This is a genomic window from Sphingobacteriales bacterium (assembly GCA_016700115.1).
GTDB lineage: Bacteria > Bacteroidota > Bacteroidia > Chitinophagales > UBA2359 > UBA2359.
The window spans coordinates 5,918,603-5,966,411 of the sequence record CP064999.1 but is presented as its reverse complement, the minus strand read 5'-3'; the positions used below and the strand labels follow the sequence as shown (position 1 = coordinate 5,966,411).

Here is a 47,809-nt window from a genome sequence, read left to right as displayed (position 1 = left end):
AACCACACAAATTATAGTCTGACAATTAAGGGAAAACTGAGGTAAAGTAGTATTACCTACTAAACAAAAGATAGATGTATATATTTGTCCTTTACACCTCTATACAGACAGCGGCAACACTCCAAACTTTTTTAGATGGCTTTAAGGCTAATATCCATACTGGTATATGAATGTGTGAGTGCACCGACTGAAATAAAATCTACCCCGGTTTCGGCATATTCTCTAACCGTATTCAGGTTAATGCCTCCGGAAGTTTCGGTTTCATATTGGCGGTTGACCAACTCAACAGCCCGATAGGTTGCAGGTACATCAAAATTATCAAACATGATGCGGTCAATTTGTCCGGTTTCCAGTACCAATTCGAGTTCTTTCAAATTTCGCACCTCTATTTCTACTTTGAGCATTAAGCCTGTTTGAGAGAGATACTGACGCGTTTGGCGGATGGCATTGACAATTCCTCCGCAATAGTCGTGATGATTGTCTTTAATCATAATCATATCATACAACCCAAACCTATGGTTGTAGCCTCCGCCAATGCGCACAGCCCATTTTTCGATATACCTGAAACCGGGTGTTGTTTTCCGGGTATCTAAAATTCGTGCCGAAGTATCAGCAATTTCCTGAACATAGCGGTTTGTCAATGTTGCAATTCCGCTCATCCTTTGCATACAATTTAGCAGCAGGCGTTCTGCTTTAAGGATGGATTGTTTGTTGCCTGCTATCACCAAGCCTATATCACCGGGTTTTACACAATCTCCATCTTTTAAAAATTCTTCAACTTCCAATCCTTCATCCACCTCTTTACAAATCAGTTTGGCCATTTCTATTCCGGCAATCACCCCGGTTTCCTTGACCAATAAACGTGCCTTGCCGGTAGCATGTGCCGGAATACAAGCCAGAGTAGTATGGTCACCACTGCCGATGTCTTCGGCTAAGGCATTGCGAATAAATGCGGTTAAATCCATATTGCTGTGAATATATCGTGGGTTTAGTAATGGTGAGGAATTGTTTTACTTCGAAAATTCAATCTGGATTCTGGTTGCAAACCGATTGAAGGGTTGCAAAAATTGGCCGGTATTTAGATAAATTCTTCTTCCTTCCTGTTCAACCAGGACAAAGCCGATTTGTAAAGGATTGTGTTTTTGATATTGGGTTCAAGGTTCATGCTGTCGAGTAAAGCACCTGTATTCAGTTCGCCCAACGGGAAGGGATAGTCCGAGCCAAGGGCAACTTTTTCTGCGCCAAAGAGGTCAATATTATGTTGAAGCATGGTAGCATCAAAAACAAGAGTATCTACCCAAAACTGTCCGAGATATTTGGTGGGAGGGTACGGATTATCAATAGCAACCAGGTCAGGTCGGGCATTAAAGCCGTGCATGATTCGGCCGAGAGTGCCGGCAAATGCTCCACCTCCATGTGAAAACAAGACCCGTAAATTGGGCAACCTTTCAAACACCCCGCCAAATATCATAGAACAAATAGCGCGGGAGGTTTCGGCGGGCATACCTACTAACCATGGCAGCCAATATCGCTGCATATCTTTACTGCCCATCATGTCCCAGGGATGTACAAAAACAGAGGCGTTTAACCGTTCACATGCTTCAAAAAAAGGCATTAGCTCGGCAGCACTCAAATTCCATTCGTTGATGTGAGAACCAATCTGAACACCTGCCATATTCAGGTCTTTCATACATCTTTCCAGTTCCTGTATGGCTAAATCAGGGTCTTGCATGGGTAAGGTGGCCAACCCGACAAATCGCTTGGGATATTTGGCGACTACCTCGGCAATATGGTCGTTTAAAAAACGGGCGACTTCAAGAGTATCGGCGGGTTTTGCCCAATAATTAAACATAACCGGAATGGTACAGATTACCTGCATATCAATACGGTTGCGTTCCATATCTGCAAAACGCCGGTCTGCACTCCAGCAATTTTCTTCAATTTCCCTGAAAAACTTGTTGCCAATCATCATTTTGGCATATCCCTGACGGTGATGTTCCAAATGGATAAAGCCATCATAACCAAACTTTTCGGTAAAACGAGGCAGTTTATCGGGTAAAAGGTGAGAATGTATATCAATCCGTAGCACGATAAAGCTTAAAGTTGATGAATAAATACAGGGAAGAATGGGTATTTGCACCAATCAGGTTACCCGAATTAAAATATCCTTATATCTTGAGATGTGCGCAAAGATAGTAAGTAAATGGCAGTTTATCAGTTCCAACGTCTGGTAATTCCGGTTCAAAGAAAGATAAAAACATAAATTGTGCAGATCTCCTTCCCTTTCAAATTAGTAAATTCAGGTTTGGTAAGTTTTAAAAAATGCTCTTTTATCTGTCAGTATAAAATAGTCACTCCACGATTGCTATGATTTAAATTTTAGTTTTGGATTGTTCGGATAATTTTTTTCATAAAGTTTTGATTTTGATGGAACCTTTTCAGCCTTCAAATAGGTTTAAAAAAGTACTCGGCAATACATAGTACCATGCTAAGAAAAATTTTTTTTAAAAAGATGCAACTATTTAAAACTAATTTGCGTTATCTTTGCAGTACAGTACCTTGCAAAACATAGTACCTTAAATCTTTAAAGCAATGATATGAACTTAAATGCCGAAAACAGCAAAACGCAAATGCGCAGAGGAATTTTGGAGTTTTGTGTACTTTCAATCATAGCGAGAGGCGAGATGTATCCTTCTGATATTATCGAAGAGATGAAACACGCCAACTTGTTGGTCATGGAAGGCACCTTATATCCTCTGCTTACCCGGCTCAAAAATGCCGGCTTACTGACCTACCGGTGGGAAGAATCAAAAACAGGTCCACCGCGCAAGTATTATGCCCTGACCGATGAGGGCAGTCAATTCAAAGAAGAATTGCAACAAACCTGGATAGAATTAGTCAACGCAGTTAACTCCCTCCATTCAACAACCACACAAACCACCCAATCACATGAATAAGACTATTAGCATCAATTTAGGCGGCTGGTTTTTCCACATTGAGGAAGAAGCCTATAACCGGTTACATCATTATTTAAGCTCTCTTGGCAAACATTTTTCAGGAGAAGAAGGCGCGCGGGAAATAGTAGAAGATATCGAAGCGCGGATTGCCGAGATGTTTCAGGAAGCGTTAAACAAACACAAGCGACAGGTCGTTTTGCCCGGCGATGTAGAAACCATGATTGCCATTATGGGACATCCGGAAGAATTTGACCATCCCCACACTCATGAATCACATGCTGACCTCAACAACAGCAACGAACAAAGCAACCAATCACCGCAGAATCAGGCCAATCCTAACACACAGTCCGGTAGCGAGGATAAAAGTTACAGAAGACTGTACCGCAACCCCGACGATCAGGTTTTAGGGGGCGTATGTTCCGGCATTAGTGCCTATTTCGGCATCAGCGACCCTATTTGGATAAGATTAGCCTTTGTTGCTGCATTTTTCTTGTTTGGCTGGGGTGTGTTGCTCTACATCATCCTTTGGGCTATTGTGCCCGAAGCATCTACTGCTGCACAAAAACTTGCAATGAAAGGAGAACCTATCAATGTTCATAATCTTGAAAAGACTTTTCGGGAAGGCTTTCATTCGCTTAAAGACCAAATAGAAGATTTTAGCAAAAGCGAAGGCGGTAAAAACACGCGGTTTTTTTTTGAGCAATTGACAAGCAAATTGCGTCAATTTTTACCTAAGGCAATTTGGATTACCCTCAAAGTTGTAAAAATCGGAGTGATAATAGGGGGAGTAATTCTATTGTTCTCTTTGGTTGTGGCCTTGTTGGGCATCATTGTCGGGCTATTTGCTTCTGCAAAGTTTTTGCTCACCTTTATATTTAGCAATGCTTTGCTTGTTATTCTTGGCATCATCAGTTTGTTAATGTTGTTTGCCATTCCTATCCTTGGCATAACTTATTGGTTTACCCGAAAAGCCTTTAAAATAAACACCGAAACAGGCCGGTGGAAAGCCGGTGCTATTTCTTTTTGGGTATTCTGCTTTTTTGTGTTGTTAACCGTTTCGGCAAAAACCTATAACGATGCTTTTTCACAAAGAGCTATGTTGCAAGAAGAAATAGCGATAGCCCAACCCATCGGGAACACCATCTATATTTCAGCCTTACCGGATACATATCTGGAAGAAGTGCGACAGAACAATAAAAACAATGCTCAGATATTACTGCCCATCGGAAACTGGGGAAAAACGACATTTGACTATGAAAACAATGCCCTGTTTTTTGAATCGGTCAAATTGGATGTTGTAGAAAGTGAAGATGACCAGTTTCGGTTGATAAAATCACTTTCAGCTTTCAGCGGCACTCAGCAAACTGCCGAAAACCTTGCGCAGCATATTGAATATGTTTTTGACCAGGAAGACTCAATCCTGCACATGAACCCCTATTATTCTGCCCCTGCAGGTGATAAATGGCGAAATCAACAAATCCATCTCACCCTTAAAGTCCCAAAAGGCAAATCGGTTTTCTTTAATCCTGGCTCTGAACAGGTGATTTACGATGTTAAAAATGTAAGCAATACGCTCGATTCTGAAATGATCGGCAAACGCTGGGATATGCTCGAAGGCGGACTGACCAATGTCAATGCAGGCGTTGAAAAATTGGGTATTGAAAATGAAGAGGATTCAAATCTTTTGGATGAAAACGAAGATATTGACAGTGAAGCGGCTTTGGAAGAGGAAACATCAGATCCCACTTCAGTTAACGAACAGGGAATTGAAGAAACTACCAACACCGGAGAGCCCAAAATAGTAGGCAATCAGAAACTGTACGATATCACCGACTTTGAAGAACTCGAAATTTCGGGAATGTTTAAAGTTAATGTTCAGCAGGGTTCAAAATACAAAGTTGCCTTTTCGGGTGATGAAGCAAGTCTTGCCAATCTAAACCTCATCAAAAGCGGGAACACCCTTTCCATATCCACGCGTCAGAAAAAATGGTGGAACTGGCTAAATCAAAACAATCAGGAAACTCTTGAAGTAACCATTGTTGCACCAGAAATCACCGAAATTGAGTTGAACGGTGCTTGTAAGGCTACGATTACCGGATTTAAAAACAAAGACGAATTTAACATCATTATCAGCGGAGTTTCAGAAGCTGTAACTGATATAAATACGGGTACACTAAATGCAGAAGTAAGCGGAGCATCTTCTCTGACACTTAGCGGAAAAGCTAAAAATGCAGAGATAACTGTCAGCGGCTCTTCAGGGTTAAAAGCCTTTAACTTTGCAGTCAAAGAAATGGTTGCCGAAGTTTCGGGTGTAAGCCAAGCCGAAGTCAATGTTTCTGATAAATTGACAGCAGAAGCATCCGGAGCGAGCGGTATCTTGTATAAAGGCAATACAACCAATGTACAATCAGAAACCTCCGGAGCATCTTCGGTAAAGGCTAAAGAGTAAATTTATTAAACGAATTGGCTAATATTCACGCAAACGCCGGACGTGTTGAACCACGTACCGGCGTTTTTTGTCCCTGATTGTTGGTTGTACAGGTTATTGTCAGACTTCTCGTTACCTGATTAGGGTAATGTTTCCTTTTAAAGTTTCTGTTTCACCGTTCATAAAGGTGATATTCGCGTAATACACATACACCCCAAGTTCCTGATCAGTATCTCTGAATTTTCCATCCCAACCTGCGTCTAATTCGCCTATTGCTGCAAAAACTTCCTGCCCCCAACGGTTATAGATAAACAGTTCGATGGTTTCAATATTTTGACCGGTAACCCTGAACAAATCGTTAACCCCGTCTCCGTTTGGAGAAAATGCGTTGGGGATTACCACTATATTTCCGGCAGGCAAAATCAATACCTGAACAGATGCACTTGCCGAACAGCCATATTCATCAATAACCGAAGCGGTAAAATTGGTGGTTTGTGTCAGAATGACTTCCGGTGCCGTACAGTCCGTACAGGTCATCACATCGGAACCGGAGGTTGTCCAGCTATAAGTCAAGGTTGTTCCCAAAATTGAAGAGCCTGAAGCATCAAGAAGAACCGTTCCTCCGGAAGCCGTGGCTGTGGGGTCTGCAGTTACGGAAATGCTGACTAAATCTGTTAAAAGTTCGACCAATATACGCTCACTGACACAGGAGGGGTCTAAAATATTTACTGCTTCGGCATAAAAAACTCCTGCTGAGCTTGGAGTAAAGGTAACCCCCGTACCGATTAGATTACCGCCTGCCGGAGCATCATACCAGTTGACTAAAGTTCCGGGTTCCGTACTAACTACAAAAGGAGTGGTGTTTACCTCCCCTTCGCAAATTATTGCATTCACTGACTCACCGACCGGAGGAAGGGGTGGTGTGCAGGTAGTACAATCAATAGCAGTCAGGATAAAGCTATCTGTTCCTGTACATCCGTTGGCATCTGTTACGGTAACTGTATAAATCCCTGAAGCAGTTGCATCCAATGTTTGAGCCGCGCTGCCATCATTCCACGCATAAAGGTTAAAACCGGCCCCTGCATCTAAGGTGCTAATTTCGCCAATACAAATATTGGCAATGCCCGTAATGTCCGGCAAAGGATTGGTATTTACCGTTACACTGACATTTGACTCTCCGGTACAGCCTCCTGCATCTGTTACCGTTACGATATAAGTTCCCGAGGCTGTTACGCTGATCGTCTGACCTGTTCCGCCATTGCTCCATGAATAAGTGGCATAACCGGTGCCTGCATCCAATGTTGTGGTTTCACCCGTACAAATATCCAAATCTCCGGCAATGACCGGGTTTAGCGATGAACCGACATTCAACACAAAGCTATCTGTTCCCGTGCATCCATTGGCATCGGTTACGGTTACGCTGTATGTGCCTGCGGTGGATGCAACCAGCGTTTGTCCGGTGCTGCCATCATTCCAGAGGTAAGCGGTTAAACCCGAACCTGCGTCTAATGTGCTTGTCTGACCAATACAGATGCTTGCTGTGCCGGTGATATTGACGACTGGATTGGCGTTGACCATTACTGCAAAACTGTCCGTTCCGGTGCAACCGGCAGCATTGGTAACGGTTACCTGATAGCTTCCTGTTGAGGTGATGCTTAGGGTTTGACCGGTGCTGCCATCACTCCAGTTGTAAGTGGTAAATCCTGTACCGGCATCCAGCACAGAGGTTTCCCCGTTGCAGATATCTGTTGTTCCGGTGATAGTGGGTGCCGGATTAGTATTGACCGTTACTGCGGTATTCGCCTCTCCTGTACATCCTCCTGCATCGGTTACCGTTACAATATAAATTCCCGATGCAGTTACGCTGATGGATTGACCGTTGCCGCCATTGCTCCATGAATAAGTGGCATAGCCTGAACCGACATCTAATGTAGTGGTTTCACCGGCACAGATATCCAAATCACCGTCAATGACCGGGGTTAGCGATGAACCGACATTCAACATAAAATTATCTGTTCCTGAACAGCCATTGGCATCGGTTACTGTTACACTATAAGTCCCTGCGGTGGAAGCAGTCAGGGTTTGTCCGGTGCTTCCGTCATTCCACAGATAAGACGTATAACCTGTACCGACATCTAAAATACTTGTCTGACCAATACAAATGCTCGCTGTGCCTGTGATATTGGCTACGGGATTTGCGTTGGCCGTTACACTGACGTTGGCCTCACCTGTACAGCCTCCTGCATCGGTTACTGTTACAAAATAAATTCCCGATGCAGTAGTGCTGATCGTCTGACCTGTTCCGCCATTGCTCCATGTATAAGTGGCATAGCCTGCTCCGGCATCTAAAGTAGTGGTTTCACCTGTACATATATCCAAATCACCGGCAATGACCGGGGTTAGCGATGAACCGACATTCAACACAAAACTATCTGTGCCCGTGCATCCATTGGCATCGGTTACGGTTACGCTGTATGTGCCTGCGGTGGATGCAACCAGCGTTTGTCCGTTGCTGCCATCATTCCAGAGGTAAGCGGTTAAACCCGAACCTGCGTCTAATGTGCTTGTCTGACCAATACAGATGCTCGCTGTGCCGGTGATATTGACGACTGGATTGGCGTTGACCATTACTGCAAAACTGTCCGTTCCGGTGCAACCGGCAGCATTGGTAACGGTTACCTGATAGCTTCCTGTTGTGGTGATGCTTAGGGTTTGACCGATGTTGCCATCACTCCAGCTATAATTTGTAAATCCTGAACCGGCATCCAGCACAGAGGTTTCCCCGTTGCAGATATCTGTTGTTCCGGTGATAGTAGGAGCCGGATTAGTATTGACCGTTACGGCGGTATTCGCCTCTCCCGTACATCCACCTGCATCGGTTACCGTTACAATATATATTCCCGAAGCAGTTACACTGATGGTCTGACCGTTGCCGCCATTGCTCCATGTATAAGTGGCATAGCCTGCTCCGGCATCTAAAGTAGTGGTTTCACCCGTACAAATATCCAAATCTCCGGCAATGACCGGGGTTAGCGATGAACCGACATTCAATACAAAATTATCAGTGCCTGAACAGCCAATGGCATCGGTTACTGTTACACTATAAGTCCCTGCGGTGGAAGCAGTCAGGGTTTGTCCGGTGCTTCCGTCATTCCATAGATAAGCCGTATAACCTGTACCGGCATCTAAAGTACTTGTCTGACCAATACAAATGCTCGCTGTGCCGGTGATATTGGCAAGGGGGTTTGCGTTGACCGTTACACTGACATTGGCTTCACCTGTACAACCTCCTGCATCAGTTACTGTTACGAAATAAATCCCCGATGCAGTTGCGCTGATCGTCTGACCCGTTCCGCCATTGCTCCATGAATAAGTGGCATAACCGTTGCCTGCATCCAAAGTAGTGGTTTCACCCGTACAAATATCCAAATCTCCGGCAATGACCGGAGTTAGCGATGAACCGACATTCAACACAAAACTATCTGTGCCTGTACATCCGTTGGCATCGGTTACTGTTACGCTGTATGTGCCTGCGGTGGATGCAACCAGCGTTTGTCCGGTGCTGCCATCATTCCAGAGGTAAGCGGTTAAACCCGAACCTGCGTCTAATGTGCTTGTCTGACCAATACAGATGCTCGCTGTGCCGGTGATATTGACGACAGGATTGGCGTTGACCGTTACTGCAAAACTGTCAGTTCCGGTGCAACCGGCAGCATTGGTAACGGTTACCTGATAGCTTCCTGTTGTGGTGATGCTTAGGGTTTGACCGGTGCTGCCATCACTCCAGTTGTAAGTGGTAAATCCTGTACCGGCATCCAGCACAGAGGTTTCCCCGTTGCAGATATCTGTTGTTCCAGTGATAGTAGGAGCCGGATTAGTATTGACCATTACGGCGGTATTCGCCTCTCCCGTACATCCGCCTGCATCGGTTACCGTTACAATATATATTCCCGAAGCAGTTACACTGATGGTCTGACCGTTGCTGCCATTGCTCCATGTATAAGTGGCATAGCCTGCTCCGGCATCTAAAGTAGTGGTTTCACCGACACAGATATCCAAATCTCCGGCAATGACCGGGGTTAGCGATGAACCGACATTCAATACAAAATTATCAGTGCCTGAACAGCCAATGGCATCGGTTACTGTTACACTATAAGTCCCTGCGGTGGAAGCAGTCAGGGTTTGTCCGGTGCTTCCGTCATTCCATAGATAAGCCGTATAACCTGTACCGGCATCTAAAGTACTTGTCTGACCAATACAAATGCTCGCTGTGCCGGTGATATTGGCAAGGGGGTTTGCGTTGACCGTTACACTGACATTGGCTTCACCTGTACAACCTCCTGCATCGGTTACTGTTACAAAATAAATCCCCGATGCAGTTGCGCTGATCGTCTGACCCGTTCCGCCGCTGCTCCATGAATAAGTGGCATAACCGGCGCCTGCATCCAATGTTGTGGTTTCACCTGCACATATATCCAAATCACCGGCAATGACCGGGGTTAGCGATGAACCGACATTCAACACAAAGCTATCTGTGCCCGTGCATCCATTGGCATTGGTTACGGTTACGCTGTAAGTGCCTGTGGTGGATGCAATCAACGTTTGTCCGTTGCTGCCATCATTCCATAGATACCCTGTAAAACCCGAACCTGCGTCTAATGTGCTTGTCTGACCAATACATATGCTTGCTGTGCCGGTGATATTGGCAACAGGATTGGCATTGACCGTTACTGCAAAACTGTCCGTTCCGGTGCAACCGGCAGCATTGGTAACGGTTACCTGATAGCTTCCAGTTGTTGTGATGCTGAGGGTTTGACCGGTGCTGCCGTCACTCCAGCTATAAGTGGTAAATCCTGTACCGGAATCCAGCACAGAGGTTTCCCCGTTGCAGATATCTGTTGTTCCGGTGATAGTGGGTGCCGGATTAGTATTGACCGTTACGGCGGTATTCGCCTCTCCTGTACAACCTCCTGCATCGGTTACCGTTACAATATAAATTCCCGAAGCAGTTATACTGATGGTCTGACCGGAGCCGCCATTGCTCCATGAATAAGTGGCATAGCCTGCTCCGGCATCTAAAGTAGTGGTTTCACCGGCACAAATATCCAAATCACCGGCAATGACCGGGGTTAGCGATGAACCGACATTCAATACAAAATTATCAGTGCCTGAACAGCCGTTGGCATCTGTTACTGTTACACTATAAGTCCCTGCGGTGGAAGCTGTCAGGGTTTGTCCGGTGCTGCCGTCATTCCATAAATAGCCCGTAAAACCCGAACCAGCGTCTAACGTGCTGTTTTGACCGCTACAGATATTGGCAACTCCGGTAATACTGACTACCGGATTGGGGTTTACGGCAACTGTTGCATCAGTTTCACCGGTACAACCACTTGAATCGGTAACAGTAACGGAATAGTTTCCAGACATACTGACACTGATAGTTTGTGTTAATCCGCCATTGTTCCAGCTATAAGAAGCATACCCGGTGCCGGCATCCAAGACCGTGGTTTCACCAACACAAAGGTTCAAATTCCCAACGATATTGGGATTAAGAGAGGTACTTTCTGTAACATTAATCTGGTTTGATCCGGTACACCCATTGGCATTGGTTACCGTAACGCTGTATATACCTGCAGATGTTACTGCAAGTGTTTGGGTAGTGCTGCCAGTATTCCACAAATATTGGGTAAATCCGCTTCCCGCATTGAGCGTACTGCTGCTGCCGGTACAGAAGGTGGATGAACCGGAAATATTGACAATCGGATTGGGTAAAATGGAAATGGAAATAGCGGCAGTATTGGAACAACCGGCACCATCGGCTACCGTAACTGTATAAGTGCCGGCAGTGGTTGCCGTGATTGTTTGACCGGTGCTGCCGGTACTCCACAAATATTGGGCAAAGCCGCTTCCGGCATCCAGCAGACTGCTGCCACCCGGACAAAATGCGGTATTTCCGTTAATGGTTACCGATGGGGAAGCCGTTACATTTACTATCTGTGCAGCGGTGGAAGTACAGCCATTCGCATCGGTAACCGTAACAGTATAAGTAGTCGTAACTGGCGGGCTTACATTGATAGATGCATTGACCGACCCATTCGACCAAAGATAGGTGGTAAAACCCGATGTGCTTAGTATGGTACTGCTGCCTGCACAAATATTTGTATTTCCTCCGATGACCGGAGGCGAAGGGTTGTTAACGCTCACAGTAACCGCACTTGAGCCTGAACAACCGTTAATATCCGTAACGGTTACACTATACACACCACCGGTGGATGCGGTAGCGGTTTGAGATGTACTGCTGTTGCTCCATAAATAACTGCTGAACCCGGACCCTGCATTCAGAACGGTGTTTCCTCCAAAACAAAAAGACAGGGTCCCGGTAATGACCGGAGCTGTTCCTGTATTGACATTGACTACAAAAACATCTGAATCAGTACAACCATTTGCATCGGTAACGGTAACCGCATAGCTTCCGGCTGTATTAGTGGTAATGCTCTGTCCGAAGGTGCCCGTTGACCATTCGTATTGTAAAAATCCCGGAGTAGCGTTGAGGGTGGAGGAAGCTCCTATGCAGATGTTTCCGTTTCCGGTGATACTGACATTGGGATTGGTATTAACAACGACCGTTTCTGAATCTGTACCGGAACATCCGTTGACATCGGTAACAGTAACACTGTATGTTCCGGAAGTATTTACTGTAATGCTCGAACCTGTTGCCCCATTTGACCACATGTAGCTGTTAAAACCAGTTCCGGCATCAAGCGTGCTTGTTTCTCCCGGGCATAATGAAGTGTTGCCGGTAATCACCGGACTTAAAGAGGCGCTTTCTGTTACGGTGGTTTGTGCCGTTGCAGTACAGCCATTGGCATTTGTTACTGTTACAGTATAGGTGCCGGGGATAGAAATTGTGATACTTTGAGTGGTTGCGCTGTTCGACCATTGATAAAGGGTAAATCCCATACCGGCACTAAGCGTGGTATTCCCTCCAGTACAAAAAGTAGTCGAGCCGCTGATGGCCGTATTCGGCAGGGTATTGACCGCTACAGTTGCTGTTCCGACAGCCGTACAGCCGTTGCTGTTAGAAACAGTAACGGTATAAGTAGTACCGGTAGCCGGACTTACAGAAACACTTTGCGAAGTTTCTCCGGTTGACCATAAATAAGAACTATAAGCACCTGCATTTAAAGTCGTACTACTTCCAAGACAAATGGGTAGTACGGGAATAGTGAACGGTGCAAGATTATTGACTGTAACTGTAACCGAATTGCTTGCTGAACAATTGTTGTTATCAGTAACTGTTATAGTATAAGTAGTTGTGGATGCCGGGCTGACATTGATGCTCTGTGTAGAGGCTCCCGTTGACCATGCGTAAGTATTGTATCCAACACCGGCATCGAGTAATGCCGGATTTCCTCCGGCACAGGTAGTCGCAGCCGGAATAGAAGGAGGTGTTATGCTGTTGACAGTTACCGTAGTATTGGCAGTTGCCGTACATCCACCTGTAGCGGTTACCGTTACCGTATAGGTAGTTGTTCCTGCCGGACTGACATTAATGGTTTGTGTTGTTTGACCGGAAGACCACAAATATGCGGTAAATCCTGCTCCTGCATTCAGAGTTACCGGATTTCCACCTGCACACAAAGAAGCAGGCGGGATGGATGGGGGAGTTATATTGTTGACCGTTACCGTTGTACTTGCTGTTGCTGTACAGCCTCCGGCTCCGGTTACAGTTACAGAATAGGAAGTGGTAGCTGAAGGGCTGACATTGATACTTTGAGAAGTTGCACCGTTTGACCATACATATCCGGAATAACCGGAACCTGCATTGATTGAAGCCGGATTACCGGCACAAACGGAAACAGGAGTTAGTACCGGCGGTGAAATGGAATTAACTGTAACCGTTACGCTTCCCGAGTTTGTACAGCCATTTGCCCCAGTAACATTAACCGTATAGGTGGTGGTGGTCGCCGGACTTACATTGATAGTTTGAGAAGTAGCACCGGTTGACCAGCTATAACCGCTGTATGTTCCGGCATTCAGTGTTACAGGAAGCGCTCCTGCACAAGTACTCGCCGGAGGAATACTTGGTGGCAGAATGGTGTTAATGGTAACGGTTACGTTACCGATGGCAGTACAACCGGTTGCATTGGTAACAGTGACAGTGTAAGTGGTATTGGCAACCGGGCTGACACTGATGGTTTGAGTAGTAGCACCGGTTGTCCATATATAAGAAGTGTAAGCACCCGGATTCAGGGTGACTGCGTTGCCTCCTGCACAGGTACTTGCCGGAGGCATATTGGGCGGGATGATGCTGTTTACTGTAACGTTGGCACTTGCTGTGGCGGTACAGCCCGAAATATTTGTAACCGTAACGCTGTAAGTTCCACCTGCTGTAACGTTGATAGCGGCAGTATTTGCACCAGTTGACCAGACATAGGTGCCTCCACCTGCAGCAGTCAGTGTGGTACTACCTCCCGTGCAAAAACTCAGGTTGCCGCTAATGCTTGGAGTTGGAGGCGGGTTAGGAGAAATGGTAACTGTGGCCACGTCACAGCATCCTGCTGCATTGCAAATCTGATAGCTGAAATTCGTAGTTCCACTGAAACCCGGAGCAGGGTTAAAGGTAATCGTACCTGCTGCAAGATTTATAGCGCTGACTGTCCCTGCGCTATAAGGAGGTGCAGCATAAATATTCAATGAAGTTATAGCGCCTCCGGTAGGAGAATCATTGCCTAATACATTAATGGTTTGAGCAGTTGCACCTGCACAAAGCGAAACGTTATCGTTGACTGCCGTTGGAGGTGTGCCTGATGTAACCGGTCGCACCGATATGTCATCAATTGCCAAATCATAGCCCGTTGCCCCAAAGTTTTGGTTGGTTATACACAGCGTAGTGTTGCCACCGGCACCACTGTTAAACTGTATTCCGTAAAATTGCCATTGTTCGTTTTCCGGCAAAGAAGGGCTGTTTCCTAACAAACTGCCACCTACTGTAAATCCAAAAACAGGCAATGGCTGACCACTGCCTGTTGGCAGGATATTGGCAAAGAATGCCCCGAAGCAATAATTGGTAGAAGGGGTGAGATTTACGGTCTGACACCAAATTTGATTATTAGGCGCAACATTACCGGATGGGAAATCTACAATCATCATATTGCCGCTTCCGGAGGTATGATCATCCAATAAACTGGTCCAATCGCTATTACAGATATTGGCATTGTTTTGCACCGAAAAGTCATATTGGCATAGAATAGGCGCACTTGTAGAACTATTGACACAAACAATACCCGGACAGGGGCTGTAGTCATAACTGCTCGTAAAAGTTGCAAAAGGAGCGCCCGGATTAAAGGTTTCAAAATCACCATTGACCACAAGGTTGGCGCCAAAACAACCCTCCGATGAGTTACAAGTGCCCGGTGGAGCACAAACTACGTTGGGTGTAAAAGTAATACTGCCGCAGGCATTGGTAATGGTAAATGTAGGGAAGGTGCCGGCAGTGATGGGATTGCTGGTAAAAATGTTCCCTGCAAGTGTTCCCGGCGAACCGGTAACGTTGATAGGTGCTGTGCCTGCAAGCGTGAGGGTAATGGTATAATTCGTGCCTGCTGCGTTGCACACTTGTTGTGAGTTGGAAACAGACGGCGCAGTGCCGGGGGTATTGGCAATGGTAACGGATGCAGTTTGACTACATCCCGCACCGGCTGTTACCGTTACGGTATAGGTGCCGTTTGCAAGGTTAGTGGCAGTTACTGCAGTTTGCCCGTTCGACCAGGCTATTGTAGGGGCGACCGGTGGGTTGTTAATGGTCAGTGTTGCCGACCCGTTGTTGCCACAGGTTCCGTTTGTAGGAGCAACACTGATGGTCATTGGGCAGCAAGGTGCAACTGTTACCGTTACCTGATCGGTTGCCTGTGTGCAGCCCGCATCATCAACAGCGGTAAGGGTATAGGTAGTGGTAACGGTAGGGCAAACATTTGGGGTGAGGGTGTTGCTACCGGTCATATTCGTAGTAGGAGACCAGGTAACAATGGCGGGTTCACTGATTTCGGGGTCATCAAAACTGATGTTCCACCCATTTAGGAAACCCAATGGTAAGGTGCCGCTCGAGAGGTTGAAGGTGCCGGTAAAATTTAGAGTCCATACCCCGTTGGCATCACATCCGCTAAGGGCTGTAAGTGGCTGAACAGGTTGCCAGTTGCCGGTATAAGGTGCGCTACCCGAAGAAATAGGAGCTGTAGCAGTCAGGGTAAAACAGGCATTGGACAGATTCGTGCCTGTGATATTACCCGGATTTGCCAGAACAATAGTATTTCCTGAAGGGCAGGTTAGCGTAACTCCAAACTGATTGAGGTTACCGGCGATCATATTTGCACTGGATATACAAACACTGGTAAGCTGTCCGTTTTGGATAGTAACCGTATTCAGGTCTGTAATATTGATGTTCATCGAAATAGTTCCTGTAAAAATCGCCGGGCAGGTTTGGAAAAAAGCAACCGTTGAACCATTGGGACAAGTACATCCGCCAAAATTTAAACAAGGGAGTAGTAGCGCTGCCAAATCGGCTGCTGAGGGTAGTCCTGTCAATGCAGCAATTTCACCGTTGGAGTAAGTTGGTGTTTTTGCAGGCGACATAATGACCCGGGTATTGCTGCCATCTAAGGTAACACATTGACCGGGGCAAATGCTCTGATTAGGACCGGCATCTGCCACAATAACCGGATCAGTAACATTTACAGTAACTGAAGAAGTACAAGTGGTTGTACCGTTTGTCATCACAGCCGTATAGGTGGTAGTAGTCTGGGGGCAGACTTGTGTCGGATTTTCTCCGCCACTGTTACCCGCTCCGTAAGAATATCCATCGTGAGTCCAGGTAATATTATAAGTTGGGTCATTAAAGTAAATCTCTACATTGTCAATTCCCCAGTGATCGAAGTTTTGACCAGAGTCATTGTCCTGAAACCATCTGATTTGAGTAGCAGCGGTAATTGCACCGGGAGGCAAGGCAAAACACCAGTTGTTCCAGTTGGTCAAAGAAGGGTCATACCCTCCGTTTGGATCAAAGTAATATATATCAATCCAGGTTGCTCCGTTATTGGTCGAATATTGAAGGGCAACTCCTTCATCGGGTTCGTCAGGCCCTTCACAGGGAGCTGTTGCCTCATCTCCGGTTTGTTCGGCAAACAATAGGTCGAAACAAATAGTTACCCCGGCTGTTGCTGCTAAAAAGTTGTAGTTCACCGTTCGCAGGGTTCGGGGAACACCCGAGTTATTTCCCATCCAAAGGTGTGGGGTACCGTCAACTCCCCCCGGACTACAGGGGTTGTTAAACATGGCTTGGTTGGTAAATGCCCATCCTGTTGGCTGACCGCTGTTAAAATTTTCAGCAAAAACAATCTGCCCCTGTCCCTGTCCGAACGCATATAGGCTGACGCATTGTCCACAGACCAATTGGTCTATATAGGCTGATGTTGTGAGGGTACATTGGGCTTTTATTCCTGTGCAAACACAAAAAAATAAAATGACCGCCGGAAGGCTCGTGTAGAGTTTCACCATAGTAGTTGATTGTAGTGATTAATTGCTGGTGTTAAATTGGCAGGTAAATATAGGTGTTTGCTTTTAAAGCTATTGTCTTATTTAAGTAAAAAGACAAGCCAAAAACTATGTTTATGTCATTTTATTTTCTTTTTTTTAATATTAAGCTGCCTTATGTACCGAATCAGGTAAGTTGAAAAACAAACTCGGTTTCATAACAAGAAAAAAGTGGTGCTTTTTAAATCAAATTCCTTTATCCTTTACCCGATAATTTCGGGTCTGAAAACATAAAATGTACCTACTAAATGTTTGGATTTTTCCCGCCCACACTTACATTTGCAACCATAGTTTTGACAAAAACCACCGGCAGCCAACATTTTGTAAGTTTTCATATTAAAATTGATCTAATTGCCAGAATCTGTACGCTCTCTTTCTGTCCTTGAATCAACCGATGCTACCCGGCTTGCAATTGCCATCACATTATTGGCGGCTGTTTTGTATTTGCCTTTTTTAGGTGCAGTTTCGCTGTTTGACTGGGATGAGGTGAATTTTGCAGAATCGGCCCGTGAAATGTTGGTAAGCGGAAATTACGGACGGGTACAAATCGGTTTTAAACCCTTTTGGGAAAAACCCCCTTTGTTTTTTTGGATGCAGGCACTTGCCATGAAAATGTTCGGCATCAATGAGTTTGCTGCAAGACTGCCGAATGCCCTGTTCGGTATCTTAACGCTGTTTACCCTTTTTTATATTGGCAAACAAAAAGCCGGAAATTCTTTTGGTGTTTTATGGGCGCTTCTGTTTGGAGGCAGCATTTTACCAATGCTCTATTTTAAGTCGGGTATTATAGATCCGGTGTTTAATTATTTTATTTTCATAAGCCTGTTTTTTCTTTCAAAAGCTCATGAGGATATAACGGCAACAGATTCTGATTCTCGTAAACAAGCCGGACAAGAGGTCAAATTTTATGCCATGGCCGGAGTTGGTGCAGGACTTGCCGTACTCACTAAAGGCCCCGTCGGTTTATTGCTGATATTATTAACTGCATTCAGCTATTATCTCCTTCAGTGGTGGAAAAAGACTGCTCCGGTTCAGTTAAAAGCAATCCCTGTTCTCCTGTTCCTGCTATGCACCTGTTTGGTGGCTTCTTTGTGGTTTGGTGTGGAAGTGGTAAAACACGGACCCTCACTCTTAAAAGAGTTTGTTACGTATCAGGTGCGTTTATTTTCAACATCCGATGCCGGACATGCTCAACCACTATACTATCATTGGGTGGTTGTTTTTTTGGGTTGTTTTCCTTTGTCTGTTTTTGCCCTACCGGCTTTTTTCAGACACCGGTCCGGAAATTCCTCTTTTGCTCTGTTAATGAAGTGTTTGTTTTTTGTGGTGATGATTTTATTCACCATCGTCAAAACCAAAATCGTCCATTATTCTTCGATGGCTTATCTGCCCCTGTCTTTTTTGGCAGTCCAATGTTTACATCAATGGCTGTCTGAAGGACAACCAATTCCTAGGTTTGTGAAAGGCCTGTTTACCGGTTTAGGTTTGCTATGGGCAACCTTGCTGATTGCACTTCCTTTTTTTGCCGGAAACATCCATCTATTGCTGCCCTATATCAAAGACCCATTTGCGGCAGCCTGTTTTCAGACCACTGTCGAATGGCATAGTTGGGGGCAGATAATCGGGGTAGCTATAGCCTTTTTGGTATTGACGGTGTCTTTCACTATGAGTAAACACAAATATTGGTCAATATTCCTGATGCTGGTTACTTTCCCTTTGCTGTTGGGATTGTATTTTGCTGTAGTTGCACCAAAAATAGAACTATACACTCAAGCACCCGCCATCAGATTTTACAAGGAAATGGCAGGCAAACCGGTCTATGTCGAGCCGATAGGTTTTAAAAGTTACGCGCACTTGTTTTACTTTGGTCTGATGCCCGGACATCGCCCTGAGCAGTATTCAGATGAATGGTTGCTGACCGGCGAAATTGACCGTCCGGCTTACTTAATCACCAAAATCAACCGCACCAAATTAGTAACCGAAAAATCTCCCGATTCCCGACTGCTGAAAACAGAAGGAGGCTTTGTCTTTTTCGAAAAGCTACCTAAGAAAGTGAAAAGTGAAAAGTGAAAAGTGAAAAGTGAAAAGTGGGAAGTGAAAAGTGGGAAGTGGGAAGTGAAAAGTGAAAATTTTGACTTAGTTCTTAAAACTTACACCACTAACAATTATCCATTGCCCATTGCCCATTGTCCATTGCCCATTAACAATTATCCATTGCCCATTGCCCATTGCCCATTGTCCATTGCCCATTAACAATTATCCATTGCCCATTACCCATTGTCCATTGCCCTTTGTCCATCAAATTCATTACAATCCCAGCAGAAATCCGATGGTAAAATTGGCATCCCAGTCAAACACAAACTGCTTACAGTTGGTGCCGTCGGCAATAGCTTTGTAGATGTTGATGCCCGCTTTCTGTTTTTCACCGTCAATCTTGTAGGCATCGGGGGCTTTTAATACGGTAAAACGCTCTTTCCCGTTTCGGGTTTGTTTGGCCAACTCGAACGGAATTCCACCAATAATAAAGCAGGTCTCTCTGAGGTTTTGTGGTACTTGTTTCGCTTTGGCAACGGCATCCTGATAAACCTTTGCTGCATCCGTATTATTTTGGTAGTACTTAGAACCATGAGTTTCCAATGCTCCTACCTGACCGTTTTGAATCCAGGATATTTTAGTATTTCCCGACCCCATATCCACCACAAATGCTCTTTGGTCGAAAGCACGGGGTAAAGTCGCTTTTAAGGCTAATTTACCTTCTTCTTCCGGAGTAACGGTATTGACCACATATCCCAGTACTTTCAGAGCTTTGGTAATCTTTTGCGTACTCTCCGCTTTTTGAGCACCGGAACTGACCACAAAGTGAATGTCTTTGCCGCCTACTCCAAAAGCCAGCATGTCGCCGATGTATTTTTTCAAACCGCTTCGGATATCTTCGTCAGTTGCCATGTTTTCCATCACCAAACTGTTTCCAAATTCCGACTTCTCGAGTTTCCAGTTTTTAAGGTTATCAATTCGGATGATAAACGAATTGAAACCGGTTGCACCCAATTCTACCACGCCTTTCAATTTTCCGTTAACCGGCGGGGTGGGGGTATAGTTGAAAGATGCAGATGCTCCGCCACTGTTAGTGTTTTGAGTGCTATTCGGAACCGCATTCGTATTTTGTGTCGAATTGCTATTTGTCGAGGTTGTAGTGGTTGTTTGGGAAATTGTTCCTTGTTGGTCGTTACGCTGTTGCATGATATAGCGAAGTCCGAAAAAAGCTACGGCAACAATCACTGCTGTGATCAAAAACTTGGAAAAAGTGGTTAAGCGAGCCATAATCTTGATATATATTTGAAATGGTAAAATAGAGACACTTATTATAAGACCCTGCAAATGTAAAACACTTTTTACAACCAACCGAGTCAATTCATTTCCGGAGTTTTGTCATTTGACCAATCCGGAAGCCGGACTAAATGGGGTTAGAAGTAGCTTTGAAGTTAAAACAAAGTTGCGGTGGGTTGATTCTATCTAAAAGTTGTATATTCATGCCGCCAAATAAACACCTCATTCACCTATTCTTTAGAAACCAAACGTGGCGCTGATACACCAACAAAATGAACAGGGGTTATACAACCTCATTCTACCCGATATTGAACTATGGCCGATTTTTCTGCTCAGTAAAGACCGCACACCGTTTATTGAGGAACTGATCAGCAATAGTATGGCGCATATCCGCGAACTGTTGGACGATAGCCCCCATAAGTTACACGAAGAAATTGCCCGCGCCTTATATCTGGAACGCATCAGAATGAAAACCGAGCATTGGCGGGTGGATCCACCCGATGAAAAGCGGTTTTGGCAAAAGGTCAATGAAGCCATCGTGCAAAGTTCAACACAAAGAGGCTTTACCCCGGGACAACCGACTGACAAGGACACCCAACTCTTCCATCAGATTGTTACCCGGTATGCCAACGAAATACCCGGTATCTTCAGCCCGAATACCTACCGGTTTGCCAGCCGAGTCGTAACCTTTGGTTTTGCAAGACTGCTCAACACTGCCTCCGGCATGTTTTTTAAAAGCGAGTTTCGACTCGGCGACCGCATCAAAATTACCGGAAATATTGAAAAAATCAGAGAGCTTGCCCTCAAGGGAACGGTCATCATTACCCCCACTCATTCCAGCAATATCGATTCGTTAGTTTTAGGTTGGGCGATTGATGCGCTTGGACTTCCGCCCTTTCTGTATGGTGCGGGGCTGAACCTGTTTAACAGCAAAATATTCGGTTTCTTTATGAATCGGCTCGGTGCCTATAAGGTGGACCGGCGCAAAAAAAACCTCTTTTACTTAGAAACGCTCAAAATGTATTCTCGCATGGTATTGGAGCGTGGCTGCCACAGCCTTTTTTTTCCCGGAGGAACCCGCTCGCGAAATGGTGCCTTAGAAACCCATCTTAAACTCGGACTGTTAGGCTCGGCAGTCGAAGCGCAACGCCTCAACTTTATGCGGGGCAGTACCGTAACGATGGGGTTTGACACCGCTAACGCCAAAAAAATTTTTATCGTCCCTTTAGTACTCAACTACCATTTTGTGCTGGAAGCTGCTTCATTGATTGAGCAATACCTCAAACAAAGCGGAAAAGAAAAATACTATATTGACCGTGAAGAATTTCCGGATACCCGACTGTTGACCACTTTTCTCTGGAAATTTTTTGCTGCCAAATCGGAAGTTATCCTGTCTTTTGCCGAACCGATGGATGTGTTTGGCCATCATGTTGACGATCATGGCAATAGTCTTGACCAACACGGACAACCCATTGACATCAGCAGATATTTCGTGAGCAGGGGTAAAATTGGCAAAGACCGGCAAAGGGACGAGGAATATACCCGCCTGCTCGGCACAAAAATTGCCCAAAGTTTTAAAACCTCGAATACCGTACTGTCGAGCGATTTAATAGCTTTTACCGCTTTTCAAATTTTGCTCCGCAAACACAGCCGCCGTTTAGACCTGTATGGGGTACTACGGCTTCCCGAAGAAGACCGCATCATTCCCTATACCCAGTTTGCCAAAGTCGCCGAGCGGCTTCGGGATCACCTTAAACATTTGGCCGAACAAGGGAAAATACAACTTGCGAGCCACATGTTTGGAGATATCAACCGGCTCATCAAACATGGTCTTATTCATCTCGGCGTTTACCACTCCCTGCAACCGCTTACCTCAGACCCCGAAGGCAACATTACCAGTCAGGATATGAACCTGCTCTACTTTTACCATAACCGTCTCACAGGTTATGATCTCGAGCGCATCATATAGCCTGTTTCACTTTCTTTGTCCTCATAATTTATGTCTATGATTTCTGTCAGCGAAGCAATCGCCCTCGTTTTAGCATATTCGCCAAAACTCCCGCCTCAAACCAAAACCCTGTTGGATTCGCTGGGTTGTGTTACTGCTGACAACATCTTTGCCCAAACAGATATACCCCCTTTTGATCAGTCGGCCATGGATGGCTATGCTTTTCGCTTCGAGGACTGGAACTCTCAACATCCACTTAAAATAGCCGGCGAAATACCGGCCGGACAAATAGCGTCAAACATATTACCGCCAAATTTTGCCATGCGGATTTTTACCGGAGCTGCCGTACCCCCCGGAGCCGATACGGTTGTGATGCAGGAAAAAGCAGAACTTCAAAACAACGGACAGAAAGCGTTGATCATCAGAGACCTTGAGTTAAAAAAAGGTGCAAACATCAGACCTTCCGGCTCCCAAATCAGGCAGGGTGATTTAGCCCTCCCCCAAGGAAGCTTAATCACCGCCGGTGCCATCGGTTATTTGGCCATGTTGGGCATTTCAAACCTATCGGTGTATCCCCGTCCCAGAATTACCCTGATGATTACCGGCAACGAACTGACTTCACCGGGAGAAGTGCTTCCTCCTGGTAAAGTCTTTGAATGCAACTCTTTTAGCCTGACTGCTGCACTCCGCTCCATCCATATTCAACCGGTAGCGGTTTGTTTTGCACCGGATGATAAGCAACAGATCTCTTCGCAAGTCCAAACTACCGCCCCTAATTCTGACTTGATTATTCTGACAGGAGGGGTATCGGTCGGCAACTACGATTTTGTTCCCGAAGCGCTGACTTCCTGCGGCACGAAAACCCTGTTTCACAAAGTAAAACAAAAGCCGGGTAAACCTATGTATGCCGGGGTTTTGAACAATACTTTGATTTTCGGTTTACCCGGAAATCCGGCTGCTGTGCTGACCGGATTTTACCGCTACATTCTTCCTGCTATCAAAAGCATGATGAATCTGCCGCTTCCGCAATCCACCTCAATTTACCATTTGGCTGACAATTATCCCAAAAAAACCGGGCTTTCTTTTTTGCTCAAAGGGAAAATCATCAGTCGCGACGAAGTGATGCCCCTCCCCAACCAATTGTCCTATCTGATGGACAGTTTTGCCGAAGCCGATTGCCTGATCGAACTGGAGGAAAACAAAGCAGACTATCAAAAAGGGGATGAAGTAACCGTGTTCCCTTTTGTTTAACCATACACCTGTCAGAAGGAGGTTGTTTTTTTTGGCTAATCCAAAACGCCAACCTACATCAGCCTTAAAAAAGCACCGGCAGATATTATTCATACAGCGCAGTGCAATAAGAGGCGGGCTTTTAACTGACCTAAGATGCAATGCTTTTTTTACCGCAAAGAGCACATACTAAGACACAGAGTTTCACAGATTTTTTTGAACACCCCCCTTTTATTTAGCTTGATTTAATTCCCGCCTCGGACGGGTTAGAGATGGGTTCTTTTAGATAGTGAAGTGGTAAAAAATATCATTACAAGTAACCCTACTAAATATTGCAACAAAACAATATTTCACGTCTCATATAGGGTTGACTTTAACTCAATGCAAAGGTACATAGCATTATTGCAGGGGTACTTCAAGTTAATGCAAAGGTACATTAAGCCAATGCAGGGGTGCTTCAAACTAATGCAGAGGTGAATGATGCCATTGCAGGGGTATATTGAGTTATTGCAGAGGTACTTCAGGTTATTGCAGAGGTGCATTAAGCCAATGCAGGGGTACTACAAGTTATTGCAAGGGTGCATTAAGCCAATGCAGGGGTACTTCAGGTTAATGCAGAGGTGCAATCAACCATTGCAGAGGGACAACATAGTTTTGCAAAGGCCAAATAAGGTTTGTTTTTGGTAGGTTGATTCCAAAAAACGGATAAAACCGTATTGTAATTGGCAGTCGGTAAGAAATCTAACACTTAGCAGTTCTTGAAATGCACTGAATTAACCGGTTTAATTGTCCTTATAGTTGTTATTGGCAATTTCTAAAAGGAGACTATAAACAAAATCGGCAGGAGAGCGGTAGTCCAGATTTCGGAGAGAAACCTGGAAATGAGGAAACTGCTGTTTGGAGTTTTTGCTGACTTGATGGATATAGCGTTTCAGGGCAGTTTTGTCGAAGCTGTCAGTGGGGGAGTCGTAGTAGTCTATGGGGAAATCTAATGATTTAAAAAAGTCGGCATTCAAAATCCTTGTGCCTAAATGAAGGAGGGATTTGATATTGTCGGGCATGCCATAATGAAACATACAGTAATGAATGATGTATTCCAGTACGCCATGGGCAAGGGTGAGCTGATTGCGGCGTTTAAACTCTTTGACATCCTGAAGCAGCTCGTTGATAATGTCCGAAATTTGTGCGGGAGTAGCAAAAGAGGTGATGCCGAAAGTGGTTTGTGTGCGGTATAACTGCCGGTAAAATCTATCGGCAGGCAGGGTAAGCAGTTTTTCAAACTCGGCCATCATTTTGGCGTTTTTCCCCACCACCTGTTCTTGCCCGTTGTCGTTGAAATATAAAATATGGATGCGTTCAACAGATTCCATGACTGTTCCCTGTGGCACAAGCAGGTAGTCAATCTTATAAGCCAGATTGAGCAGCAGGTAGGAAATACCTCTAGAAAAAATATTGGGATCTAATCGCCGGACTTCGAGCAAGGTGTTTTGTATCCATTGCCGGAAGAACTTAAATTTTTCCGTTTTTTCCTGGTCAGGCATCGGATGGATATGTTCGTGCCCAAAGGCTTTCAGGGTGGTAAACTCGTTTAATAGCACATCATCCTGCCTGTCGGCATTGACGGCCATTTCTTTCAGGGCAAAATACAGTTTTTGCGGCGAGCCATCCAGAGCGCCGGTGTTAAATTTCAGGTAAATGATATCATCATGCAGCGCATACCGGCAATAACGCAGGTTATAGTTGATTTCCATGAGTTTGCGCATCAGGGCAACAGGAAGAGAAGTTGCTTGTGCCAGTATGGTTTCAGCCTGAACAGACTGAGGAGTGGCAGTTCCGGTGATTCGTTTTGAGCCTTGCAGCAGGTCGAACTTTATAAGGCCGTTTTTTTCATCAAAATGCACATTGTCTTCCTGTTCATCCCTCAAATAGCTCAAAAATTCGCGGATAGCCTCCAGATAACTGCCGTTTTCAAAAAGTTTGGTAGCATTGTCAAGACTTTGGTGTTGCTTTTCGGATTTATAGGAATCGCTGTACCTTCCGAATTTAATATCCGGCTCTTTTATCTGTGGCAGTAACCGGCTGAATAGTGTATCAAACAGGCTCATCGGCAATTTTTGAAAGCGCTTCAAGGGTATGTTGCAGCATAAGGTCGGTAAAATCGAGATGGGTTACAAATCTGATTTGGGATGGACCGAACTGAATGCCTTTTACATTATGAGCCGCCAATTTAGTTAAAAATTGCGGAACAGTAATACTTGATGATAATTCAAAAATAACGATGTTGGTATATGCAGTCAAAACCTTAGTTACAAAGGGGTGTTTTTGCAGCGCTGTCTCGAGAATTTTCGCCCGTTGATGGTCTTCCCGAAGGCGGTCAACATGGTATTCAAGTGCATAGAGGCCGGCTGCTGCCAGAATTCCAGCCTGTCTCATACCACCCCCCATCACCTTGCGCACCCGTCTTGCAGCTTTGATAAAACTATGGTTTCCCAACAAAACAGATCCAACCGGTGCACCTAAACCTTTGGACAAACAAACGGAAATGCTGTCAAACAATCCGGTCAACTGTTGGGCATGGGCATCGAGGGCAACGAGGGCGTTAAAAATTCTTGCTCCGTCTAAATGTAAAGCGAGGTGGTGTTGCCGGCAGGTTTGGCTGATGGATTGCATCTGTTCAATTGTGTAAAGGCTGCCACCGGCTTTGTTACAGGTGTTTTCAATGACAACTAATGAGGTTTGAGGAAGCCAGTCGAATGGGGGATTTACGGATGCGGTGATCTGTTCAGGAGAGATTCGCCCCTCTGAGCCTTGCAACAATTTAATCCCAACCCCCGAATGATAGGCATACCCGCCTGTTTCGTATTGGTAAATATGAGAATCCTGATGACAAACCACCTCATCCAACGGGCGGGTATGTACTTTGATGGCAATTTGGTTGGCCATAGTTCCCGAAGGGCAAAACAAACCGGCTTCCATGCCAAACAAGTGGGCGGTTTGTTGTTCGAGCGCTATAACAGTGGGGTCTTCTCCAAACACATCATCTCCCACTTCTGCCTGCATCATGGCTTGCAACATACCGGCGGTAGGCCGGGTAACGGTATCAGAGCGGAGGTCTGTTATCATAATCGCTTTTTTAAGTGAAAAGTGAAAAGTGAAAAGTGGTGAAACCTGCGGAATAAAAATCAGTTAAGATGGCCAATTAACCATTTATTACAGTGTCCAATAAGTCATCAACTTCGGTTTTTGGGTAAAACACCCTTTGATGTCAATCAGAATGCCATTTGCAGCGCTGAGTTTCAGGAAATCCTGTTCAGTCATCCGTTGATATTGCGTATGTTTTACCGCCACAATGATACAGTCGTAGTCATTAGTGGTTTGTTTGGTCAGGTGGAGGTCATATTCGCTGAACAGTTCGTCAGTGTTGGCATAGGGATCGGTCAGATCCACCTGAATAGAAAAAGATTGCAGTTCTCTGACTAATTCAGCCACCTTAGAGTTCCTGATATCGCTTACATTTTCCTTGAAGGTTACGCCCATGACCAAAACTTTGGTTTTACCGATGTCTTTACCGGCCTTTATCAGCAATTGAACCACTCGCTTAGCGATATGAGAACTCATAAAATCATTGACCCGCCTGCCGCTTAGGATGACTTCGGGTTTATAGCCAAGTTCGGTAGATTTATAAGTGAGATAGTAGGGGTCAACACCAATACAATGGCCACCTACCAACCCGGGGTAAAAGGGTAAAAAGTTCCATTTTGTGCGGGCTGCTTCCAAAACTTCGTAGGTGTTGATGCCCATCCGGCTAAAAATGATAGAGAGTTCGTTCATCAGCGCAATGTTCAAATCGCGTTGTGTGTTTTCTATGACTTTTGCAGCCTCGGCAACTTTGATGGAAGCGGCACGGTGAACACCTGCTGTAATAGCTGTTTCATATACCTTTGCGATGGTTTGCAGGGATTCTTCATCACATCCCGAAACCACTTTCACCACCTTGGTCAGACTATGCTCCTTGTCACCCGGATTGATGCGTTCGGGTGAATATCCGGTTTTGAACTGAGTGATATGCTGCAAACCTGAAAATTGTTCCAAAATAGGAATGCAATCTTCCTCCGTACAGCCGGGATAGACGGTGGACTCATACACTACATAATCTCCTGCTTTCAACGCTTTACCAACCGTTTGAGAGGCTTTAAGCAACGGAAGTAGGTTGGGTACTTTATGTTGATCTACCGGAGTAGGTACGGCAATCACAAAAAAGTGGGCTTGTTTCAGGTCTTCGGCTTGACTGGTAAATTCGATATCTTTCCCTTCAAACTCTTCGGGGGCTATTTCACGGCTGGGGTCAATTTTTTGTTGCATTTGAAAAATGCGGTCGCGGTTAATGTCAAACCCTATGACCGAAAAGTATCTGGCAAATTCGAGGGCGATGGGCAACCCCACATAGCCTAAGCCGATAACGGCAATTTTGCGTTCTTTTCGCAGCAGTTGCCCGTACATATCGTAAAAAACGGGCTGTTCTGTATCCGGCATATTCTTACCTGTTGATAAAAGAACGGCAAAGGTAGTAATAAAAACAGCTACACAGCAGTCAAAATTAAGGCGACCCTCTGACCGAATGTGGTAAAACGTTTTTTCAATCTGACCAATTCATTCATTTACTAATGCTTCAGATAACTTTTTTGCCTAAAAATATTCGATTCAAATTCAATCTCATTATCTGATTTAAGGTAAATTTATCTGCCTTATAGTGATGGTACTGTATAGCTCAACAAGAAATCAGAAATCAAAAAAACCATTAGTAGGCTTTTAATAATCTAACGAATGAAGAGTTTACCTGAGCCAATAAGGTAGTTTTCATCGGTGATTTCATAAAAATACATGCCTTTGGTCAAGGAAAGGGCTATATCTGTTTGAGAATCAGAAATAAAGGCATGATACACCTGTTCGCCGGCTGCATTAAACAAGGTCAAAATTCCATATTGGAAAGACATAAAATTGACATTCAGGGTAATGAACCCGTAAGATGGGTTTGGATAAACTGAAACTCCCGGATTACCTTCATTTAGTAGATGTTCCTGAACAGAGACCGGTAATGATTTTGAAGAGAAATAAGTATTGCCATAACTTCCTAAATTAATTCTGCTTCCGTTTGGTTGAGGTTCGTTGTCGTAAGCAGAGGCGGGGTCTCCGGCATCAATAGCCGGACTGTGAACGTCGTCAATCACCCAATCCTCTGCGGTTGGATCGTATCTTCCGCCCAGAGACTTCAGATGAAAATCTTCATTCAGCGCATCAACAAATAACGGGTCTGCCGAAAAATTTCCCTGTCCCGTAATCCCTTCCTGACTTAAAGTATAAGTAGCGGTTAGTTCGCTTCCGGTGGTTACAAAAAAATCATCACCGTTGCCATACATAATGCAGTTTTTTAACGTGCAAAATGAACTTCCGTCCACAAAAACGGCATTTCCCTCTGATGAGCCGGGAGAGTAATTGTTGGCAATTGTGCAGTTGGTCATATACACATAAGAAGACCCCGGATCGCCATAATCCAACGCCACGCCGGCACCGCCCCAATCAGTATAAGAAGTGTGGTTGCCATAAATCAACTCATTGTCCATATAGGCAGTTCCGCCCTCGTCCACAAAAACGGCGGCACCGTAGCTCGGGCAAAAATTATTCTTAATCACATTATAAGACAGGTGCGCTGTTCCCAAAATCAAGACTCCTCCACCCCAACCATAACTGTTTTGTAAATAATTTCCCGAAATGATATTGTTTCTGATGGTAACATCTCCATCAAGATATATCCCTCCTGCATGATCGTCATAACCGGTATTGTTTTCAATCAGATTACCCTCTATTACCAAAAAATCGGGCACACCGTTCCTGCAAATTCCGGGGCCCCTGCCTCCGTGATTGTTTCGGATGATATTGTTTGACACCAAATGATTTAGCCCGGCTACCAATAATCCTGCACCATAAGTAGTAACTCCGGGCTGCCCGTTGTTTTCGATGATGTTATTCGATATAGTTACATTTTCGACATGTGGCCATGAAACTTCGGTATCGCAAACAACTCCTTTCAGGCTGTTACTGACGGTAAAATTGTCAAATACAAAGCTGAACGGATTTTCGTCAAAACGAGTCAGTTTGACCCCAATGTTTCCTGCTCCGCCGCTTATGACGGTCAATGTCGGGTCGGGAGTACGGACAGTAAAATTACCGCCTGTGCCGTTTGAATAAGAAGATGGAGTGCCGCCCTGATATCCTCCTAAAATAACAAGGGACTTTCCCAAATTGTCTATCTGACCATAGTTGCCGGCAGCTACTTTGATGGTATCGTTTCCGGTTGCATTGGTAATCGCTGTTTGTATGGAAGAGTAAGGATAAGTACTGCTTCCGTTTTGAACAGAGGCATTATCGTTGTCAACGCAAATAACGCCGGCTTGAACTACAAGCGGTAGAGCGATAAGAAAGATTAGCTTTTTCATTACGCTGTGTTTTATGTGAGTGGTAAATTTTGAAAGTATGCTATGTTATGGCAAAAGGCTTTGCGGCCAATTTATGGACCATTGGCGTTGTAATATTTACTCTTAAACTTATGAGTATGTTACCTGAGTTTTTATCTGTAAAATAAAGCCTTCAAAAAGGCTATTTTTTAAACTCTAAAATTACAGATCAATAATAGTATTTGGATTTTTATAGCATGGAATTTTTCAGTTTTGAGAAAATAAATTTTTTGTGTTAAAGCTCAGCGTAATTATAGTTAAAAAATGATCTCCATTAAATTAGTTCGGGTTAGATGAAACAGGGTTCTTTCGGTCGTTTAAACAGTTAGCATTATAATTCCACTTAAAAAATGCGAACTTTGCGCACACGAATAAATTTGGAATGGAATACAACCTGTTCCTTTAATCACAAATCCACAACAGTTTGACTATGATATTTGCCATATCCCCATTAGATGGCCGATATATTGCTTCTGTAAGCGAGTTAAGCCCTTTTTTTTCTGAGTTTGCACTAATGCGCTATCGGGTCAGGGTCGAAATCGAATATTTTATAGCCTTATGCCAACTGCCTTTGCCGGCTTTGCAAGGAGTTTCACATCGTGATTTCGTACACTTAAGAAGCCTGTATGAGCAATTTTCGGAAGCAGACGCACATCGCATTAAAGAAATAGAGCGAAAGGTAAATCATGATGTCAAAGCTGTGGAATATCTGATTAAAGAAAAAATGGAGGATATGGGATTGGGTGCGGTCAAAGAGTTTGTTCATTTCGGACTGACCTCTCAGGATATCAACAATACTGCTACGCCTCTGATGCTCAAAGAAGCTTTGGAACAGATATATTATCCTATGTTGGACAAAGTTTTTCAATATCTGAAACAAAAGTCAACTGAATGGTTAGACATGCCTATGCTGTCCCGAACTCATGGTCAGCCCGCATCACCCACTTTGTTGGGCAAAGAGTTGATGGTGTTTTGTGAAAGGTTGCAAATTCAATGTACCCTTTTGCGCCAAATACCTTTTAATGCCAAATTTGGAGGAGCAGTAGGTAATTTTAATGCTCATCAGGTTGCCTACCCTCAAATAGGTTGGCTCAGATTTGCAGACGATTTTGTGGCCGGGTTGGGCATGTCGCGCAGTCAATACACCACACAAATAGAACATTACGACAACCTGAGCGCGGTATTTGATTCTCTCGCCCGAATCAATACCATTTTAATAGACCTCTGCCGCGATATGTGGTCGTATATCTCGATGGATTACTTCAAACAAGCCATTGTTGAGGGAGAAGTTGGTTCTTCTACCATGCCTCATAAGGTCAATCCTATTGACTTTGAAAACGCTGAGGGAAATTTTGGAATTGCCAATGCGCTGTTCGGGCATTTGTCGGCAAAACTGCCGGTTTCAAGATTGCAACGAGACCTGACCGACTCTACCGTTCTGCGCAATATCGGCGTTCCGGTAGGGCATACTCTTTTAGCTCTCAAAAATCTGTTTAAAGGATTGAATAAGCTGCGGTTGAATCGCACCGCTTTGGAAACCGACCTGAAACAACACTGGGAAGTTGTAACCGAAGGCATACAAACCATCTTGCGCCGCGAGGGATACCCCAATCCTTACGAAGCACTCAAAGCTTTGAGCCGCACACACGAACAGATCACACAACAGTCCATCCACGAATTTATAGATGGGTTAGACATTAACGAACAAATCCGGAACGAATTGAAACAAATCACACCCTTCAATTATACCGGTGTAATATTAAGACCTTTATGACCAAAGAGCTAAAAGAAGGAACAGATTATTATATTGATAAACAGGGGCGATGGGTGTTTACCTCCAAATATTTGCTCGAACGGGGATATTGTTGTAAAAATGGATGCCTTCATTGCCCTTATGGATTTAAAAAATCAAAAACCTTCAAACTCATCCGGCCCAAACAATAGTTTTGTTTTAAACATTTTCCCCATGATCAGACCATATTTTAAAGACTCCGGGTTGGAACAGGCTTTCTTCGAAAACGGATATATGGTTATTCCGTTTTTAGAAACAGAAGAGCTGATACAGTTGAAGGAGTTGTATAATCGGTATATGCCCAATGAAACAGAAGGTCTTTATGCGAGCAGTCTGTTTAATTCTGCAGAGGTTAACCGCAAAGTCAATCAAACCATCTGCAATATTATGCAATCAGCAACCCGCAGATATTGTGAGGCGGGTAAGTTGTTAGGCGGCTCTTTTTTGGTAAAATCTCCGGTCAATACCTCAAATCTGCCTTTGCATCAGGATTGGAATATCGTGGACGAGCAGGTTTTTGCCTCTGCCATGCTTTGGTGTCCGTTACAAGATACAGATGAAAGCAATGGAACCATGTATGTATTGCCGAATAGTCATCGCTTTTTTGTCAATTTCCGTTCCGGGGCCATGCCCAGCAAACGAATATTGGCTACTGAGGATTTGTTGCCTTATTTAAAGACAATCAATGTCAAAGCCGGTGAAGCATTGGTCTATCACCCCGCTTTGTTTCATGGTTCACACCCCAACCGCTCCGACAAACTGCGAATCGTTGCAGCCGGTTCAACGGTTCATGCAGATGCTACACTATTGTATTATCACTTAAATTCTGAAAACAAAGCGATAGAAGTCTATCGGGCTGCCGAAGATTTTTACCTCAACGAAATTCACTTACTGGAGTTGGGTAAAATTCCCGAAAACACGGAACTTCTCCAAACTTTTCAGGCTGAAAACCCTTCACCGGATGCTGAAGATCTCCTCATTAAACTAAATCCGAACTATAAAAAAATGGTAAAGCAGGAAATACCTATTTCCAGGCAATACCCTGGTTCGGGCAAGCGATTTTGGTCAAAGCTGCAAAACTTTTTCAAACTAAACTAACCCAACTGAAAGGGAATTAAAACCGGTTGTAAAACTGAACACATGAAAACTTACGGTTTCCTTAAATGGGGCTTTTTGGGTGCAATAGCTACAGGGTTATTGGCGATGCTCCGTTTCTTTTGGCGGAAATCAAAATCACCTGCCTCTAAGTCAGCTCAGCATACCTCCGAAGATGTGCGTGTTTTTTACAACCAATACACCGATAAGTTTCTCGAGGTCTATGGTCAGGTTATTCAAGCCTTCAGAACCAAGGATGTTCAAAAACTATTGGATTATGAGCTTAAAAGTATGGGACTTGAAGCGGGACAGACCCTCTTGGATGCAGGATGTGGAGTCTGTGCTCCTGCAATCTATTTTGCAAGCCAATTGCCTGTGCGAATCGAAGCAGTTACCATTTCCGAAGTACAGGCCTCAGAGGCTGCCAATGCAATTTCCCATGCAGGACTGGAAGATAAGATTACAGTTAAAACTGGCGATTACCACGAATTGGATAAACTTTATCCACCCGAAACTTTCGATATCGTTTATTTTTTGGAGTCTTTCGGACATGCTCACCACCCTGAAAAAGTCTTACAATCAGCATGGAAAGTGTTAAAGCCGGGAGGGACTTTGTATATCAAGGATTTGTTCAGAAAGATAGCTCCTTACCCTGCATTACAGGAACAAATAGATGCTGAAATAGGCAAAATCAACGCCGCATACCGGTACAATGTATCTGATTTGAATAATATTTTAGACATAGTCCGCAAAATTGGCTATGTAATTATGTCGCTCAATACTATTGACATCCCGTTAGAGGATTTCGAAAACCTGACTATTTCCAACGATTTTCAGGAATTGACGGGTGTCGGAAAAATCACCAATTGGGAGGAGTATGTATTTCCCATTGACTTTTTTGAACTCAAATGTTACAAACCTTTGCATGATCTGAGTCAAGGTGCCGGACGTTATTTCCTTCAAAATCTCTATTACATGCAGATAGAGCATCGCAAACCGCAGGACTTATGACCTCAAACCGCATCACCCCCAATGAACGCTTGCTGATTGCCGCCGGATTGGGAAAAACATATTACAAGGATGGTCGCTCGGGTGAAGGATTTAATGCGTTGAAAGATGTCAGCTTCACCCTACAATCAGGAGATGTGTTGGGCATCATTGGCCGGAACGGTGCCGGAAAAAGCACTTTGCTGCAAATCCTGAGCCGGATTGTATCACCGGACAGGGGAGAGGTGAGGTATCAGGGTAAGATAGCCGCTGTATTGGATGTCGGTACCGGATTTCATCCCGAACTTTCCGGCCGGGAGAATATATTTCTGAGTGGCGTTCTTATGGGCATGACCAAAGAATATATCCGAAGCAGCTTTGACGAAATTCTGGCATTTAGCGGGATAGCTTCATTTATTGATACTCCTGTCAAACACTATTCCAGCGGGATGTATGTCCGCCTTGCATTTTCTATCGCTGCTTTTTTAGAAGCAGATATTCTTTTGTTTGACGAGGTGCTTGCTGTTGGCGATATGGAGTTCAGGCTCAAAGTATATGAACGGTTAAAAACTCTGGCAAAATCAGGGGTCATTGTAGTAATGGCAGGGCATGACCTTGGTCAGATTTCGCAACTTTGTACCCGTTGTTTATGGCTGCATGAAGGTACAGTATTGTCAGACGATTTACCTTCTTTGGTAATTGAACAATACATGGAAAGTTTTCTATGGGAGGCTATGGGTTATGGTGCGCTTCCGCCAAAAGAATTTGCCGGCAAACCTGCCCCGTCTGTCCGGCAATGGCAACCCAACGAAGCACCGGGAAATGAAATTTTCCGCCTCTATTCCGCAACTTTGCAAGCAACAACAAACAATCCTGCATTGCTGAACCGAATAGAAATGGACATGGACTTTGAACTGAAGCTGACCTACGAAAAATTGCAATCCGGCTATTCTACAAGCTTTTATATATCGGTCTTTCATGTTTCCGGAAATCCGGTATTATCATCAGTTAATCAATTAGAAACCATTGATACGGAAGCCGGAATCTATGAGGTGAGTTGCCATTTTCCTTCCGGATTGTTCAATCACGGGTTGTATTATATAGATGTTTGGGTAGGAGATGAAGCCCGAAGGTTTACCTTAGAATTTAAACAGGTGATATTTTTCAGAATCTCTTGTCTGCCCGAATTAGAAAATACCCCTTGGAGGGATGTTCATGCACATATCCGCCCCAATTTGGTGTGGCACTGGAAAAAGAAACAGGAGAACCGATAACGCTAAATTACCCTCTGAACTTTATAAACTTCCAAACATTGTCGGCAATCACGAGCAGCAACGGCAGGTGGTAACACCAAACGGGGGTAGTTTCCTTGGCAAAAAAGATAAAGAGCAGGAAAAATGCGACAACAGGGTAATTGATATAACCTGTTTGGAGGTAAAATAAGGTGCAATTGACGGTCAGCATTAAAAACAAAATAATTCTCGTTGTCGAAAATCCCAGAACAACGGGCAGGGTTTGTACCTTGTGGGCTTTGTCTGCCGCTACGTCTTTAAAATCCCAAATAATTTCACCCATCAACACAAAAACCAGAAAGTAATAGTTTTCAAATAAGAGTTGGGGTACGGATTGCGGATACCCCTGATAGTATCGAAGAATGACAACAAGGGGTAGCGTCCATATAAAAATCGCCGAGTAAAGGTTTTTGATGAAGAAAAGGTTTTTAACCCGGATATTATGCTTCGTGAGCGGAAGGGTGTAGAGAAAGGTAAGCGGGATGAAAAAGAGGTAGGGTAGAACGGGATATTGGAAACAGAGAAGTAAACCGATGGGGAAAAGGGTTAAAGCAAGGGCTATTTTAATCCCCCATCGTGCCTGACGGTTGGAGAGCGCATCTTGAGCATCGGTTATAATGTCTTTGTTATAGTCATAAGCCCTGTCGAACAGATAGAGTGCCAGATTCCAGATAGCAAAAGCCAACAAAACAGGCAGATGAATGGGTTCTGCATTGTTGTTCAGATAATAGTAGATAATGTTGTGGTATAGGAAAAAGCATATTACGGCAACGTGTATCCGGGTTTTGAATATACTTTGCGAGATTTGCAGGAGGTTGGTCATTTTGGGAATTTACGATTTGCGATTTTAGACGTAAGACAATAGACGTAAGACAATAGACGTAAGACAATAGACGTAAGACAATAGACGTAAGACAATAGACATAAGACGAAAGACAATAGACGAAAGACAATAGACGAAAGGCAATAGGCGATAGGCAATAGGCGATAGGCAATAGTTGGTAAACAGCTTTTGATATACAATAGTCAAAAATTTCCTTCCTTGGAGAGGTTAGGGGTGGATTTTTAACAGACGATAGGCAATAACTATTCTATCAGTCCCACTTCTTACATCTAACATCTTTTGTCTTAAGTCTTACGTCTTCCCCCTAAAATCGGAAAGATAGGGTAAAAATTGGTTTCATATCTGTTTGTGATGGTAGGTTCTGTTTTACAAAAGATTTTTGAGGTTTCATACAATCAGCGATCGGCACAATGGTTGGTCAGGTTGGTGGGGATGGTGTATTTGATTGCGCTACTACCGTTTACCTTTCAGATAAAGGGGTTGATGGGTTCGGAGGGGTTATTGCCTGCTGCGAACTTATTGAAAACTGCATTTTCGCAGGAAGGTTGGTTGGCGTGGTTGCATTTCCCCAGTCTGTTTTGGCTGTTTCCGACCGATACCATGTTGTTGGTTTTGGTGTTGTTGGGAGGTGTCGGGGCTTTAGGGATGGTTTTAAATGTACTTCCGCATATCAGTTCCTTGATGGCATGGGTGTGTTTTGTTTCTATTCTCACCATCGGCGGCGATTTCACCATTATTATTATTGATGTTTTTTTGGCCGAAGTTGGTTTTTTAGTTGTATTGACTGCTTTTTGTTTTCGCTATCTCGGTTATCTGCCTTATCTGATAGCGTTTTTACTGAAACTCTTGTTGTTCCGTTTGTGGTTTTCGATGGGCATGGTGAAGTTTTACCACCCTGGCGAGAGTTGGGTAAATTTCACTTTTTTCCACTACTTTTTCCCCAATCAACCCATGCCCACCCCATTGGCATGGTATTTTCATAAATTGCCGCAGGCATGGTTTACCTTTACCATCGTTGTAACCTTTTTGGTCGAGATGATTGTGCCGTTTTTTGTTTTTGGAGTCCGTATTTTTCGATTTATCGCCTTGTTGAGTTTTACCGCAATTACCCTGCTAATTATGCTATCGGGCAATTATGGTTATTTTAATGTATTATCCATTGCCTTGAGTGTTGTGTTGCTGCACGATAAAGACTTTGGCACTCGGTTAAGCAATCAGGAACCTGTTCCTTATCGGTTCGATGGGGGAGGAGTGCGATGGGTGGTCGGTCGTTTGGTGTTGGTTGTTGGCCTTTTTGTTGGGACTATGCAAATGGTCTATCTCATTTTTCTGTTTACACCCCAAATGCACAATCCTCAAAACCATCTCAGCTATCCTTTTTATTTCGAGGGGTCGAAGAATTTACCAAGGCCGGTGAACTGGGTAAATAACATTTACCGCCTTGGGGCAAATTTCAGGTTATCAAGCCCTTACGGGGTTTTTAAAGACATGACCCGTTTCAGGGTAGAGTTGCGTTTTGAGGGCAGTCGAGATGGGGTTATTTGGTTGCCCTATACCTTTAGATATGTGCCTTCCGGTGTTTCTCAAAAGCTCCGGTTTTTTGCGCCTTACTATCCCCGTATTGACCATCTGATGTATTACGAAACAATAGGCGTGGGGGCGTACAATGCCAACCCGTTGCCGCCACATTACGCCCCGCAGAATTTGTTAAATCCCTATTATACAAAGGATAATGCGTGGATATGCCGCTTTGTAGAGGCACTGCATCATCAGAAAAAAGAAGTAGTTTCCCTTCTTGAAAAAAATCCTTTTGCCGACCGGTCGCCTGCTTTTATCAGGGTAGAAGTCTATGCCCTACGGTTTACCACAACTGCCGAAAAGGAAGTTTCCGGCAAGTGGTGGATGGATAAACATCTGTTTACTGCCTACAATAAAGCAGAGGGTTCCGACTGTATGCCGATGGTAGAATTACAGGATTTGTATTCGAGATATGCACGGGGGGATTTTGAATTTTAATCAGTTCAGAAGGATATTGGTTACAACAAAAGCAAGACGAGAGATGAAGTTACGTGGTTTGTTAATTGGATTATTTGTGTTTATGTCGGGATGCAACTGCCCGGAATGTCCTGAAAAGAGCAAAGTTCAGTCTGTTGAGCAATCGGAGTTGCAAGCAAATAAGGAAGTGGTCAGAAAACTTCACGAAGAAGTTTGGAGTAAAGGCAATGTTGCGCTGATACCAGAACTCCATCAACCCGGCTTTATTTACCACCTCCTGACTGATAGCAGTTCGCGCAGTTATTCCGAAACAACAGAGGAGGTAAACCGGCATCGTTTAGCCTTCCCCGATTGGCAAGAAAATATCACACAATTGATAGCCGAAAAGGATATGGTCGTTTCCCGTTTCAAAACCAAAGGAACACACCGCAGCAAGTTTTGGGATATCGACTCCACCGGAATCGTGTTAGAAATGCAAGAAGTAGTTATTTTCAGACTTCACGAAGGGAAAATTGCCGAGCAATGGTCTTTCCCCGATCTTTACGGAATGAGAAAACAACTTTTGGGAAGTTATTAGTTATTAGTTATGAGTGGTTCTGCTTTGTTAGCATGTCTTTTGTCTAAAGCCTAAATCTTATGTCTAAAAACCTCTTTCTGATACTCTCCGCTTTATTGGTGTTTTACGCTTGTTCAACAAAAGTGCCGGACAACTCCGAGCCTTTATCGGTTGAACAAACCGTCCTTCACGATACCTCGGAAAACGTCTTGTATAATTTATGGACTCGTCACGGGGTATATGCTGCCTTTTACGCTCCCGATGGCAAGACTATTGCCGTAGGCGGGGCAACGGGTTTGGTAGAAATTTGGGACGCCGCTTCGTTTACCCCTGTTTGTACCCTTTCGGGGCATACCCGCTCTGCAAACACCACTTTGTATAGTCCCGACAGTCGTTTTATGATTTCGGGTAGCGGGGACAGCACGGTTCGGATATGGAATGTGCAGGATTGTCGTTTGGAAAAAACACTGCGGTTTCACGGCAATGAGGCCTATACCACCTTATACAGTCAATCAGGGAGGATGTTTGCCTCTACCGGTGCAGATAGTGTGGTCATTGTTTACGATTCAAAAACCTTTCAGCCCCTAAAATACTTGCGAGGACATGCCGGAGCCGTATATTTTGCGTGGTTTTCAAACAGCGAACGATATATTGTTACAAGCGGACGAGATGCTAAAGTCATCCTTTGGGATATTGCTACCGCAAAGCCGGTCAGGGAGTACGTTGGTCATCAGGGGGCGATATATTGCGTGGTAATGAGCAACAACGACAGTCTGATTGTGAGTGGTAGTGGGGATAATACGGTGAAACTTTGGGATACATTTTCCGGTAAAAACCTGATGACCTACTACGGCGCGGATGATAAAAACTTAGTTGCCATGTTTAGTCCCGATGAACACTATGTGATTGCTTCGAGCGGGGACGGAATGATTAGAAAGTGGGATAAATTGACCGGTAAGTTGGTCTTGACCTACGAAGGTCATAAAGGGATTGTTTGTACCATCCACAACAGCCCCGATGGAAAACGTTTACTTTCAGGCAGCATGGACGGAACTGTCAGGGAATGGGATACCGAAACCGGAACATTGCTTAGAAGCAGAAACCTTTACCCTTCAAATCCATAATTGCCGGATTTTTTAAAAATTCCTATAATCCGTTGTCAGAAAAAAACGTTAATCAACCCACTTTGCCTGCTGTTTGTTATACCGTTAATTATTTTATGACCAAACCAACATGTATTTATCATGGAACAAAAAGAAACGATAAAATGCCTGATTATAGGCTCCGGTCCTGCCGGTTATACCGCTGCAATTTACGCTGCTCGTGCCAACCTTAATCCTGTACTTTATACCGGCGTAGAAGTTGGCGGGCAATTGATGCAAACCACCGATGTAGAAAATTATCCGGGCTATCCCAAAGGCATTTTAGGCCCCGAAATGATGGAAGACTTTAAAAATCAAGCCGAGCGCATGGGTGCTGAAATCAGGTTTGGCTTTGTTACTTCGGTTGATTTTTCGGGTTCGTTGCACAAAGTGGTGATAGATGAAACCACCGAAGTTTGGGCAGAAGCGGTGATTATTGCCACCGGAGCCTCTGCAAAATGGCTGGGTCTTGCATGTGAACAAAGGCTGAATGGAAGCGGCGTTTCGGCTTGCGCCGTTTGCGATGGATTCTTTTACAGAGGTATGGATGTGGCAGTTGTTGGAGCCGGAGATACTGCCTGTGAAGAAGCACTCTACCTTTCTAATCTATGCCCAACCGTTCATTTATTGGTGAGAAGAGATGAAATGAGGGCTTCAAAAATTATGCAACAGCGAGTTGAAGCAAAATCCAACATCATCATTCATTGGAACACCGAAACAGTTGAAGTACTTGGTGATAACACCGTAACCGGCGTTCGGGTAATCAATAATAAAACCCGTGTAAAGTCTGAAATTGCCATTCAGGGATTTTTTGTGGCCATCGGGCATAAACCCAATACCGACATTTTTAAAGAATGGTTGGACATGGACAACGAAGGCTATCTGATTACCAAACCCGGCAGTTCTCATACAAATATAGAGGGTGTGTTTGCCAGTGGCGATGCGCAGGATAAAATATACCGTCAGGCGGTTACGGCAGCAGGAAGCGGTTGTATGGCTGCATTGGATGCCGAGCGTTACTTGTCTCACAAAGAATTTGCCGAAGCCCAAAGCAGCAAAGCAAGCCCATCATTAAACACTATCTCCTAATTTTGCCCATCCGACTTTTTCCTACATGAAATCTAAGTACCAAATCGGTATCATTGGTGCGGGGTTTGGCGGAATGACCGCTGCTTTGCGACTTAAAGAAGCAGGAGAAAACGATTTTGTTATTTTTGAACGCGCAACAGATTTGGGAGGAACATGGCGGGACAACAGCTATCCGGGTTGTGCCTGCGATGTTCCTTCGCATTTATACTCTTTTAAAAATGTGCCCAATCCCAATTGGAGCGAAGCGTTTTCGGCACAGCCCGAAATATGGAATTATATGAAGCAAGTGGCCGATAAGCATCAGCTTCAACAGCACATCATCTATCAGGCAGAGATTGTTTCGGCAGTTTTTAACGAAGAAAACGCACGTTGGCAACTCACAGACAGGTCGGGAAGAGCTTTTGATGTGAAAATGGTCATTGCTGCAATCGGGCCACTTAATCGTCCATATTTTCCCGAGTTTCCGGGCATGGATACCTTTCAGGGAAAGGTTTTCCATTCCTCGCAATGGGACAGCACTTGCGATTTGAACGGGAAAAAGGTGGCGGTCATCGGAACAGGAGCAAGCGCCATTCAAATTGTGCCCAATATTGCCACCTTGGTGAAAGAACTGAATTTGTTCCAAAGAACACCTGCCTGGATAATGCCCCGCCGAAACCGGCGGTATTCACGCATCGGGAAAACATTGTTTACCTATCTGCCTTTCCTACAAAGGCTGAACCGGGAGCGCATCTACTGGGTTTCGGAATTTTTGGGAAACAACTTTTTGGGAAACAAACTGATGAACAAACTGGGGACTTTACAAGCCCTGTCAAAGCTCAAAAAAGAGGTTAAGAACCCCGAACTTCGCAAAAAACTGACCCCAAACTATACCTTTGGATGCAAGCGCGTTTTATTGTCAGACGATTATTACCCTGCCTTTAACCGAAGCAACGTACATCTGATTACAGAATCCATTGACCACATCGAACCCGATGGCATTGTTTGCGGCAACGGTAAAAAATACGAGGCTGAAATCATCATCCTAAGTACAGGTTTTCATGCCGCCGGAACCGAAGGTTTTGAGATGCAAGTTACCGGACGAAACCAACGCAACCTGCTTCAGGAATGGCATCAATCGGGCATTCAGGGGTTTAAAGGGGTGACCGTTTCGGGATTTCCTAACTTTACATTTATCTTAGGCCCCAACACGGGTTTGGGACATACTTCGGTGCTTCATATCATGGACTCGCAAATGAATTATATCCTCGATTACCTTCGCCTGTTGAAACAACAAGGGGAAAAGGGATTTTTGGACGTTCATCGGCAAACACAGGAAGCCTATAATGTATGGTTGCAAAGCCAGTTTGCGGGAACGGTTTGGGCTTCGGGTTGCCAAAGTTGGTATTTAGATGCACACGGAAGAAATACCACTATCTATCCCGGATTAACCCAAACTTATCGAAAAACCACTCAGCGTATTGACCAAAAGGATTACGAAACGGCTGAGAAGGCGTAAGTCATCTGTAGCTACATCTTATGTTTTGCGTATTATGCCATGCGCCTTATGATATTTGAACCACCACAAGAAAAAATACCGGTTTTATTAGCTCCCGGAACGGAGACCTCGATGATGATTTACAGCCATCTTCCGCAGGAAAATTCGCCGGTGTTTGTCTGCCTGCCGGCATTGGGGATATCGTCTAAACATTACGCTCATTTAGCCCGGCTTTTAGCCGCCGAATTCAACGCCGTTGCCATCACCACCGATTGGCGGGGCTTGGGTACTTCTTCTGTCAGAGCGAAGCGGGGGGTGGATTTCGGATATAAAGAACTACTCGAAGACATAGAACATCAATTGAGAATCGTCAAAACCAAATATCCACAAAGCCCGGTTTACTTGATTGGCCATAGCCTCGGCGGGCAATTGGCTTGTTTGTATGGGGCTTGGGGCAAGACAGTCATCAGCGGCATCATTTTGGTTGCCGCTTGTTCTATCTATTATAAAGGATGGCCGGGGTTGGAAGGATATAAAATTTTAGCCTTCACCCAAACTGCCCGCCTGTTGAGCAAGGTATTGGGCTATTTTCCGGGTAAAAAAGTCGGGTTCGGGGGTACCGAAAGCCGAACAGTCATCGAAGACTGGAGCCATACCGCCCGAACCGGCAGGTACGAACTTAAAAACACAGACTTTAACTTTGAACAAAGCCTGACAAAAGTAAAACTTCCCGTTTTGGCAGTCCAAATTTTCGGCGACCGGCTTGCGCCCTCCTTGGCAATCGAAAACCTTTGCGCCAAACTGAAATCGGCCGCCGTTGCCAAAGTCGTCTTGGGCAATCCGACCGATGCCCGCAAACTCAACCATTTCAATTGGGTAAAACATCCCGAAAACTTGCTGAAGATTATAAAAAACTGGATGTCTGAAAAACATTAACCTCCGGCGTTAATTCATAGGAGTTATCAGAAAATAAAACTGCTTTTGATGTTTTTACCTTTTTTATTGGAATTGAAAAATCCGGCAAACAGGTACAAGGTCTAAACAATGGATTAGTTTTGACCAAAAACACCCTTGACATAAGTTTTTTGTGACTCCGCAAAGCTCCAAAGCCCCCCTACATTACTTGAAATCGCCTCCGCAAAGACTTATTGCACCTGCTCAATAGCTTAATACCCCCCTGCAAAAGCTTATTGCATCTCTGCAATCAATTAAATCACCTCTGCATAGACTCAATGCACCCCTGCAATAACTCAAAACCACCCTGCAATAACCCAATACGACTATGCTTTGACTTAGAGTTCCTCTGCAATAGCTTGATGTGCCTTTGCATTAAATCAAATCACCCCTGCAATGCTTTATTGCAGACCCTTTTTTGATACAAAAATTTTTGTTTTTTTGCAATATTAAGTGAAGTAGTTGGTGTTGCTTTGAGGGCTTAACCAATACAGCTATGTCAGTTTAAACAGCAAAAAAATGACAATATATATATGTTATATTAATAGGGGGGGGGTATATTTGCAAATCATAAGATTAAAACCCAATAAATATGAAGCAAAGCCTTGTCATAACAGCAACCCTTATCGCTATTTTTCTGTTTGCGAGTGGGCAGTGTAAAAAAGAAGACGGCGAAAAACTGGCTTATTTCGATTGCGATTACTACAGCTATTTCCCAAACGAGGGGATTCCTACACTTACCCCCGAAGATAGCACCGAAATAGCCGAGTTTTTAGTAAAGAGTGGAATTTATACTAAAAGATATTTGGAATGGGAAAACTATGGCGGCACGATGTATTATTTCATGCCTTACTTTAAAAATAAAATTGACACAATGTTATTTAACCGTTATTTAATTAGTGGAGAACCCATTGACAAACAAAAGCCCATTTTTAAATCGCTAAATTGGTTTGACTTGTGCAATCTTATAATGTCAGAAGCTGTATTTACCGGAACTGTGGTTGACCGACAATATATAAGAGACTCAACTAAATGTTTGTGGTTTGGAATAAAAAATGTTTATCGGGTAGAGGAAGTATTACATTCCTATTTTCCGTTAAAAAAGGGCAGTTATTTGTTGGAGAGTAGAACAGGCGGTTATTCGGGAGCATGCACTCCGTCCGGCCAAGAAGAAATTTTTACTTATGAAACTCACCAAGAAAGCTATAGTGTAGGAAACAAAGCCCTTTTTGTAGCGAGCAGTCAAGGATATGCCCGTTTTTTTATGGGTCGTCGGTATTTAACAGGAAATTTTAATGACGAATATTGTCCGAACATGTTTACAATGCTGACTAATTCTAACAGTTGGAATCATGAAAAAACAAAAGACATGAAACAATTTTGTAAACAGAATTTTTAATACTCAATGCCATGAAAAAGTTAAAATTGTTTTATTGGTTGTTCTTTTTCATTTATAACAGTTTGTCTTCAACTATAGTTTACGGACAGTGGAGCGATTATTGTTTTAATTTTAGGTGGGTCGGCAACAATGGGGAATTTCATACACAAGGGTTTCAAATACCATTTTGGGTTCATAGCAATCTCGACGATTATTTTTTGAATCCCGAACCGGAATGCCCCAATCCTTCAATAGGACCTGGTTGTGAAATTAACAGCGATTTATTCCCATTTTCAGTTGCTGCTGCTGCAATGAATTGGAATAATGTTGGTGCTTATCCTTGGCTTCAAGTACAAGGAACCACATCAGCATCGGTACTTAATCAGTCCGATTATGAAAATATCATAGGCTTCTATCCTGACTCATTTATACCAGGAGATGAATCAGTATTGGCTATTTGTAGGATATATCAATCTGGAGAAGCATATCTTTGTAGCTCAAATACTCCTTACCATCCTACAATACTATTTTCAGGGTTTGACATAGTCATTAATAACAACGTTAAATGGGATGTCTTGGAAGGCACTAATGAAACAGATATTGATTATAGCTGTTATGATTTTGAATCTGTGATGCTGCATGAATTCGGTCATGCTTTGGGATTATGTCATCCCGCAGGTGCAAATATTAATAATGATGTTATGCATGGCAGCATGAAAAATGCTCAAATTAGAAGAATATTAAGCAGTTTAGATGCCGAAGCATTAAAAGCGCTTTACCCTGCAACTCCTCCTTATCCGCCTTGCGAAATTTTTAGGCCAGACCAAGGTCCTGATAAAACTGAAAAGCAGTCAGGGAATAATAACGGAGGCAGTATTTGCCATTACATACCGCCCGGTTCATTCTCTACAGAAGCCACTGCCGAAATGGCTTTGTTTTGGGAACGTGAGTTAGGCAATAATTTTAACATGCTTATGAGGAGGTTTGTGCAAAATACAGATGCTCTAAACGACATTTTTACTTCTACGGACGGTAGATATGAGGATGTTCAAAAAGCTTTAGACGATGTATTAAATATCCTTAAACCCTTGCTTGAGGATAATTTTGCCGAAAATGATTCGACTACAATTACCTCAGCGCATATCAATGCCGTATGTTGTTGGATAGACGAAATGATGCCAATGTTTGATTTAGTTGAATTTTATCGTGAGTCCTCTTTCTTATTGGAATTGAAAAACCTGCAAAAAGGGTTGAACACGCTGCTTGACAAAGATGTTCGTACCGCCGTGTTTGATTATGATCGAATCAGTAGTTTTTCGGGCATGAGTGAATGTTCATGCTCATCATCTAAGCGGGGTTTTGAGGAAAACAGTTTGTCGGTAATGATGTATGAAGGTCGTCCTTGGTTGCGCATGTACCTTGAAAAAGAAGCAATGTTACAATATCATTTGTTCGATATAAACGGTGCGCCTGTGTTGGTACTTCAAGAAGGGCATTTACAGGTAGGAATTCATCTGACAGAAATTTCATCGAGGGCATTAAAACCCGGATTGTATGTGGCATTACCCTTTATAAACAATGTATTTCAACCCGCTATGACTGTTAAAATTACAGTGTTACAATAATCATTGATATTGATGTTGCCAAACCCGTTAATTTGCGGTTTTGAAGTTTCGTGGTATGCACTTTGTCAGTATGGAGGTGTTGCGGTGATGCTGTTGTTTGGTAGTTGGTATTATAAGCATGGAATAAAAGAAAGGTTTCTCTTATGGCGTACAACCTTGTTATTTTGGTATAAAGGCTTAATAGAGTTTTACAAAAAAATGACCATGCATATTTGTTATATTAGTAGGGGGGGGTATATTTGCAAATCATAAATTAAATTACAAAAATCATGAAACAAAGTATTGTCATATCGGCAACCTTTTTCGCTATTTTGTTGCTTGCGGGCGGGCAGTGCAAAAAAGAAGAAGTTCAAAAACCCGACTATTTCAATTGTGAATACTATAGTTATTTACCAAATGAGGGGTTTCCTGTACTTACTCCAGAAGACAGTACTGCAACGGCTGAGTTTTTGGTTAAAAGCGGTATTTATACCAAAAGATTTTTGGAATTAGATTATTCTGGTACTTTTATTTTTCACTACTTACCCTACATTAAAAACGGGATTGATACAGCCTTATTTAACCGTTTTTTAATTACAGGAGAGGCCATAGACAAATTTAAGCCAATTTATAAATCTTTAAATTGGTTTGAAATAAGTATCTTAATTATGTCTGATGCACTATTTATAGGAACCGTAACAGAAAAGATATATGTAAGGGACTCGACTAAATGTTTATTGTATGGAATAAAAAATGTTTATCGGGTAGAAGAGGTATTGTATTCCCGCTTCCCGTTAAAAAAAGGTAATTATCTGTTAGAAAGTAGATTTGGGGGGTATTCAGGCGGATGTACTCCCTCCGGAGAAGAAGAAATATTTACATCTGTTACACATGAAGAAGACTATAATGTAGGGAGTAAACAATTATTTAGAGCAAACAGGCAAGATTATGCCCGAATATTTATAGGTCAAGGCTTTTTACGAGGAAAATATAATGATGAGTATTGTCCGAATATATTTTCTATGGTAACTAATTCTAACAGTTGGAATACTGAAAAAATAAAAGACATGAAGCAGTTTTACAAAGAGAATTTAAAACAATCGCCATGAAAAAATTAAAATTATTTAACCTGTTTTTGTTTCTTGCATGTTTTTGTAACCCGTTCTCTACTCAAATAGTAGGGCAGTGGGGCGACTACTGTTTTAATTTTAGATGGGTAACCAACAACGGAGAATTTCATACACAAGGATTTCAAATTCCCTATTGGGTTCATAGCAATCTAAGCACTTATTATTTGAATCCCGAACCGGAATGCCCCAATCCTTCAATAGGATCCGGTTGTGAAATTAACAGCAATTTGTTTCCCATTTCAGTTGCTGCTGCTGCGATGAATTGGAATAATGTTGGTGCGTATCCTTGGCTACAAGTTCAAGGGATTACTTCAGCCACTCCTATAGCTGATCAAGACGATGATACCAATATTATTGGATTTGATTACACACAGTTTGTTGATAATTTTGAGATTTTAGCAAAGTGTATCATATATCAAAGTGAGGATGCTTATCTATGCAGTACTAATGCGCCCTACCACCCTACAATTTTATTTAAAGGGT

General features: G+C 43.7%; 29 protein-coding genes (1 of these 29 only partly in view). 20 read left to right on the top strand and 9 right to left on the bottom strand.

Features of this window, described 5'->3' with window-relative positions:
* Positions 1–131: 131 nt before the first annotated feature.
* Positions 132–965 carry a carboxylating nicotinate-nucleotide diphosphorylase gene (gene nadC, locus IPM47_21550; protein ID QQS29377.1) on the bottom strand — a complete coding sequence of 278 codons (834 nt, stop codon included), beginning with the start codon at positions 963–965 and terminating at the stop codon, positions 132–134.
* Positions 966–1,078: 113 nt separating this feature from the next.
* Positions 1,079–2,074, bottom strand: a complete 996-nt coding sequence (locus IPM47_21545; GenBank protein QQS31551.1) for an amidohydrolase — start codon at positions 2,072–2,074, stop codon at positions 1,079–1,081.
* Between the two features lie 523 nt (positions 2,075–2,597).
* Between IPM47_21545 and IPM47_21540 the strand changes: the two genes are divergently transcribed.
* Together IPM47_21540 and IPM47_21535 are read left to right on the top strand one after the other, a co-directional pair.
* A complete protein-coding gene (locus IPM47_21540) occupies positions 2,598–2,957 on the top strand; it encodes a PadR family transcriptional regulator (GenBank protein ID QQS29376.1) in 360 nt (119 codons plus the stop codon).
* Positions 2,950–5,406: a DUF2807 domain-containing protein gene (locus tag IPM47_21535; protein ID QQS29375.1), complete on the top strand. Its 2,457-nt coding sequence runs from the start codon at positions 2,950–2,952 to the stop codon at positions 5,404–5,406. Before IPM47_21540 ends, IPM47_21535 begins: the two co-directional genes overlap by 8 nt.
* A 111-nt stretch (positions 5,407–5,517) precedes the next feature.
* On the opposite strand, the gene IPM47_21530 is transcribed toward IPM47_21535, so the two are convergent.
* Complete coding sequence (locus IPM47_21530; GenBank protein ID QQS29374.1) at positions 5,518–16,938, bottom strand: gliding motility-associated C-terminal domain-containing protein; 11,421 nt, start codon at positions 16,936–16,938, stop codon at positions 5,518–5,520.
* 387 nt (positions 16,939–17,325) lie between these two features.
* Between IPM47_21530 and IPM47_21525 the strand changes: the two genes are divergently transcribed.
* Complete coding sequence (locus tag IPM47_21525) at positions 17,326–19,044, top strand: glycosyltransferase family 39 protein (GenBank protein ID QQS29373.1); 1,719 nt, start codon at positions 17,326–17,328, stop codon at positions 19,042–19,044.
* A gap of 237 nt (positions 19,045–19,281) precedes the next feature.
* Here IPM47_21525 and IPM47_21520 read toward each other — a convergent pair whose 3' ends face one another.
* Positions 19,282–20,295 (bottom strand): hypothetical protein, encoded by a 1,014-nt coding sequence (locus IPM47_21520; GenBank protein QQS29372.1) that lies wholly within the window; start codon positions 20,293–20,295, stop codon positions 19,282–19,284.
* Between the two features lie 256 nt (positions 20,296–20,551).
* On the opposite strand from IPM47_21520, the gene IPM47_21515 reads away from it, so the two are divergent.
* Together IPM47_21515 and IPM47_21510 are read left to right on the top strand one after the other, a co-directional pair.
* Positions 20,552–22,270, top strand: coding sequence for a 1-acyl-sn-glycerol-3-phosphate acyltransferase (locus IPM47_21515; protein QQS29371.1), 1,719 nt, complete (start codon positions 20,552–20,554; stop codon positions 22,268–22,270).
* Positions 22,271–22,300: 30 nt separating this feature from the next.
* Positions 22,301–23,500, top strand: coding sequence for a molybdopterin molybdotransferase MoeA (locus tag IPM47_21510; GenBank protein ID QQS29370.1), 1,200 nt, complete (start codon positions 22,301–22,303; stop codon positions 23,498–23,500).
* Positions 23,501–24,261: 761 nt separating this feature from the next.
* Here the strand turns inward: IPM47_21510 and IPM47_21505 are convergent.
* The 4 genes from IPM47_21505 to IPM47_21490 all read right to left on the bottom strand — a co-directional run bounded on the left by IPM47_21505 (position 24,262) and on the right by IPM47_21490 (position 29,973).
* Complete coding sequence (locus IPM47_21505) at positions 24,262–25,584, bottom strand: hypothetical protein (GenBank protein ID QQS29369.1); 1,323 nt, start codon at positions 25,582–25,584, stop codon at positions 24,262–24,264.
* Entirely contained in the window at positions 25,571–26,602 is a 1,032-nt protein-coding gene (locus IPM47_21500) for an aminotransferase class I/II-fold pyridoxal phosphate-dependent enzyme (protein ID QQS29368.1), read from the bottom strand. Before IPM47_21500 ends, IPM47_21505 begins: the two co-directional genes overlap by 14 nt.
* Positions 26,603–26,689: 87 nt before the next feature.
* Positions 26,690–27,979 (bottom strand): nucleotide sugar dehydrogenase, encoded by a 1,290-nt coding sequence (locus IPM47_21495; GenBank protein QQS31550.1) that lies wholly within the window; start codon positions 27,977–27,979, stop codon positions 26,690–26,692.
* Positions 27,980–28,296: 317 nt separating this feature from the next.
* Positions 28,297–29,973 (bottom strand): right-handed parallel beta-helix repeat-containing protein, encoded by a 1,677-nt coding sequence (locus tag IPM47_21490; protein QQS29367.1) that lies wholly within the window; start codon positions 29,971–29,973, stop codon positions 28,297–28,299.
* Between the two features lie 448 nt (positions 29,974–30,421).
* Between IPM47_21490 and purB the strand changes: the two genes are divergently transcribed.
* Genes purB through IPM47_21465 form a run of 5 tightly spaced genes read left to right on the top strand, consistent with a single transcriptional unit; the run spans position 30,422 to position 35,139 of the window.
* Positions 30,422–31,765 (top strand): adenylosuccinate lyase, encoded by a 1,344-nt coding sequence (purB, locus tag IPM47_21485; protein ID QQS29366.1) that lies wholly within the window; start codon positions 30,422–30,424, stop codon positions 31,763–31,765.
* A complete protein-coding gene (locus IPM47_21480) occupies positions 31,762–31,935 on the top strand; it encodes a hypothetical protein (GenBank protein ID QQS29365.1) in 174 nt (57 codons plus the stop codon). Before purB ends, IPM47_21480 begins: the two co-directional genes overlap by 4 nt.
* Before the next feature lie 22 nt (positions 31,936–31,957).
* The gene (locus tag IPM47_21475; GenBank protein QQS29364.1) at positions 31,958–32,881 is read left to right on the top strand and encodes a phytanoyl-CoA dioxygenase family protein; all 924 of its coding nucleotides are present in this window, start codon (positions 31,958–31,960) and stop codon (positions 32,879–32,881) included.
* A 42-nt stretch (positions 32,882–32,923) separates the two neighbouring features.
* Entirely contained in the window at positions 32,924–33,889 is a 966-nt protein-coding gene (locus IPM47_21470; GenBank protein ID QQS29363.1) for a class I SAM-dependent methyltransferase, read from the top strand.
* Positions 33,886–35,139: an ABC transporter ATP-binding protein gene (locus tag IPM47_21465; protein ID QQS29362.1), complete on the top strand. Its 1,254-nt coding sequence runs from the start codon at positions 33,886–33,888 to the stop codon at positions 35,137–35,139. Before IPM47_21470 ends, IPM47_21465 begins: the two co-directional genes overlap by 4 nt.
* A 7-nt stretch (positions 35,140–35,146) precedes the next feature.
* On the opposite strand, the gene IPM47_21460 is transcribed toward IPM47_21465, so the two are convergent.
* Positions 35,147–35,980 (bottom strand): UbiA family prenyltransferase, encoded by an 834-nt coding sequence (locus tag IPM47_21460; protein QQS29361.1) that lies wholly within the window; start codon positions 35,978–35,980, stop codon positions 35,147–35,149.
* 351 nt (positions 35,981–36,331) lie between these two features.
* On the opposite strand from IPM47_21460, the gene IPM47_21455 reads away from it, so the two are divergent.
* The 10 genes from IPM47_21455 to IPM47_21410 all read left to right on the top strand — a co-directional run.
* Positions 36,332–38,017 carry a lipase maturation factor family protein gene (locus tag IPM47_21455; GenBank protein ID QQS29360.1) on the top strand — a complete coding sequence of 562 codons (1,686 nt, stop codon included), beginning with the start codon at positions 36,332–36,334 and terminating at the stop codon, positions 38,015–38,017.
* A 43-nt stretch (positions 38,018–38,060) separates the two neighbouring features.
* On the top strand, positions 38,061–38,573 hold the full coding sequence (locus tag IPM47_21450; protein ID QQS29359.1) for an ester cyclase: 513 nt from the start codon (positions 38,061–38,063) through the stop codon (positions 38,571–38,573).
* A gap of 59 nt (positions 38,574–38,632) precedes the next feature.
* The gene (locus IPM47_21445; protein QQS29358.1) at positions 38,633–39,676 is read left to right on the top strand and encodes a WD40 repeat domain-containing protein; all 1,044 of its coding nucleotides are present in this window, start codon (positions 38,633–38,635) and stop codon (positions 39,674–39,676) included.
* A 120-nt stretch (positions 39,677–39,796) separates the two neighbouring features.
* The gene (gene trxB, locus IPM47_21440) at positions 39,797–40,783 is read left to right on the top strand and encodes a thioredoxin-disulfide reductase (GenBank protein ID QQS29357.1); all 987 of its coding nucleotides are present in this window, start codon (positions 39,797–39,799) and stop codon (positions 40,781–40,783) included.
* A 25-nt stretch (positions 40,784–40,808) separates the two neighbouring features.
* Positions 40,809–42,281 (top strand): NAD(P)/FAD-dependent oxidoreductase, encoded by a 1,473-nt coding sequence (locus IPM47_21435; protein ID QQS29356.1) that lies wholly within the window; start codon positions 40,809–40,811, stop codon positions 42,279–42,281.
* A gap of 48 nt (positions 42,282–42,329) precedes the next feature.
* Positions 42,330–43,196 carry an alpha/beta fold hydrolase gene (locus IPM47_21430; protein QQS29355.1) on the top strand — a complete coding sequence of 289 codons (867 nt, stop codon included), beginning with the start codon at positions 42,330–42,332 and terminating at the stop codon, positions 43,194–43,196.
* Between the two features lie 610 nt (positions 43,197–43,806).
* Entirely contained in the window at positions 43,807–44,613 is an 807-nt protein-coding gene (locus IPM47_21425) for a hypothetical protein (protein ID QQS29354.1), read from the top strand.
* An 11-nt stretch (positions 44,614–44,624) separates the two neighbouring features.
* Complete coding sequence (locus IPM47_21420; protein QQS29353.1) at positions 44,625–46,217, top strand: matrixin family metalloprotease; 1,593 nt, start codon at positions 44,625–44,627, stop codon at positions 46,215–46,217.
* A gap of 269 nt (positions 46,218–46,486) precedes the next feature.
* Complete coding sequence (locus tag IPM47_21415) at positions 46,487–47,305, top strand: hypothetical protein (protein ID QQS29352.1); 819 nt, start codon at positions 46,487–46,489, stop codon at positions 47,303–47,305.
* A protein-coding gene (locus tag IPM47_21410; GenBank protein ID QQS29351.1) for a matrixin family metalloprotease crosses the window boundary here: on the top strand, positions 47,302–47,809 show its 5' end (the start). It continues 1,091 nt past the right edge of the window; the window shows 508 of its 1,599 coding nt (coding positions 1–508); it begins with the start codon at positions 47,302–47,304; its stop codon lies beyond the right edge, outside the window. Before IPM47_21415 ends, IPM47_21410 begins: the two co-directional genes overlap by 4 nt.

Bases quoted from the DNA above. Each gene is read 5' to 3' on its own strand.
- IPM47_21465 (QQS29362.1), top strand. From the start codon at position 33,886: ATGACCTCAAACCGCATCACCCCCAATGAACGCTTGCTGATTGCCGCC.
- nadC (QQS29377.1), bottom strand. From the start codon at position 965: ATGGATTTAACCGCATTTATTCGCAATGCCTTAGCCGAAGACATCGGC.
- IPM47_21475 (QQS29364.1), top strand. From the start codon at position 31,958: ATGATCAGACCATATTTTAAAGACTCCGGGTTGGAACAGGCTTTCTTC.
- IPM47_21480 (QQS29365.1), top strand. From the start codon at position 31,762: ATGACCAAAGAGCTAAAAGAAGGAACAGATTATTATATTGATAAACAG.
- IPM47_21450 (QQS29359.1), top strand. From the start codon at position 38,061: ATGAAGTTACGTGGTTTGTTAATTGGATTATTTGTGTTTATGTCGGGA.
- IPM47_21495 (QQS31550.1), bottom strand. From the start codon at position 27,979: ATGTACGGGCAACTGCTGCGAAAAGAACGCAAAATTGCCGTTATCGGC.
- IPM47_21505 (QQS29369.1), bottom strand. From the start codon at position 25,584: ATGAGCCTGTTTGATACACTATTCAGCCGGTTACTGCCACAGATAAAA.
- IPM47_21490 (QQS29367.1), bottom strand. From the start codon at position 29,973: ATGAAAAAGCTAATCTTTCTTATCGCTCTACCGCTTGTAGTTCAAGCC.
- IPM47_21435 (QQS29356.1), top strand. From the start codon at position 40,809: ATGAAATCTAAGTACCAAATCGGTATCATTGGTGCGGGGTTTGGCGGA.
- IPM47_21470 (QQS29363.1), top strand. From the start codon at position 32,924: ATGAAAACTTACGGTTTCCTTAAATGGGGCTTTTTGGGTGCAATAGCT.
- IPM47_21530 (QQS29374.1), bottom strand. From the start codon at position 16,938: ATGGTGAAACTCTACACGAGCCTTCCGGCGGTCATTTTATTTTTTTGT.
- IPM47_21445 (QQS29358.1), top strand. From the start codon at position 38,633: ATGTCTAAAAACCTCTTTCTGATACTCTCCGCTTTATTGGTGTTTTAC.
- purB (QQS29366.1), top strand. From the start codon at position 30,422: ATGATATTTGCCATATCCCCATTAGATGGCCGATATATTGCTTCTGTA.
- IPM47_21510 (QQS29370.1), top strand. From the start codon at position 22,301: ATGTCTATGATTTCTGTCAGCGAAGCAATCGCCCTCGTTTTAGCATAT.
- IPM47_21420 (QQS29353.1), top strand. From the start codon at position 44,625: ATGAAAAAGTTAAAATTGTTTTATTGGTTGTTCTTTTTCATTTATAAC.
- IPM47_21430 (QQS29355.1), top strand. From the start codon at position 42,330: ATGATATTTGAACCACCACAAGAAAAAATACCGGTTTTATTAGCTCCC.
- IPM47_21535 (QQS29375.1), top strand. From the start codon at position 2,950: ATGAATAAGACTATTAGCATCAATTTAGGCGGCTGGTTTTTCCACATT.
- IPM47_21500 (QQS29368.1), bottom strand. From the start codon at position 26,602: ATGATAACAGACCTCCGCTCTGATACCGTTACCCGGCCTACCGCCGGT.
- trxB (QQS29357.1), top strand. From the start codon at position 39,797: ATGGAACAAAAAGAAACGATAAAATGCCTGATTATAGGCTCCGGTCCT.
- IPM47_21460 (QQS29361.1), bottom strand. From the start codon at position 35,980: ATGACCAACCTCCTGCAAATCTCGCAAAGTATATTCAAAACCCGGATA.
- IPM47_21520 (QQS29372.1), bottom strand. From the start codon at position 20,295: ATGGCTCGCTTAACCACTTTTTCCAAGTTTTTGATCACAGCAGTGATT.
- IPM47_21415 (QQS29352.1), top strand. From the start codon at position 46,487: ATGAAACAAAGTATTGTCATATCGGCAACCTTTTTCGCTATTTTGTTG.
- IPM47_21540 (QQS29376.1), top strand. From the start codon at position 2,598: ATGAACTTAAATGCCGAAAACAGCAAAACGCAAATGCGCAGAGGAATT.
- IPM47_21425 (QQS29354.1), top strand. From the start codon at position 43,807: ATGAAGCAAAGCCTTGTCATAACAGCAACCCTTATCGCTATTTTTCTG.